Raw genomic sequence first — 46467 nt, 5'->3', positions numbered from 1 at the left:
GAAGGGGGGATGCGGGCCGAAGACGACCGCACCGGCGCCACGGCGGGAAGGGGGGATGCGGGCCGAAGACGACCGCACCGGCGCCACGGCGGGAAGGGGGGATGCGGGCCGAAGACGACCGCACCGGCGCCACGGCGGGAAGGGGGGACGCGGGCCGGAGGTGACCCGCACTGGCGCCACGGCGGAAGGGGACGTACCGGGGGGTGCCCGCCCGCAGTGTCGGGCGTCCGACTGGCGGCACAGCTTGGTCCCACAGTTCCGCCCGACCGAGGACGGACACCCCCCGGTGCGGCCCCGCCCCCACGCACCGGACCCGCGCCGAACACCGGACCCGCCCCGCACACCGCACGCCCGGCGCCCCACACCCTCCGGTCGGTCCCGGCGCCTCACACCCTCCCGACCGGTCCCGCCGCCTCACCCCCGCAGAACGAGCCCCGACGCCCCCGTCCACCCCGTCACGTCCGCTGCCCGAACAGCTCCCGCAGCACGTCCTCCATCGTCACCAGCCCCGACAGGCGCCCGTCGTCACCGAGGACCGCCGCGAGATGCGTCCGGCTGCCCCGCATGGCCGTGAGCACGTCGTCCAGCGGCGTGTTCTCCCGTACGCGCGCGATGGGCCGCATGTCCCGCACCTGGAACGGCAGATCGCGCGGGGAGGCGTCCAGGGCGTCCTTGACGTGCAGATAGCCCAGGATGCGCCGCCCGTCGTCCACCACCGGGAAACGGGAGAACCCGGACTCGGCCGACAGCCGCTCCAGTCGCTCCGGCGTGACGCCCACGCGCGCGTAGAGGACGCTCTCCAGGGGGAGGACCACGTCCCGCACCGGACGCCGGCCCAGCTCCAGGGCGTCGTGCAGCCGCTCCCGGGTCCGGTCGTCGATCAGGCCCGCCTCGTCGGAGTCCTTCACCAGCCGGGCCAGCTCGGCGTCCGAGAAGGTCGCCGTGACCTCGTTCTTGGTCTCGATCCGCATCAGCTTCAGCAGGGCGTTGGCGAAGGCGTTGATCGCGAAGATCACCGGGCGCAGGCCGCGGGAGAGCGCGACGAGCGGCGGGCCGAGCATCAGCGCGCTGCGCACCGGCTCCGCGAGCGCGATGTTCTTCGGGACCATCTCGCCGAGCAGCATGTGCAGATACGTCGCCAGGGTCAGCGCGATCACGAACGACACCGCATGACCGGCGCCCACGGGCACGCCCAGCGCGTGGAACACCGGCTCCAGCAGATGCGCGATCGCCGGCTCGGCGACCACGCCGAGGACCAGGGTGCACAGGGTGATGCCGAGCTGCGCCGCGGCCATCAGCGCGGAGACGTGCTCCAGACCCCACAGCACGCTCTTGGCGCGCCGGTCGCCCTCCTCGGCGTACGGCTCGATCTGTGAGCGCCGCACGGAGATCAGCGCGAACTCGGCGCCCACGAAGAAGGCGTTGACGACGAGGGTCGCCAGGCCGATCAGCAACTGGATCGCGGTCACTTGCCGGCCTCCCCTTCGAGTGTTTCGGACGGGTCTTCGAGCGGGGCGCGCAGCAGCACGCGCGCGGCCCTGCGTCCGGTCGCGTCGACCACGTCCAGTCGCCAGCCGGCGACCTCCACGGTGTCGCCCACGGCCGGGATGCGGCCCAGCTCGGTCGCCATGAGGCCCGCCAGCGTCTCGTACGGCCCCTCGGGCGCCCGGAGCGCCACGCGCGCGAGCTGGTCGATCCGCGCGGAGCCGTCGGCGGAGTACAGCACGCGGCCCTCGTCGTCGGTCCCGGCCGGGGCGAGGTCGGGGGTCTCGTGCGGGTCGTGCTCGTCGCGGACCTCGCCGACGACCTCCTCGACGATGTCCTCCAGGGTGGCCACCCCGGCCGTACCGCCGTACTCGTCGATCACCACGGCCATGGTGCGCTTGCCGGAGAGCCGGTCGAGCAGCCGGTCCACGGTCAGCGACTCGGGGACGAGCAGCGGCTCGCGCATCAGCTCGGACACCGGCACGCGCGCGCGGCGCTCGGCCGGGATCGCGAGGACGTCCTTGATGTGCGCGGTGCCCACGACCGAGTCGAGGCTGCCGCGGTACACGGGGAACCGGGACAGGCCGGTCGCGCGCGTGGCGTTCGCGACGTCCTCGCAGGTCGCCTGGGCGTCCAGGGCGATGACCTGGACGCGCGGGGTCATCACGTTCTCCGCGGTCAGGTCGGCGAGATTCAGGGTCCGTACGAAGAGTTCCGCGGTGTCGGCCGGCAGGGCGCCCTCCTTCGCGGAGTGCCGGGCCAGCGCCGCCAGCTCCTGCGGTCCGCGCGCGGCGGCCAGCTCCTCGGTGGGCTCGACGCCGAAGAGACGCACGATGCGGTTCGCCGTGTTGTTCAGGTGCGTGATGAAGGGCCGGAACGCGGCACTGAACCAGCGCTGCGCGTTGCCCACCCGTTTGGCCACGGCCAGCGGGGAGGAGATCGCCCAGTTCTTCGGCACCAGCTCGCCGACGACCATCAGGACGACGGTCGACAGGGCCGTACCGATCACCAGCGCGATCGACGAGGCGGCCGAACGGGAGGCGCCCAGCGACTCCAGGGGCCCGGCGATCAGCTTGGCGATCGACGGCTCGGCGAGCATGCCGACCACCAGGTTGGTGACGGTGATGCCGAGCTGTGCCCCGGACAGCTGGAAGGTCAGGTTGCGCACGGCCTTCAAGGCGCCCGAGGCGCCCCGCTCGCCGCGCTCCGCGGCCCTCTCCAGGGCACCCCGCTCGACCGTGGTCAGCGAGAACTCCGCGGCGACGAATGCGCCGCAGGCGAGCGAGAGCAGGATCGCCACGAGCAGGAGGAGCACTTCGGTCATCGGGTCACCTCCGTCCCATGATCGGACAGGGCGGGGAGGATCGCGCGATCTCGCGTACTGCCGGGAGGCTCGCCCATGGGCGGACTCTCACACCTTTCCTTCGAGGACCGAGTGGACCCCAATGGTAAAGGACGGGCAAAGGGGTCAGTCGGCGAGGGGCTTCACCCACCGCCGCCACTGCTCCTCGGGCTCGTACCCGGCAGCGCGCCAGGCATGCTGCCCGGTCTCGTTGCGCACCAGCACCATCGCGTCCGCCCGCCGCCCGCCAAGCCGTGCGAACCGCTCCTCGGCGGCCGCGAGCAGCGCGGAGCCGATGCCCTGACGGCGACGTTCCGGGTGCACGGCCAGCCGGTACAGATGGCAGCGCCAGCCGTCGAAGCCGGCGATCACCGTGCCCACCAGCTCCCCGTCCCGCTCGGCCAGGATCAGCGCCTCGGGGTCGCGCGCCACGAGCCGTTCGACGCCCTCCCGGTCGTCACTGATGCTCGTGCCCTCGGCGGCGATCTTCCAGAAGGCCAGCACGGCGTCGAGGTCCGTGGGCGCGGCGGCGCGAAGGTGCAGTTCAGTCATACGGCGATCCCATCACGCGCGCCTGCCCGGGAACGGAGAATTCCGGCATGCGGACGGCCACCCGCCCCCGGCTCCGCGACCACCGGCGCACACGCCTCCAAGTACGGCTCCCGGTACGGCTCCCGGTACGGCTCCAGGACGGTCGGACAGCTGAAGCCGTACCCCGCCCTCCCAGCCCGCCACTCCTCGGCGGCTCCTCACTCGTGCGCGATCGCCGTCAGCACGTTCATGCGCGACGCGCGCAGCGCCGGCAGCAGTGCCGCGACGACGCCCACCACCGCCGAGCCGACCACGACCGCGAGGATCGTGCCCCACGGGACGGCCAGGGCCGACATGCCCTGCAACGCCAGCACCTGCTGGACGCACACCCCCCACACCAGGCCCAGCGCCAGCCCGAGGACCGCGCCGAACACCGCGATCACCACCGACTCCAGGCGGATCATGCGGCGCAGTTGCCGCCGGGCGAGCCCGATCGCGCGCAGCAGTCCGATCTCCCGGGTGCGCTCCACCACCGACAGGGCCAGGGTGTTGACCACCCCGAGCACCGCGATGACGATCGCCAGGCCGAGCAGCGCGTACACGAGATAGAGCAGGACCGCGATCTGGTCGTGCACCAGGTCCTTGTAGTCCGCGATGTCCCGCACCTGGACCTGCGGATACGGGTCGAGGGTCCGCTCCAGCTCCGCGCGCAGGGTGTCCGCGCCGGTCCCGGAGGCGGCGTTCACGTAGAGCCCGGAGTCCTGTCCGCCCGGCGCGTACCGGCGCAGGGTGTCCAGGCCGAAGTAGATGCCGCCTCGCGTCCCGAAGCCCTCCGCGGACTCCTGGTCGGTAAGGGCGCCCACGGTGAGCTCGGCCGTCTTCCGGGTCTGGAACTCCACGGGGATCGTGGAACCGACCCGTACGTCGTGCTCGCGCGCGAAGTCCGCGTCCATGGCGAGGTGTCCGGCTGCCAGCGCCGCCGCGGTGTCGCCCTGCGCGTAGGTGATGTCGGCGACCTCGTCGAGCTGCGGGCCGTAGGCCGCCGCGGTCGTCGTGACGCGCTTGCCGTCCGGCAGCCGTACGGCGATCGGAGCGAACTGGGAGCCGACCACGAGCCCGACGCCCTTCGTGGCCCGGACCTTGTCGGAGACCTCCTTGGGGAAGGGCACGAAGTTGCTGTTCTGGATGACGAAGTCGGCACCCAGGGTGTCGTCGATCTGCTGGTCGAAGGACTTGGTCATGGAGGCGCTGGCCACGGACATGCCGCCGACCAGGGCGAGCCCCACCATGAGCGCGGCGGCGGTGGCGCCGGTGCGGCGCGGATTGCGCAGGGCGTTGCGCTGGCTCATCCGGCCGACCGAGCCGAACAGCGCGGGGAACGCCCCGCCGAGGACCCGGATCACCGGACGGACCAGCAGGGGACCCGCGATGACGGTGGCGAGGAGGGTCAGCACGACGCCGAGACCCAGCAGGGACGCCGCGGTGGAGGTGTCGGAGGACAGCACGCAGCCCAGCAGCGTCGCGGCGCCGGCCGCGCCGATCACACCGCCCACCCAGGCCCGCGTCCTCAGCGGCCGTCCCACGCCGGCGATCTCGGCGTCCGCCAGCGCGGCCATGGGGGAGACCCCGGCTGCGCGCCGGGCCGGCAGATACGCCGCGACGAAGGTGACACCCACGCCGACGACGTAGGCGGCGACCGGTGTGCCCCAGCCGATCACCATCTCGCTGGATCTGATGTTCATGCCGAGCGTGTTCATCAGCGCGATGAGTCCGGCGGCGAGTCCGATCCCGGTCGCGAGACCCAGCGTCGAGCCGACCACGCCCAGCAGCATCGCCTCGGTCAGCACCGAGCGGCGCACCTGGCGCCGGTCCGCGCCCAGGGCGCGCAACAGGCCCAGTTCACGGGTGCGTTGGGCGACGAGCATGGAGAAGGTGTTGACGATGAGGAAGACACCGACGAGGACGGCGATGCCCGCGAAACCGAGCATGACGTACTTGATGACGTCCAGGAATCCGCCCAGCGACTCCACGTCGGACTTGGCCTGCTCGTCGGCGGTGCGGATCTCGTACGCGCCGGTGCCGATCGCTGCGGCGATCCGCTGCTTCACCTGCGCGTCGCTGACGCCGTCCTCGGCGTCCACGGAGATGGCGGTGGCCGCGTCCGGGTCCCCGAGCAGCTTGGCCTGCGCGGTCGCGGTGTCGAGGAAGAGCAGGGTCGCCCCGGGGTTGGTGGTGGTGAAGGTGGCGATCCCGACGACCTCGACCTTGAAGGTGCCCTGCGGGCCGATCACGCGGAGCGTGTCCCCGATGCGCACGTCCTTGCGGTCGGCCGACTCCGAGTCGAGCAGCGCCTCGGTCGGGCCGTGCGGGGCGTGGCCGGAGGTGAGTTCGACGGGACTGCGCGGTCCGGGGCTCCAGTCGGTGCCGATCGTGGGGGCGCCGGTGGTCGAACCCACCGACTCGTTCTTGTCGTCGGCGACGGTGATGTTCGCGACCTCGGCGTCCACGCGCGCGTCGGCGACCCCGTCGACCCGGGCCACCCGTTCCGCCAGCGAGGCGGGCACCGTGGGCGTGACGCCGGAGGGGATCGACTCGTCCAGCTCCTCGCGCGGGCTGACCGTGACGTCCGGCGCTGTGGAGGCGAAGAGCCGGTCGAAGGTGCGGCTGAGCGTGTCCGAGAAGATCAGGCTGCCCGCGACGAACGCCACGGACAGCACGACGGCCAGCGCGGACAGCAGCAGCCGTCCCTTGTGGGCGAGAAAGCTGCGGAGCGTCGCCTTGAGCACGGCCTCAGTCCTTGTCGAGGGAAGGGGTGTCCGCGGGCCCGGTCCCCGGCGGCGGGGTCTCCTCGTGCTTGCCGCGGATCACGTCGAAGCGCTTCATGCGCTCCAGCACCGCCTCGGCGGTGGGCCGTTCCATCTCGTCCACGATCCGTCCGTCGCCGAGGAAGAGCACGAGGTCGGAGTGGGCGGCGGCGCCCGGGTCGTGGGTGACCATGACCACGGTCTGGCCGAGCTGGTCGACGGCCTCGCGCAGGAAGCCGAGGACCTCCAGGCCGGCCCGCGAGTCCAGGTTGCCGGTCGGCTCGTCCGCGAAGATCAGCTCGGGCCGGGAGGCCAGCGCCCGCGCGCACGCCACGCGCTGCTGCTGGCCGCCGGAGAGCTGGGCGGGCCGGTGCTTGAGCCGGTCGCGCAGCCCGAGGGTGTCGATGACCTGGTCCAGCCATGTCTCGTCGGGCTTCTTGCCCGCGATGTCCATGGGCAGGGTGATGTTCTCGGCCGCGTTCAGGGTGGGGATCAGGTTGAACGACTGGAACATGAACCCGATCCGGTCCCGGCGCAGCCGCGTCAGCTCGCGCTCCTTGAGCCCCGTGATCTCGGTGCCGCCGAGCCAGACCTGGCCCGCCGAGACGGTGTCGAGCCCGGCCAGGCAGTGCATCAGCGTGGACTTGCCGGAGCCCGAGGGGCCCATCACGGCGGTGAACCGGCCGCGCGCGATGTCCACGTCCACCGCGTCCAGGGCGAGCACCGCCGTCTCGCCCGAGCCGTAGGCCTTGGTCAGGCCCCGGGCGCGGGCCGCGATCCCGTCGGCCGACGCGTGGCCGGGGACGTGCTGCGCAGCGGGTGTGGACAAGGCCGCCTCCTCTGTGGGCACCGACGCATGGTCCCGGCCGAGGGTAGTGTGATGCGGCCCACACCCGAAATCCCCCTGTGGTGCCGGTCGGTCTCCGTCCCAGGTCGGGTCCCTGATACCGATGTAAGGGACACCCTTCTTGCTCGCTCGGCGGGATCCGCCCCTTGCCGCTGCTAGCGGTCCGGCGCTAGCGTCGAGGCATGGCGAAGACCCAGCTGAACGTACGAGTGGACGAGGGCACCGCCCGCGCCGCCCGCGAACGCGCCCTGGCCCGTGGCATGAGCGTCAACCGCTACATCGAGGAACTGGTCAAGCAGGACGCCGGCGAAATCGGCCACACCTTCGTGGAGGCCGCCGCCGACTTCATGAAGCACTACGAGAGCGTCTTCGCCGAGGAGTTCGGCGCGGAGCGCGAAGGCCGCCGCTGATCCCTTGAGCGACCTCCGGATCGACCTCGCCTGGCTTCTCATGCTCGCCGAACACCACACCCCGGGAGACCCGCAGGTCACCGACTGGGGCGCCCTGGTGGCGGCCGTCGCCCGCCACGACGCCGAGATCTTCGACGTCCCGGTCTACGACGGCCCGCACGCCCGAGCCGCCGCCCTCCTCCAACTCCTCCTCCACGTACCGGCCCTGGAGCGCTCCAACGCGCTGTTCGCCTGCGCCGTCGCCTACGCCTATCTCGTGGCGAGCGGTCTGAAGGTCGTCACCTCACCCGAGCAGGTCCGCGACCTGGCCCGGCTGATCAAGAGCGGCGAGGCCTCGGTGCACGACATCGCGCGGGAGTTGCGCCGGTGGAGCCAATGATCAGGCGTCGGCAGGGCGCCAGGCGGTGCCGAGCACGCAGAAGGAGGTGGGCAGCCGCGGCCCCTTCGCCGGCATCAACACCTGCCGGTAAGGGCCAAGTTCGAACCCGGCCTCCCGCAGGGCCGGAACCGGCTCACGCGACAGATGGCAGCCCCCGGCGAGCGGCGGCCACAGGGTCCCGTCCAGGGCGCGCTGGGTGAGCCGCATGGCCGGCCCGCCGCCCCGGCCGTGCTCGAAGAACCGCACGACACCACCGGGCCGCAGTACCCGCCGCACCTCCGCCAGGGCCCGCGGCACGTCCCGCACACTGCACAGCACCAGCGAGATCACGACCGCGTCGAAGGCCTCGCTCTTGACCGGCAGCGCCTCCGCCGCGCCCGGTACGACATCGACGGGCACCTCCGAGCGCAGGGCGGCCTCCACCGCCAGCCTGCGCAGCATGCGCTCCGGCTCGATGGCCACGACCTCCGAGACCGTACGCGGGTAGTGGCCGAAGTTCAGCCCGTTGCCCGCGCCGATCTCGATGACCCGGCCCGAGAGCCCGGCGAGCAGCCGTTCCCGCACGTCGCCCATGCCGGCACGGGTCTCGGCGGCGACGCTGACGCGGGCGTACCAGCGGGCGAAGAGCGGGTGGTGCACGGGGCTTCGCGACAGCTTGCGGGAACCGGCGGACCGTAGCGGCATGACGACCTCCCGGACGGGACGGGGTCCACCGTGATTGTCCCCCGAACCCGCCCCGCGCACCCCCGCTCGCGCGCTACGCGACGAAGTCGCGCACCCGCTCGTAGACGCCGTGGTCGTTGTTCATGTCCGTGTGCGAGACGCACCCGACCTCGACGTTGACGGCGCCGCTGAGGATCGCGGTGGTGTCCGGGGTGAGCGCGTCGTCGCAGTTCGACCAGTAGCTGGCGTACGCGACGCTGCCGGGCGTCTCGTCACCGGAGTTGAGCGAGGTCAGGAACGAACTGCCCGTGTACATCTGGGCACATGAGGTGTACAGCCAGGAGCACCAGGACGCGGTCGTCGTGCCGTGGTTGACGCCGGCGGTCGACACGAAGTCGTCCACGTACGCCGTCCCGCCGAGATTCTTCAGGTAGTAGCGGGAGTTGAGCGCGCCCATGGAGTGCACGACCAGGTCGACCTTGGAGGCACCGGTCTGGGCGAGCACGCTCTGGATCTTGGCGGACAACTGCTGCGCGGTGGTCACGTTCGACTGCGTCCAGTCGTACGACCACGCGAACAGCTCCGAGGACGCGTAGCCGTCGGCCTTGAAGTCCGCGATCCAGTCGTCCCAACTGCTCGCCGAACTGCTCAAGCCGTGGACGAAGACGATCGGATGGTGGGTCGCGGCCCGAGCGGGGGCCGCGGACAGGGACAGTGCCAGAAGGAGCGACGAGACGACGGCCGACACGGCCGCTGAGATGCGACGCTGGGGGCGCTGCATGATGCCTCCTGATACGGGTGGGGTTGTCAGGAGTGTCGAGCGGGATCTACGCGCGCCGCATCGGTGAGATCGCCGGTCTTTACGTGTCAATTAACTCGCCAGTAACGTCGAATGCGTGCTGACTCCTGTAACCCCACCGCCCCTCGACGGCACGTCGTCCCCGCGGCTCGCGCAGGCGTGGCAGGACCTGGCCGCCGGGCTCCCGGAGGGCGTCCGGGTGCGCCTGCTGCACGCGGTGCACGGCGATCCGCGCGCGGCAGCCGAGGCCGTCACGCTCCTCAGCACACGTCAGTCGGCGGGCTCGGACCCGCTGCCCACGGAACCGGCCGTACTGGCACCGGAGTTGCTCCGCGCCCACCGCGCGCGGATCAGACGGCTCCCCGACGACACCCGGCTGCTGCTGCTCCTGGCCGCCGCCGACCAGTACCCGGTCGCCACCCACGCCTTCCTGCGCGCGGTCGCCGCCGCCCGGCTGGACACCCGGCCCCTGGAGGCCGCCGACACGGCCGGGATCGCGTACGCCACGGCGTCCGGGGTCGTCTTCCGCGACACCTGGACCCGCGTCGCCGCCTACGAGTCGGGGTCCCCGGCGGACCGCCGCGACGTCCACCGGTTGCTGGCCCGGGTCCTGCGCACCGAGGGCGAGACGGCCCTGCGCTCCTGGCACCGCGGGGCGGGAGCGCTCGGCCCGAGTGCCCGCCTGGCGTCGGAACTCGGCGCCGCCGCGATGCGGTCCCGCGACGGCGGCTTCCCGCACCTGGCACGCGCCCTCGCTGAACGCGCGGCCGCCCTCTGCCCCGACCGCTCCGCCCGGACCCGACTGCTGGCCGACGCCGCGGGGTACGCCTGGCAGGCCGGGGAGGGCGACCGGGCCCGCCGACTGGCCGCCCTCTCGGACGACGACACGCTGACCGGGGTGCTCGCGCTGCGCGCCGGTAACGCGGCGGAGGCGTTCGACGCCCTGCTGACAGCCGTGGCCGGGGCGCGGGAGGCGGGCGTACCGGGGCCGGTGCCGAGGCGTTTCCCGCAGGGTGCGGGTGCGGGTGCGGGTGCGGGTGCGGGTGCGGGTGCGGGTGCGGGTGCGGGTGTCGCTGACGCGCGCCTTCCGAGCCTCGGCCCGACCGACCCCGCTCACCACCTCCTCGCCCACGCCACCGAGGCCGCCATCTACACCGGTGACCTGCGCCGCTGCCGGGAGGCGGCGCGCGTGGCCCGGCGGATGGGGATCGTGCCGCCGGGCACGCTCGGCGGGCTCGCGGCGGCGTGCGAAGGACGGTACGAGGACGCCCGGGACCTGCTCGCGGCGGCGGCCGGACGGTGCGGGCCGGGCGGCGACCCCACCGTCCTGGTTCACGCCGGGATCGCCGCACTGCTGCTCGGCGACCACACCCGTGCCACCGCCGCGACCGTCCGCGCGGCGGCCGCCGCCCGGATGCGCGGGGCGCCGGGCAGCGTGGCGCAGGCGATGGAGTTCCGTGCCTACGCCGACTTCTGGACCGGGCGCCCGCGCGCCGGGGAGGCCGCCGCGACCGACGCCCTGTGGCAGGCGTACGCCACCGGCCAGGACAACGGCGCCTGTCATCTCCAGGCCGCCCTCGCCATGTTCGCGGCGCTCACGGGCGACGCCGAGGTCTGCCGCGAACGCGCCGCCGGCGCACGCTCGTACGCCCGCTCCCACGGCCTCGGCCTGCCCGCCGCGCTCGCCCAGTGGGCACTGGCCTACCTCGACCTCAGCAGCGGCCGGTTCGCCGCCGCGGCGGCCCGGCTGCGGGCCCTCGCCGGCTTCGGGCCGGGCCACGGCCACCGGGCCATCCGCCATCTGGCCACCCCGCACTACGTGGAGGCGGCCGTCCGCACCGACGACACCCGGGTCGCCCGGGTCGCGCACGCCGACTACGACCGCTGGGCGAGTGTCGTCCGCAGCCCCGACGACCTGGCGCTCAGCGCCCGTTGCCGGGCCCTGCTGGCCCCCGGGGCCGAGGCGGTCGAGCACTACCGCACCGCGCTGGACCTGCACGCCCGCGGCACCCGCGACGTCGAACGCGCCCGCACGGAGCTGCTGTTCGGCAGCGCGCTGCGCCGACTGCGGCACCGGACGGAGGCCCGCGACCGGCTGCACAGCGCCCTGGAGGCCTTCGAGCACTTCGGCGCCCCGCACTGCGCCGCCCAGGCCCGCAGCGAACTCCGCGCCCTCGGAGCGCCGGCACCTCCCGCGCGCGGTACCCCCGACGACCCGACCCTCCGGCTCACGGCCCAGCAGCTGATGGTCGCCCGCATGGCCGCCGACGGCGCCACCAACCGCGAGATCGCCACCCGCCTCGCCCTCAGCCCGCGCACCATCGACCACCATCTGCGGGGCGTCTTCACCCGGTTGGGAATCCGCTCACGCATCGAGCTGGTGCGGTTGCTGGCGGAGTCGGGGGACGGGTGAGGCCCCCGGGACGGGTCGTTCAGTCGTTCTGCCGGTCCCGGAACTCCGCCGCATTCCACGTGCCGTACAGCCGCGGCGCCAGCCAACCCGGCACCCCCGCACGGAAGTCGGCCGGCGCGAGCGCCCCGGCGCCCTCCGGCAGCGCCCCGAGCAGCGGCGCCGCCGCCACCTCCGGGAGGTCCGTCACATTGCACCGCGACGCCAGATCGGGAGCCTCGGGCCAGCTGCCGATCACCACGCCGAGCAACTCCAGCTCCCGGCGGCGCAGTTCACGCGAGGTCAGCTCCGTCGTGTTCAGCGTGCCCAGCCCGGCCGACGCCACCAACAGCACCGGCGCACCGAGGAGGCGCGCCGCGTCCGCGAGCGTCCCGCCCGCCTCGTCGAACCGTACGAGGAGACCGCCGGCCCCCTCGACCAGCACCAGGTCGTGCCCGGCGGCCAGTTCGGCGGCCGCCTCGGCGACGTCCCGCGGACCCACCGTGGGCAGTCCGGCGCGCCGGGCCGCCGTCGCCGGTGCCAACGGCTCGGGGTAGCGGGCGACTTCGGCGGTCGTCACCGTGCCCGCCAGCCGTGCCACCTCCTGCGCGTCCCCGGGCTCGTCCGGCCGTACCCCGGTCTGTGCCGCCTTGAGCACGGCCACCGACCGGCCCGCCGCCACCGCCGCCGCGGCGACCGCGGCGGTGGCGATCGTCTTGCCGACCTCCGTGCCGGTGCCCGTGATCACCAGTACCGACATCTCAACCCTCCCGAGCCGCCGCGCACACCGCGCGGGCGATCCGTGCCACGTCCGCGTCGCCGGTGACGTACGGAGGCATCGTGTAGATCAGATCGCGGAACGGCCGCAGCCACACGCCCTCGCGCACCGCCGCCTCCGTCGCCGCCTTCATGTCGACGTCGTGATCCAGCTGGACCACCCCGATCGCGCCGAGGACCCGCACGTCCGTGACGCCCGGGACGTCCCGCGCCGGAGCCAGTCCCTCGCGCAGGCCGGCCTCGACGCGCTTGACCTCGGCGAGCCAGTCCTGACCGAGCAGCAGCTCGATCGAGGCACAGGCCACGGCCGCCGCGAGCGGGTTGCCCATGAACGTGGGGCCGTGGGCGAGCACCGGGACCTCGCCCCGCGAGATGCCGTCCGCCACCCGCGCGGTGCACAAGGTGGCGGCCATCGTCAGGTAGCCGCCGGTCAGCGCCTTGCCCACACACATCACGTCCGGTGTCACCGCCGCGTGCCCCGCCGCGAACAGCGCGCCGGTCCGGCCGAAGCCGGTCGCGATCTCGTCGAACACCAGCAGCACGTCATGGGCGTCGCACGCCTCGCGCAGCACCCGCAGATACGCGGGGGAGTGGAACCGCATGCCCCCCGCGCCCTGCACCACCGGCTCCACGATCACCGCGGCCAGCTCGTCGGCGTGCCGGGCGATCGCCGAGCGCAGCTCCTCGGCGTAGGACTCCTCGTACGCGGCCGGAGGGGCTCCCACGAACACCTGGCGCGGCAGGACCCCGCTCCACAGTTCGTGCATCCCGCCCTCGGGGTCGCACACCGACATCGGCTGCCAGGTGTCACCGTGGTAGCCGCCGCGCCAGGTGAGCAGGCGCCGCTTCCCGCCGCGGCCCAGCGAGCGCCAGTACTGGAGGCACATCTTCACCGCGACCTCGACCGACACCGAGCCGGAGTCGGCGAGGAAGACATGCTCCAGACCCTCGGGCGACATGTCGACAAGGAGCTTCGCGAGCCGTACGGCGGGCTCGTGGGTGAGCCCGCCGAACATCACGTGACTCATCCGCCCGAGCTGCTCGCGCGCGGCCTCGTTCAGCACCGGGTGGTTGTAGCCGTGGATCGCCGACCACCAGGACGACATGCCGTCGACCAGCTCACCCGAGCCGTCGGCCATCCGCAGCCGCACCCCGCTCGCCGACTCCACGACGAGCGGTTCGGCACGTCCCGGCATCGGACCGTAGGGATGCCACACATGCCGCCGGTCCAGCTCCAGCAGTTCCGGGACGGACAGGTCAGGCATTGGGCGCGAGATCCGTTCCGGCACCACGACGGCGTACGGCGACCAGGTCCGGACGGGGTTCGTTGGCCGCCGGCTCCGGAGCCGCACCGCACACCGACCCGCACCCGGCACTCCCGTGCGACCCGCACCCGGCACTCTCCGTGCCCCCGTGCGACCCGCACCCGGCACCCTCCGCGCTCCCGTGCGACCCGCAGCCGCCCGCGGCGGCGGCCACGTCGGCCCGGTGCTCGGGCAGCGTGACCTCGCCCGCGCCCTCCACCTCGAAGCCGGCGTCCGCGATCATCTCCAGGTCGGCCTTGCCGGCCTGGCCCTCGCTGGTGAGGTAGTCACCGAGGAAGATCGAGTTGGCCAGGTTCAGGGCGAGGGGCTGCATCGTGCGCAGATGCACCTCGCGGCCGCCCGCGATCCGCACCTCGACGTCCGGGCAGACGAACCGGACCATCGCCAGGATGCGCAGACAGCGCTGCGGGGTGAGGTTCCACTCCTTGGCCAGCGGGGTGCCCTCGAAGGGGATCAGGAAGTTGACCGGCACCGAGTCCGGGTCCAGCTCGCGCAGCGAGAAGACCACGTCGACCAGGTCCTCGTCCGTCTCGCCCATTCCGGCGATGAGACCCGAGCACGCCGACAGACCGGCGGCGTGCGCCTTCTGCACGGTGTCCACGCGGTCCGCGTAGGTGTGCGTCGTGGTGATCTCGCCGTACGTCGCCTCGGAGGTGTTGAGGTTGTGGTTGTAGGCGTCGGCGCCCGCCTCGCGCAGGCGCTCGGCCTGGCCGTCGGAGAGCAGTCCGAGGCAGGCGCAGACCTCGACGTCCTCGTTCTGGTCCTTGATCGCCCTGATGGTGTCGGAGACCCGGTCCACGTCCCGGTCCGTCGGCCCGCGGCCGCTGGCCACCAGGCAGACCCGCTTGGCGCCGCCCGCGAGCCCGGCCGCAGCGGCCTTGGAGGCCTCGTCCGGTTTCAGCCAGGTGTACTTCAGGATGCCGGCGGTCGAGCCCAGCCGCTGCGAGCAGTAGGAGCAGTCCTCGGGGCACAAGCCGGACTTGAGGTTGACGAGGTAATTCAGTTTCACCCGTCGGCCGAACCAGTGCCGGCGCACCTTTCCGGCCGCGGCCACCACATCGAGCAGGTCGTCGTCGGAGGTGGCGAGGACGGCGAGAGCTTCCTCGCGGGTCGGCAGCTCGCGCCGAAGCCCCTTGTCCACCAGCGTGTTCAGCAGGTCCATGAAAACTGATCCTGTCCTAAGGAGCCGTCTTGGGCCAAGGAGAGTTCACACAACAGCGGCCATTCGCTGTGTGGGTATTGCCACACAGTGGGGGGCTGCCTGTCCCACTAGTGTCTGTTCGCTGCCTACAAAACCTCCGGAGGACCCATGGCGTTCGGCTGGATCGACGAGCAGGCGCGGCTGCGCCACCGCGCCGGACTCGTACGCACCCTGCGCCCCCGCCCCGCCGACTCGCCGCTGCTGGACCTCGCGAGCAACGACTACCTGGGGCTCGCCCGCCATCCGGAGGTCACCGAGGGCGCCGCCCGGGCCGCCCGGACCTGGGGCGCGGGCTCCACCGGTTCTCGACTCGTCACCGGCACGACCGAGCTCCACACTGAACTGGAACGCGAGCTGGCCGAATACTGCGGGTTCGAGGCGGCCCTGGTCTTCTCCTCCGGGTACGCCGCCAACCTCGCCGCGGTGACCGCGCTGGCCCCGCACGGCTCACTGATCGTCTCCGACGCCGGCAACCACGCCTCGCTCATCGACGGCTGCCGACTGGCACGCGGCACCACCCAGGTCGTCGGGCACGCCGACCCGGAAGCCGTGCGCAAGGCGCTGCAGACGCACGACGGACCGGCCGTCGTCGTCTCCGACACGGTCTTCTCGGTCGACGGCGACGCCGCCCCGCTGGCCGCGCTCGCCGAGGCGTGCCGGGAGCACGGCGCGGGCCTGGTCGTCGACGACGCCCATGGCCTCGGCGTGCTCGGCACAGGCGGCCGGGGCGCCCCGCACGCGGCGGGACTCGCGGGCGCCGAGGACGTCGTGGTAACCGTCACGCTGTCCAAGTCGCTCGGCAGCCAGGGCGGCGCCGTGCTCGGCCCCGCCCGGGTGATCGACCACTTGGTCAACGCGGCCCGGACCTTCATCTTCGACACCGGCCTCGCCCCCGCCGCGGCGGGGGCGGCTCTGGCGGCCCTGCGGCTGCTGCGCCGCGAGCCGGAGCGCGCGGCGCGGGCCCGCGAGGTGGCCGCCGAGCTGCACGCACGGCTGACCGCCGCGGGTCACGAGGCGGTACGCCCGGACGCCGCGGTCGTCTCCGTGCGCGCGCCGTCCCCGGAGGAGGCCGTGCAGTGGGCGGCGGACTGCCGTGCGGTGGGACTGTCCGTCGGTTGCTTCCGTCCTCCTTCCGTCCCCGACGGCATCTCACGGCTCAGGCTGACCGCCCGCGCGGACCTCTCCGCGGCGCAGATCGAACGCGCTGTACGTGTGATCGGCGAGACGCGACCATGAGTCGGCGTGACACGGCCGTGTACTCGACGACGGGGATCAGAACGCGGCCGTGAACCCCGCCCAGCTCTCGGGGGAGAAGAGCAGCGCGGGTCCGGACGGGTCCTTGGAGTCGCGTACGGCGAGCAGTCCGGCCGCTGGACCGGTGCCTGGCCGAGCCGTCTCCACGCAGTTGTTGGCTCCGGTGCTGTAGCTGCTGCGCAGCCATCGCACGCCGTGCAGGTCGGTACTGGAAGGAACGTTCCGAGGCATTGCGGACATGGTGCCTCCTTACGCGCCGTCTGCTATCCCGGCGATGTAATCCAACGAGTCCTCGGGCGAAAGGGCGTGGATCTGAAGGGTGTTGAAGGCCTCGGTATAGGCCTGGAGGTCTTCTTTCCGCTCGAGGTAGAGGCTACTCGTCAAGTGGTCGAGAACAACGACATCCAGATCAGATTTGCTCGAAAAGGAGAAGATTACGAAAGGCCCGGTGATGCCGATGTGCGCTCCCGCGGCGAACGGCAGGACCTGAAGCCTCACTTGGGGCAGCCGGGCCGCGTCGATGAGCCGGTGCAGTTGCCGCGCCATGACCTCGGGGCCGCCGATGTCCCGGCGCAGCACCGCCTCGTCGAGCACCGCGCTCAGCTCCAGCGGCGGCTCTGCCCGAAGGACGTCCTGCCTGGCCAGTCGCACCTCGACCAGCGCGTCCAGCCGTTCGTCCGGGTCGACGTCGAGGCCGCCCACCGCGGCCCGCGTCACCGCGCGCGCGTACTCGGGTGTCTGCAGCAGCCCCGGCACCACGGAGGTCTCCAGGGTGCGCATCGCGCTCGCCTGGGACTCCAGACTGATGAAATCGCGGTAGGTCGGCGGCAGTACCCCGCGGTACTGGTGCCACCAGTGGTGCCGTCCGCCGCCCTCGTCGGACCCCGCCAACACCAGCAGCAACTCCCGGAGTTGAGCGTCCTGCACCTCGTAGGCGTCCAGCAGTAACCGCACATCGGCCGGTTTCACCCCGCTCGCGCCGGTCTCGATCCGGCTCACCTTCGACTGGTGCCAGCCCACCAGCCGGGCCGCCTCACCACTGGTGAGCCCGGCGCCGGTGCGCAAGGCACGCAGTTCGGCGCCCAGTTTCCGGCGGCGTACCGCGGGACCGTGCTGCATGGGCTACTCCCTACTCCTTCCGGGCCGCCCACATACGGTTTTCCGTCGGAGAGTTCACCGCATCGAGCGACAGATATATGCATATCTTGGTGGATCGGCACCGTGACCGGCCCGGTGATGGCAGTCTGGCGATGAAGCACCAGTCCGGGACCGTACTCGACCCATCCGCTCCGTGTCGGACCAGGTCCCGTGGGAAAGGGACGGCGTCGTCATGGCAGACCATCTGGAAGCATCCGTCACTCTGCCGAGCGATCCCGCCTCGGTCTCCGCGGCTCGCACATACGTCATCGGCACCCTGGCGGAATGGGGTCTGCCGGCCGACACCGAGGTGGCCGAGGCGATCCGGCTCATCGTCTCCGAACTCACCACCAACGCCGTACAGCACACGTTCGGGCAGTCCCCCACCTTCACGGTGGACCTCCAGCTCGACCGCGACGAACACCTGCGTATCGGGGTCACCGACAGCCACCCCCGCTTCCCCAGACGGCTGCCGGCCGCGGTCCAGCAGGACAACGGCCGCGGCATGGTCATCATCCGCTGGCTGACCGCGGAGTGCGGCGGCAAGCTGAGAGTCCGGCCCACCCGCGAGGGGGGCAAGACCGTCTCCATCGAACTCCCGTGGGTGGTCCCGGCCGAGCCGGTCTCCGCGGGCCAGCAGGAGCCGTGAAAGAGGGCGCCCCGAGTCCTCGGAGGCGCCCTTCAGGGGCCCGTCGACGACCCGCGCGGGTGACGGCGGGTCAGGTCGCCGTCACCCGCACGGGGTGGGTCACTTGACCCGGCCGTACCAGACGCTCTTGGTCCAGATCTTCTGAAGCTTCACGACCTCCCCACTCTTCGGGGAGTGCCAGATCTTGCCCTTACCGGCGTAGATGCCGACGTGGTACACGCTGGAGCCGGAGTGGAAGAACACGAGGTCTCCGGCCTTGCGGTTCCCCGCGGAGATGTGGCGGGTCTTGTTGTACTGCTGTGCCGCCGTCCGGGGCAGCTTCTTGCCGGCCTTCTTGAACGAGTACAGCGTGAGCCCGGAGCAGTCGAACCGGTGCGGTCCCGCGGCGCCGTACTTGTACGGGGAGCCTTTCTTGGAAGCCGCCACCTGAAGTGCCTTCGTCGACGATGTGGCCGCCTCGGCGTCGGAGGCGACGCCCGGGACCACGATCGAGCCGCCCACGGCGGCGATGGTGAGAGCCGAAGCCGTACCGGCCCGGACCATGAGCGACGGGACACGATTGAGCGCAGACATGCGCAACCCTTCGTCAGCCGCCTGTGAAGGATGACCTGTCGGATTCGGGCTGGCGAAGTTGCCCGGCCGCTGACGCGGCTTCACCCCAAGGGCTGCTCAGGTCCGGTCATGGCTTGACCGTCCCGGCGACCCGTCGTGCTTGGGTCCTCCACTCCTGCCGATCCACTCCTGTCGACCGGTCATCCAGGCGGCGGCAGGACTCGGCGTCCGCCCGGATCGCCCCGCCGCTGCGGCGGGGTCTTGTCGTCAGTCAGGGATCTTCACGCACTCCACGCCGAAAAACCCAATGGAATCGGGGATTTGTGGCGTTACTCACCACTCACCCGTTCGGGTGGACACTCGTCTGTTCGAGGGAGCGTCCAGGGGGTCACGGCCCCCCGGACCAGCATCGAAGGTCCTCGTTCCGGGCTCCGGCTACGCGCGTTGCGCAACCTGAACGGCCCTGTCCGAGGAGGGGCGTCTACTCCAAAAGGGGGTACGTCTTTCGGTCCGTTTCAAGACCGGTCCGGGCGCCGCGACAAGGAGCGGGACGTCCGGACCGGCCACGGTCGCGGTCGCGTCAACTGTCGGAGGGGGGCGGCACGGTGACCCGGGCCGTGCGCCGCTCCCCGTCGAGCACCCGCAGCGCCCGAGCGAGGGTCGGGGCGTGCAGCTCGGTCTCGCCGCGCTGGTGCATGGTCACCAGCGCGTCACGCAGCTCGGCGGCCTTCGTCACCAGCGCCTGAGCGGCCCGCAGTCCACGGTAGGTGTCCCCGTCGTGCGCCGGGTTGATCCGGCCGAGCAGGTCGACCGCGTCGAGGTAACGGTCGATCAACTCGCCCTCGGCGCGCGTCAGTGCGGGCAGCGGAGGGAGTTCCGGTGGCAGCATCGCCCGCTCACCGGTCGCCGGGAGCGGGGCGGGAGGCCTTGCGGCTGGGGATGATCCGGTCCACCAGGCCGTACTCCAGGGCCTCCTGGGCGTCGAGGACCTTGTCCCGCTCGATGTCGGCGGCGACCTGTTCGGGGGTGCGGCCGGTGTGCCGTACGAGCAGCTCCTCCAGACGGGCCCGGACGCGCCCCAACTCCGCCGCCTGGATGGCGAGATCGCTCGCCTGTCCCTCCACGGGCTGCGGCAGGGAGGGTTGGTGGATCACCATGCGGGCACCCGGCAGCGCGAACCGCTTGCCGGGGGTGCCGGCCGCCAGCAGCACCGCCGCCGAGGAGCCCGCCTGCCCGAGGCAGATCGTCTCCACGTCGCAACTGACGAATCGCATCGTGTCGTAGATCGCCGACATGGCGCTGAACGAGCCGCCGGGGGAGTTGATGTAGAGGGAGATGTCCCGGTCGGGGTCCTGGTGCTCGAGGTGCATGAACTGGGCCATCACATCGTTCGCCGACGTGTCGTCGACCTGCGTCCCGAGGAAGACGATCCGCTCCTCCAGGAGCTTGGAGTACGGGTCCATCGCCGTGTGGCCGGAACTCGTGCGTTCCGTGAAGTCGGGCAGGACATGGCGGGCGGACGCTCGGGTCATGGGTACCCCTCCTTCGGCTTCTGTAAAAAATGTACAGGACGTACGTGCCGTTATGATGGGGACATGGCCTACGAGATTCCGGTGACGCAAGCCAGGGCTGAGCTCGCCGACCTGATCAACCGGGTGGTGTACGGCGGCGAGCGCGTCGTCGTCACCCGTCACGGGAAGCCCCTCGTCGCCCTGGTCTCCGCCGCCGACCTGGAGCGACTGGAGAAGCTCGCGGAGCCGGCCGGGCCCGCCGAGATCGCCGGGGAACAGGTGATCAGCGCGGTGTCCGCCGTGCGCGAGGTCGCCTCCGCTCCCCGCGAACAGCAGCGGTTCGGCATCACGGCGCACCACCAGGGCCCCGGGGCCTCCTGAGGCGTCGGGCTCCCCGGGCCTTTCCGGACGCGCGAGGACCGTGCGCGGCCGGGGCGCACGGTCCTGCTCACGCGGTGGTCCGTCAGCCGACGGGCGCGAGTTCCCGCTCGATCACGGGCTCGACGTCCTTCTTGCGCTCCTTGAGCGCGTTCCCCAGCAGCACGGCGCCGAGGCCGAGCGCTCCCCACCAGGCCAGGGTCAGGGCGGGACCCGTCGCGCCCGCGCCCTCGAAGTAGGCGACCGAGCGGATCAGGGTCGTACTCGCCCCCGGGGGCAGCCACTGCCCGATCGTGCCGACCGGCTCGGGCAGCGTCTGCGGTGCCGAGGCCGCCCCGGACCACGGGTTGCCGAAGAGCATGACGGTGCCCGCGACGACGCCCACCCCGGCGGTGCCGAGCAGTGCCGCGAGCCCGGCGACCGCGCCGCTCACGGCCAGCACCGACAGCCCGAGCACCCCCGCCTCCGCCCACCAGTCACCGGTGAACGCCCCGAGCCAGCTGTCGGCGACACCGGCGGCGACAGCGCCGACCAGGGCGGAGGCGGCGACCAAAACGGCCACGGCACGTGTCCCGCGCAACCCCGTGAACGTCACCAGCGCACCCGCCGCCAGACCGGCCAGGGCCAGGGGCAGCACGCTGGCGTTGAGAGCGGCGCCGCGCGGGTCGGCGGCCGGGGTGGCGACGACGTCGACCGTCCTGACCGGTGTGCCCTGGGCGGCCGCGGGTGCCGCCACGGCCTGCTGGAGCAGCTGGGCCACGACCGGGCTCGCGGCCGAGGCGGTGAGCAGGACGGGACCGCTCGGCGTGACGACGACGGCCCCGTACACGGTCCGGTCCTCGATGGCGTCCCGGGCCGCGGCCTGGTCCGGGTAGCGGTGGATCTCGAACGCGCCCGCGTGCTCCGCCAGTCGCTTCTCCACCTGGGCCGTCGCGGCGGCGGGCCCGGCCACGCCGAGCGGTAGATCGCGGGGGGCGGTGCGGGCGGCGGGCCAGGCGAAGGCCCACAGGGCCAGGGCCGCGACGACCGGCACGAGGACGACGACCGCGATCAGGCGGCGGGCGTTCCCGGTGGGGGCGGTGGACATGGTGGGTTCCTTCCGGATGCGATCCAAAAAGAAGGATCGTTCGTTTTAACTGCCCCCACCGTCCCCGCCGAGGCCGGCTCTTGTCAAGAAGGAACGTTCGTTTTAGGCTGACGGCCATGGCCCGCGTATCCCAGGAACACCTAGACGCCCGTCGCCGGCAGATCCTCGACGGCGCCGCGGTCTGCTTCGCCCGCAACGGCTTCCACGCCACGTCCATGCAGGACGTGCTGAAGGAGGTCGACCTGTCGGCCGGGGCGGTGTACCGCTACTTCAGCGGCAAGGAGGAGCTGATCGCCGCGGTCGTCGACGAGGTGCTGGGCTCGGTGCGCGCGGCCTTCGAGGAGGCGTCGCGGCAGAGCCCGCCCCTGCCGCCGGACGCCCTCCTCACCCTGGTCCTCGGCCGGACCCTGGCCTCCCGGGAGAACCTGACCGTCGACGGCGAGGCGGCCTTCCCGCGGCTCGTCATCCAGGCCTGGGCGGAGACCCAGCGCAACAAGGAGCTGGCGGCCGTGCTCCACGAGGGGTACAGCGGGGTGCGGGCGGCCTGGACGAAGATCGTCGAGGCCTACCAGGGCGCCGGGATGATGCGATCCGATGTGGAACCGGACCATGTGGCCCGCACCCTGGTCGCCGTCGCGGTGGGCTTCCTCGCCCAGCAGGCACTCTTCGGCGCCGCCCCGGTGGAGGTCCTCCGGGACGGTCTGCGGGCACTGATGAGCATGCCGGACCCGCGCGGCGCCTCCGGCGGATCACAGCTCGGTTAACGTGCCCGAAATGCGGTCCCACTAGCCTGCCGCCACGCCACCAGGGACTTTGCCCGGCGGCTGAGGCAACCGGGCCCCGCACGGTCCGGAGCGAGGACTGTGAGGTGGGACGTGCAACTGACCCCGCACGAGCAAGAGAGGCTGCTCATCCACGTGGCGGCCGACGTGGCCGAGAAGCGCCGGGCCCGCGGGCTCAGGCTCAACCACCCGGAGGCGGTCGCCCTCATCACGTCGCACATCCTCGAAGGCGCCCGCGACGGCCGTACGGTCGCCGAACTCATGGCCTCCGGACGCACGTTGCTCACCCGGGACGACGTCATGGAGGGCATCCCCGAGATGATCCACGACGTCCAGGTCGAGGCGACCTTCCCGGACGGCACCAAGCTCGTCACCGTCCACGACCCGATCGTCTGACGGGGGCCGCCGTGATCCCCGGAGAGATCCTGTTCGCCTCGGACCCGATCGTGTACAACGCGGGCCGTGAGGTCACCCGGCTGACCGTCCTCAACGCCGCCGACCGGCCCGTCCAGGTCGGCTCCCACTATCACTTCGCCGAGGCCAACCCCGGCCTGGAGTTCGACCGTGCCGCCGCGCGCGGCAAGCGGCTGAACGTCGCCGCCGGCACCGCCGTGCGTTTCGAGCCCGGGATCCCCGTCGACGTCGAACTCGTCCCGCTGACCGGCGCCCGGATCGTGCCCGGGCTGCGCGGGGAGACCGGAGGTGCCCTCGATGCCTGAGATCTCGCGTGCCGCGTACGCCGACCTGTTCGGCCCGACCACCGGGGACCGCATCCGGCTCGCCGACACCGACCTGATCGTCGAGATCGAGGAGGACCGTTCCGGCGGGCCCGGACTCGCCGGTGACGAGGCGGTGTTCGGCGGCGGCAAGGTCATCCGCGAGTCCATGGGCCAGTCGCGTGCCACGCGCGCGGACGGCACCCCGGACACCGTCATCACCGGCGCGGTGATCATCGACCACTGGGGGATCGTCAAGGCCGACGTCGGCATCCGCGACGGCCGGATCACCGGCATCGGCAAGGCGGGCAACCCCGACACGATGGACGGCGTCCACCCGGACCTCGTCATCGGCCCCGAGACCGAGGTCATCGCGGGCAACGGGCGGATCCTGACGGCCGGCGCGGTCGACGCGCACGTCCACTTCATCTGCCCGCAGATCGCCGACGAGGCGCTGTCCTCGGGCGTCACGACCCTGGTCGGCGGCGGCACCGGACCGGCCGAGGGCTCCAAGGCCACGACGGTGACGCCGGGCCCGTGGCACCTCGCCCGGATGCTGGAGGCGATGGAGCAGTACCCGCTCAACATCGGCTTCCTCGGCAAGGGCAACACCGTGTCGCACGAGGCGATGCTGTCCCAGATCCGCGGGGGAGCGCTGGGGCTGAAGCTGCACGAGGACTGGGGTTCGACGCCGGCCGTCATCGACGCCTCCCTGACGGTGGCCGACCGGACGGGCATCCAGGTGGCCATCCACACCGACACCCTGAACGAGGCCGGTTTCGTGGGCGACACCCTCGCCGCGATCGCCGGACGCGGCATCCACGCGTACCACACTGAGGGTGCGGGCGGCGGGCACGCGCCGGACATCATGACCGTCGTCTCCGAGCCGCACGTGCTGCCCAGCTCCACCAACCCGACCCGCCCGTTCACCGTCAACACGGCCGAGGAACACCTCGACATGCTGATGGTGTGCCACCACCTCAACCCGGCGGTGCCCGAGGACCTGGCCTTCGCCGAGTCCCGGATCCGGCCGACCACGATCGGCGCGGAGGACATCCTCCACGACCTCGGCGCGATCTCGATCATCTCCTCCGACGCCCAGGCCATGGGCCGGGTCGGCGAGGTCGTCCTGCGGACCTGGCAGACGGCGCACGTCATGAAGCTCAGGCGCGGGGCGCTGCCGGGGGACGGCCGGGCCGACAACCACCGGGTGCGGCGCTATGTCGCCAAGTACACGATCAACCCGGCCGTCGCGCAGGGCCTCGCCCGGGAGATCGGCTCGGTGGAGACCGGCAAGCTCGCCGACCTCGTGCTGTGGGAGCCCGCCTTCTTCGGCGTCAAACCCCACCTCGTCCTCAAGGGCGGCCAGATCGCCTACGCGCAGATGGGCGACGCCAACGCCTCCATCCCGACCCCGCAGCCGATCCTGCCGCGTCCGATGTACGGCGCGATCGGGCGGGCGCCCGCCGCCAACTCGTTCAACTTCGTCGCCCCGCTGGCGATCGAGGACGGTCTGCCGGAGCGGCTGCAGCTGGGCAAGCGCTTCGTCGCCATCGAGTCCACGCGCGGGGTGACCAAGGCCGACATGCGGGAGAACGACGCCCGTCCCGCGGTGCGCATCGATCCCGACAGCTTCGCCGTGCACATCGACGGGGAGCTCGTCGAGGCCACGCCCGCGGCCGAACTGCCCCTCGCCCAGCGTTACTTCCTGTTCTGATGTCCAGGGGAGCACTTCTCGTCCTGGCCGACGGCCGCTTTCCCGCCGGGGGGCACGCGCACTCCGGCGGAGCCGAGGCGGCCGTCAGGGCCGGGCGGGTCACCGGGGCGGCGAGCCTGGCGGAGTTCTGCCGCGGGCGGCTGCACACGACGGGTCTGGTCTCGGCCTCGCTGGCCGCGGCGGCCGTACTCGGGGTGGACGCCGTGGAGTTGGACGCCGCGGCGGACGCGCGTACCCCGTCGCCCGCGTTGCGCGTCGCCGCACGCAGGCTCGGACGGCAGCTGATGCGGGCCGCTCGGGCGACCTGGCCCTCGGCGGAACTCGACGCCCTCGCCGGGGAGTTCCCCAAGGGGGCGCATCAGCCGGTGGTGTTGGGGATCGCGGTCCGGGCCGCCGGGCTGGAGCCCCTCGACGCCGCGTACTGCGCCGCGTACGAGAGTGTGAGCGGGCCGGCGTCGGCGACGGTGCGGTTGCTGAGCCTGGATCCGTTCGAGGCGACGGGGGTGCTGGCCCGGTTGGCGCCGGAGCTGGACCGCGTCGCGGATCGGGCGGTGGAGGCGGCGCGGAGTGTCGTCGACGCGGGGGTCGACGCGCTGCCCGCGGCTTCGGCGCCCTTGCTGGAGGTCTCCGCGGAGGCGCATGCGGCGTGGCCCGTGCGGCTGTTCGCGTCCTGAGTTCTCTCGCCCCCGCCGCCCCTACCCGTCCCATACTCCAGGGGCTCCGCCCTTCGACCCCGCTCCCTGGGGGCTCCGCCCCCAGACCCCCGTCGGCCCCGAGAGCCTCGTCCTCAAACGCCGGACGGGCTGAGACACCCGCCCCCTACGCGCAGGAGCCGTACATGCACCTCGACCACCACCACGACGGCCCCGCCGCCCTCAGCGCGGATGCCCAACGACCCGACGGATCACGTCGGGCCCTGCGGATCGGGCTCGGTGGGCCCGTCGGCTCGGGCAAGACCGCCACCGTCGCCGCGTTGTGCCGGGCGCTGCGGGACGAGCTGGCCCTCGCGGTCGTCACCAACGACATCTACACGCGCGAGGACGCCGAGTTCCTGCTGCGGGAGGCCGTCCTGCCGCCGGAGCGGATCGCCGCCGTGGAGACGGGCGCCTGCCCGCACACCGCGATCCGGGACGACATCTCGGCGAACCTGGAGGCCGTGGAGGACCTGGAGGACGCGGTCGGGCCGCTGGATCTCGTGCTGGTGGAGAGCGGCGGCGACAACCTCACCGCGACCTTCTCCAAGGGGCTCGTGGACGCGCAGATCTTCGTGATCGACGTCGCCGGCGGGGACGACATTCCGCGCAAGGGCGGCCCCGGCGTGACCACCGCCGACCTCCTCGTGGTCAACAAGACCGACCTGGCCCCCCATGTCGGCTCGGACCTCGCGCGGATGGCGGCGGACGCCAAGGCGCAGCGCGCCGAACTGCCGGTCGTCTTCCAGTCGCTGCGCGGCGAGGCCGGGGTGACGGACGTCGCCGCGTGGGTGCGCGCGCAGCTGGCCGCGTGGACGGCATGACGGCGGGCGTCACCGCGACCGCGCGGATCGGGGCCCGGGACGACGGACGCGGCGGCACCTCGCTGCCCGTGCTGGAGGGCGAGGGGCCCCTGGCGGTCCGGCGCACCCGGGGGAGCGGTGACGAGGCCCGGGTCACGCTCGTCGGCGCGATGAGCGGGCCGCTCGGCGGGGACCGCTTCACGGTCGAGGCGGAGGTGGCCGAAGGCGCCCGGCTGCGCGTCGGATCCGCCGCCGCCACCATCGCGCTGCCGGGACAGGCCAAGGGGGAGGCGCGCTACGACGTGCGGCTCACCGTCGCCGACCGGGCGGAACTGCACTGGCTGCCCGAGCAGTTGATCTCCGTGCGCGGCAGCGAGTTGTACGTCCGTACGCGGGCCGACGTGGCGGCGACCGGGCGGCTCGTGCTGCGTGAGGAGCAGGTACTGGGGCGGGCCGCCGAGCAACCCGGGCTGCTCTCCAGCCGGCTGACTCTGCGCGTGGCCGGGCGTACCCTTCTGGACCAGGAGCTGGCCTGCGGCCCCGGAGCCCCGGGCGGCTGGGACGGGCCCGCCGTGCTGGCCGGGCACCGAGCGGTGGGGCAACTGCTGATCGTGCGGCCGGAGTTCGCCGCGCACCCGGTCGCCGCACGCGTGCTCGGGGACGGTGCCGCGCTCGTGCCGCTCGCCGGACCGGCCGTCCTGGTGAGCGCCGTGGCGCCGGACGCACTGAAACTGCGGAGGCTGCTGGACGAGGCGCTGGCCTCGCTCGACTAGCGAACGCCCTGCTCCGTTTATCGGATTGGTAAAGAAACCGTGTCCGCCCCTGTCCTCAGGCAACGCACAGCCGCGAGGATCCCCGTGTCATCAACGACATAGGGGAGTTCCAGTTGAGGCACGACAGATCGACAAGGCGGGCCGCGGCGTTCGGCTCGGCCGGAGTGCTGGTCACGGCGACCCTGATAGCAGGGGCCGTGACGGCCCCCACCGCGAGCGCGAGCGCGGACGGCCGACACGGCCAGGACCGTGAGGCGCGTGGCGCCGCCATCGCCGCCGCCCGTGCCGAGAAGGCCGGGATCGACTGGCAGGACTGCCCCGCCGACTGGGGGCTGGAGAAGCCCATCCAGTGCGGCTGGGTCACCGTCCCGCTGGACTATGCCAAGCCCAACGGCAAGCAGATCAAGCTCGCCGTGGACCGCATCGGCAACACCGGCACCAAGTCCGAGCGCCAGGGCGCGCTCATCTACAACCCGGGCGGTCCCGGCGGCTCCGGCCTCCGCTTCCCGCGCCGGGTCGTCACCAAGGCCCCGGTGTGGGTCAACACCTCCAAGGCATACGACTTCGTGGGCTTCGACCCGCGCGGCGTCGGCCACTCGGCGCCCATCTCCTGCGTCGACCCGCAGGAGTTCGTCAAGGCGCCCAAGATGGACCCGGTGCCCGACTCCGAGGCCGACAAGCGCGTCCAGCGCAAGCTCGCCCGCGAGTACGCGGAGGGCTGCTACGAGCGCAGCGGCGAGATGCTGCCGCACATGACCACCCCGAACACCGCGCGCGACCTGGACGTCATCCGTGCCGCGCTCGGCGAGAAGAAGCTCAACTTCCTCGGCGTCTCCTACGGCACCTACCTGGGCGCCGTCTACGGCACGCTGTTCCCGGGCCACGTCCGCCGGATGATCGTGGACAGCGTGGTCAACCCCTCGCGGGAGAAGATCTGGTACGAGGCCAACCTCGACCAGGACGTCGCCTTCGAGATGCGCTGGAAGGACTGGCAGGACTGGGTCGCCGCCAACGACGCCGTCTTCCACCTCGGCACCACGCGCGCCGCGGTGCAGGCGAAGTGGCTCGAACTGCGCGCCACCGCCAAGAAGAGCCCCATCGGCGGGGTCGTCGGCCCGGCCGAACTGCTCGGCTTCTTCCAGGGCGCGCCGTACTACGACTCCTCGTGGATCCCGGTCGCGACCGTGTTCAGCAAGTACTTCGCCGGCGACACTCAGGCGCTCGTCGACGCGGCCGCGCCCGACCTGTCGGACACCGCGGGCAACATCGCCTCGGAGAACGGCAACGCCGTCTACACGGCCGTCGAGTGCACCGACGCCAAGTGGCCCACCAGCTGGAAGAAGTGGGACCGCGACAACACCCGGCTGCACAAGGACTACCCGTTCCTCACCTGGTCCAACGCCTGGATGAACCTGCCGTGCGCGACCTGGCCGGTCAAGCAGCAGACCCCGGTGAACGTCAAGACCGGCAAGGGCCTGCCGGGCGTGCTGATCGTGCAGTCCGAGCGTGACGCGGCCACCCCGTACGAGGGTGCCGTCGAACTGCACAAGCGCTTCAAGGGCTCCCGCCTGATCACCGAGAAGAACGCGGGCTCCCACGGTGTGACCAGCCTGGTCAACCCGTGCATCAACGAGCGGGTGGACTCGTACCTGCTCAGCGGCAAGCTGGACGCCGCCGACGTCACGTGCGGTCCGCACGCGACGCCGAAGCCGTAACACCGAGAGGGGCGGCCCCGGTCGGGCCGCCCCTCTTTCACGCCCTGAACCAGGCGTCCTCCGCCGAGTAGTCGAAGAGGTCGCCGTACGATGTCGCCATCTTCGGGTACGCCTCCCGCCAGTCCCGTCCGGCGAGGTTCCGCTCGATCCAGTCGACGGTCGCGGGCAGCGTCTCCGCGTAGCGGACCACCGGCCGGTAGCCCAACTCCCGCTCCGCCGCGCCCATGTCGCAGACGATCGGCACGGGCACCGACCACGGGGTGTCCCCGACCCCGAGAGCCGGGGGCGGCCCCTCCACGAGCACGTCCTCCCGTTCCACCCCCATCACCGCGTCGACGGCCCGGGCGATCTCCGCCACCGTCGGCGCGTCCGGGTCGACGGCGTTGAGCACCCGGGTCCCGGGCCGCGCGGCGGCCAGCCGGACCAGCTCGGCGATGTTGTGGACGCTCGCCGGATGGAACCGGCTCCGGCCGCCGTAGGAGAGGACGCGCCGGGCCCGGCCGTCCAGGTTCCGCTTGACGAACCAGAGCTCGCGCGGTGTCCGGCAGTGCGGCCCGTGGATGGCACCGGCCCGCAGCAGCGTGGTCGGCAACCGCTCCCCGGCGGCCAGTAGTTCACGCTCCAACGCGACCTTGCGGGTGCTGTACGACCGCTCCGACGGCTGAACGGTCCGCTGGTCCTCGGTGATCCCCACCGGGTACTCGGGAAAGCCGCCCGGCTCGTCCTGGGTGTCGAAGTTGCGGCCCTTGTCGTCCTCGTACACGGAGACGCTGGAGATGACGACGGCGGACCCGACGCGATCGGCGAGGCCGGTCAACTGCCGTGCGTGCGCGGACCCGTAGGCCACCATGTCGACCAGCACCTCGCACCCGTCACCCACCGCGATGGCGAGCGCGGTGTCGTCCTCGCGATCGGCGCGGACGGCCCGCACGTCCCCGGGCCAGCGCTCGTCCCGCCCGCCGCCCCGGGAGACGGCGGTCACCTCCCACCCGTCCTGGGCCAGCGCTCCCACCGCCACCCGGCCGATCTGCCCGGTCGCTCCGATCACCACAGCACGTCGAGTCATACGGCGACGGTACGACGGTCGCGTATCCCGGACCCAGGGCCTTCTGCCGACAGCAGAGGTCAGCGAAGGGGGATCCGGGGGAACCGGCGCTCCTTCTCGGCGCGTTCCGCGGCTTCCGCGGCCTTCGCGACGGCCGCGTACTCATCGACGTACTCCTGGCCCGAGAGGCTGAGGATGGCGTAGATGATCTCGTCGGTGATGGCGCGCAGGATCGCCTTTTCGTTCTCCATGCCGGCGTAGCGGGAGAAGTCGAGCGGCTCGCCGAAGCGGATCACCACGGGGTGGATGTTGGGGATGACCTTGCCGGGCGGCTGCGCCTCGAAGGTCCCGATCATCGCGCACGGGATCACGGGCACCCCGGCCTTCAGCGCCATCACCGCCACCCCGACCTTGCCCTTGTAGAGCCGGCCGTCGTGCGACCGCGTGCCCTCGGGGTAGATGCCGAGCAGTTCCCCCTTGCTCAGCACGCCGAGGCCCTCGCGGATGGCGGCCTGGCCGGCCGCCTTGCCCGTGCGGTCGACCGGGATCTGCCCGGCGCTGCGGAAGAAGAACGCGGTGAGTCGGCCCTTGATGCCGGGGCCGGTGAAGTACTCCTTCTTCGCCAGGAAGGTGATGCGGCGCTTGAGGATCGCGGGCATCAGGAAGTGGTCAGAGAAGGACAGGTGGTTGCCGGCGACGATGGCCGCGCCGGACGCCGGCACATGCTCCAGGCCCTCGATACGAGGTCGGAAGACCAGTCGCAGCAGTGGTCCCAACAACACGTATTTCAGTAGGTAATAGAACAAGGGGGGCGCTCCTCACTCCGGCAGATCGGTCCAACCGCCGCGTTCCAGCAGGTCAACCGGCGTGTCGTGGGGCTGCCAGTGTAAGTGCATGCGGGTTCGCGGGGAACGGGGTCGCGGATGGGGAGGGCCGCCGCACCAGCCTGTCCATGACGCCCACCCGCAGCAACCCGGCACGCCAGGGTGGCGTGATCACGCTGATCCCTGGCAGGCGGACGGCCCTTGAACGGCGTGTCCGTTCGTGCGATGGCGGGGGCGGCGCGGGGCGCGGGGGCGCGTGAGGCCCGGGAGGGCGCGAAACCTTGGGACGTGCGAGGCGCGGGGACGCGTGAGGCCCGGGCGGGCGAGAGGCCTGGGACGCGCGAGGCGCGGGGATGGCGCGAGGCCTGGGAGGGGGCGAGGCCTGGGAGGGGGCGAGGCCTGGGAGGGGGCGAGGGTCCGAGGACGCGCAAGTCCCGGGGACGGCGCGAGGCGCGGGGACGGCGCAAGGCGCGGGGACGGCGCAAGGCCTGGGGACGGCGTGAAGCGCGGGAGGGCGCGAGGCGCGGGTGTGTCGTGAGGCCTGGGGGCGCGTGAGGCCCGGGAGGGCACGAGGCCTGGGGACGCGTGAGGCCCGGGAGGGCACGAGGCCTGGGGACGCGTGAGGCCCGGGGCGGGGCGTGAAGCCTGGGGACGCGCAAGGCCCAGGGCGGCGCGAGGCGCGGGGGCGGCGCGAGGCGCGAGGACGCGCAAGCTCCGGGAGGACGCGAGGCGCGGGGGCGGCGCGAGGCCCGGGGATGGCGCGAGGCCAGGGACTGCGCGAGGCCCACGGGCGGCGCGAGGCCCGGGCGCCGCGCCCGCCCAGGGACGCGCAAGGCCCGGAACCGGTGCCCCGGTTCCGGGCCTCACGCGGCGGCTACGCCAGCACCGACCGCAACGTGTCCAGTGCCGAGCGGAGTTCGTCCGCCGTGATGGTCAGCGGCGGGGCCAGCCGGATCGTCGAGCCGTGGGTGTCCTTGGCCAACACCCCTTCCCGCATGAGCCGTTCACCGATCTGCCGACCGGTGCCGATCACCGGGTCGATGTCCACGCCCGCCCACAGACCGCGGGCCCGGAAGCCGAGGACGCCGTGGCCGACCAGCTCCGCGAGACCCTCCCGCAGCACCACGCCCAGCTCGGCGGCCCGGCGCTGGAAGTCGCCGGTCTCCAGCAGTTCGACCACGGCCGTGCCGACCGCGGCGGCGAGCGGGTTGCCGCCGAACGTCGAGCCGTGCTCCCCGGGCTTGAGCACACCGAGCACCTCGCGCCCCGCGACCACCGCGGACACCGGCACGATGCCGCCGCCCAGCGCCTTGCCGAGCAGCAGCATGTCGGGGACGACCCCCTCGTGCTCCACGGCCAGCGTGCGGCCGGTGCGGCCGAGGCCCGACTGGATCTCGTCCGCGATGAACAAGCAGCCGTGGCGGCGGGTCAGTTCGCGCACGCCGGTCAGATAGCCCTCGTCCGGGATGATCACGCCGGCCTCGCCCTGGATGGGCTCGATGAGCACCGCCGCGGTGGTGTCGTCGACCGCCGCCTCCAGCGCCGCGAGGTCGTTGTACGGCACGATCCGGAAACCGGGGGTGAAGGGGCCGAAACCGGCGCGGGCCGTCTCGTCGGTGGAGAACGACACGATCGTCGTCGTACGGCCGTGGAAGTTCTCCGCCGCGACCACGATCGTCGCCCGGTCGGCGGGGACGCCCTTCACGTCGTAGGCCCACTTGCGGGCCACCTTGATGCCGCTCTCGACCGCCTCGGCGCCCGTGTTCATCGGCAGCACCATGTCCAGGCCGGTCAACTTGGCGAGCCGTTCGGCGAACTCGGCGAGCTTGTCGTTGTGGAAGGCCCGGGAGGTGAGGGTCAGGCGGTCCAGCTGGCGGTGGGCCGCCTCGATCAGCGCCGGGTGGCGGTGGCCGAAGTTGAGGGCCGAGTAGCCGGCCAGCATGTCCAGGTAGCGGCGGCCCTCCACGTCCTCCACCCAGGTGCCCTCGGCGCGGGCCACGACCACGGGCAGCGGGTGGTAGTTGTGCGCCAGCACCGGCTCCTCGGCGCGGATCAGGTCGGCGGAGGAGTGCGTGCGAACGGCAGCGGTCATGAGCGGATCTCCTGGGTGCAGCACTTGATGCCGCCGCCGGCCTTGTGGAACTCGGAGAGGTCGACGGGGACGGGGACATAGCCGTGGTCGTCCAGGCGCGCGGCCAGCGCCTCGGCCCGCGGCGCGATGAAGACGTGGCGGCCGTCGGACACCGAGTTCAGGCCGAACGCCATGGCGTCGTCACGGGTCGCGAGCACCGCGTCCGGGTACAGCCGGGCGAGCACCTCTCGGCTGCCCGGCGAGAACGCCTCCGGGTAGTAGACGATGTTGTTGCCGCCCTCGGAGTCGTCGAGGACGAACAGCGCGGTGTCCAGGTGGTAGAAGTGCGGGTCCACCAGCGTCAGGCTGATCACCGGGTGCCCGAAGAACTCCTGCACCTCGCGGTGCGCCTCCCGGGTCGTGCGGAACCCGGTGCCGGCCAGGACGTACCGGCCCGTCCAGACGAGGTCGCCCTCGCCCTCGCAGACCGACGCGGGACGGTGCACGTCGTAGCCCGCCCGCTTGAACCACAGGTCGTAGTGCGTGGACTCCGGGCGCCGCTGGGGCGCGTGGAACAGGGAGCCGAAGACGCGGCCGCCGACGACGACCGCCGAGTTCGCGGCGAAGACCATGTCCGGGAGGCCGGGGACCGGCTCCACGGCGTCGATGTCGTGGCCGTGGGTGCGATAGGCGCTGATCAGGGACTGCCACTGCTCCTGGGCCAGGTCCACGTCGACGTGGGTGTCGGGATGCATCCAGGGATTGATCGCGTACTGCACGGCGAAGTGTCTGGGTTCGCAGACGAGGAAACGCCGTCGGCGCGGCACACGGGAGTCGGACACAGAGGGGTTCCTCCGCTTCCTGCGCTGTCGACTGAGGGTTGACACCACGGTAGGAAGTCAGGGTCACGCCCGACAAGGAACAAGAATTGCGTGTCCGCGCAGGAATGCTGCGTGTTTTGCCGGTGCGGCGCAGTGGTGGTGCGCATATTTACGGCTCTGCCGGTGCGGGCTGGCTCGCGCCGGCCTCCGGACTCTCCGGAATCAGATGGGACAGCACCATCACGCTGATCGTCTTCCGGATGAACGGCTCGATCCGGATCCGCTCCAGCACCTCCTCGAAGTGCTCCACGTCCCGCGCCCGCACATGCAGCAGCGCGTCCGCGCCGCCCGTCACCGTCATCGCCGCGGTGATCTCCGGATGGTTGCGGACCACCTCCGCGAGCCGCCGCGGCGGCGCCGCCCCCTCGCAGTACACCTCGACGTAGGCCTCGGTGCGCCAGCCCAGCGCGGAGGGCCGCACCGTGGCCGTGAACCCGGTGATCACACCGGTCTCCCGCAACCGGTCCACCCGGCGCTTGACCGCCGTGGCGGACAGTCCCACGGCCGTGCCGATCTCGGCGAAGCTCGTCCTGGCGTTCGCCATCAGAGCGGTGATGATCTTCCGGTCGAGCTCGTCGAACGGGGTGGGCGCGCTGTGCATGTCGGCACTGTATCCAGCGAGAACGTCCCTGCCCCGGCACGTGTGCAGACGTGCGGATTGCTCCTACACTCCGGGTTCATGCTGCGCGCCCTGGCTGTCGACGACGAACGCCCCTCGCTGGAGGAGCTGCTCTACCTCCTCAACGCCGACCCCCGGATCGGCACCGCGGAGGGCGCCGGCGACGCGACCGAGGCGCTGCGCCGCATCAACCGGGCCCTGGAGTCCGGACCGCACGGCCCGGAGGCGATCGACGTCGTCTTCCTCGACATCAACATGCCCGGGCTCGACGGCCTGGACCTCGCCCGGCTGCTCACCGGGTTCGCCCGGCCGCCGCTGGTCGTCTTCGTCACCGCCCACGAGGACTTCGCCGTCCAGGCCTTCGACCTCAAGGCCGTCGACTACGTCCTCAAGCCCGTCCGCAGGGAACGCCTCGGAGAGGCCGTCCGCCGGGCCGCGGAGATCCGGGGCGCGGAGATCCGGGCCGCCGAGATCCGGGACGCCGCCCCGCGCATCCCGGTGAGCGAGCCGGACCCCGACCAGATACCCGTCGAACTCGGCGGCGTCACCCGCTTCGTCCCCGTCGAGGACATCACCCATGTCGAGGCCCAGGGCGACTACGCCCGACTGCACACCACCAAGGGCAGCCACCTCGTCCGCATTCCCCTGTCCACCCTGGAGGAGCGCTGGCGCTCCCGCGGGTTCGTCCGCATCCACCGCCGCCACCTGGTCGCCCTGCGCCACATCGGCGAACTCCGCCTGGACGCCGGCACCGTCAGCGTCCTGGTCGGCTCCGAGGAGCTCCAGGTCAGCCGCCGCCACGCACGAGAGCTGCGGGACCTGCTGATGAGGAGGACGTGACGGTGCCCCAGAACCACAGCCCCGCCGACCGCCGGGTCGTCGTCACCGGGCCGCCCCGCCGGACCCGCAGCGCCCCCGACTACTACCGCCCCCGCACCGAGATCGACGAGCAGACCACCCTCGGCCACACCTACGTCCGCTCCCTCATGCGCACCCAACTGCGCGCCGCCCTCGCCGTGTTCGCCGTCCTCGGCCTCCTTGTCGGCCCGCTCCCGCTGCTGTTCGCCGCGCTGCCGGACGCCCGCCGCGTGCAGTGGGCCGTCCTCGGCTTCGGCCTGTACGTCCCCCTGGTCCTGCTCGCCCGCTGGTACGTGCGCCGCGCGGAACGCAACGAACGCGACTTCGTACGCCTCGTCGAGGACCGATGAAGACGCCCGAGATCGATGACGACGTACGGGGAGCCGTGAAGACGCACAAGGAGCCATGAACGACGTACGAGAAGCCGTGGAAGACGTAGGCCGATGAACTCCAGTTACGCCGTCCCCGCCGTCGCCCTGGTCGTCGTCGCGACCGTCCTCGTCGGCGCCTTCGGCCTGCGCATCTCCCGCACCACCTCCGACTTCTACGTCGCCTCCCGCACCGTCGGCCCCCGCCTCAACGCGGCCGCCATCAGCGGCGAGTACCTCTCCGCCGCCTCCTTCCTGGGCATCGCCGGCCTGGTCCTGGTCCAGGGCCCGGACATGCTCTGGTACCCGGTCGGCTACACCGCCGGCTACCTCGTCCTGCTGCTGTTCGTCGCCGCCCCCCTGCGCCGCTCCGGCGCCTACACGCTGCCCGACTTCGCCGAGGCCCGGCTCGCCTCCCAGGCGGTACGACGGCTCGCGGGGGCCTTCGTGGTCGGCGTGGGCTGGCTGTACCTGCTGCCCCAACTCCAGGGCGCCGGACTGACACTGACGGTGCTGACCGGAGCGCCCGACGAACTCGGCGGAGTCATCGTGGCCCTCGTCGTGGTCGCCACCGTCGCCGCCGGCGGCATGCGCAGCATCACCTTCGTGCAGGCCTTCCAGTACTGGCTCAAGCTCACCGCGCTGCTCGTCCCCGCCCTCTTCCTGGTCCTCGCCTGGCAGGGCGACGGCGCCCCCGGCCACGCCTTCGAGGAGCCGGCGACCTTCCGCGAGCAGCGCGTGGTCCGCGTCGACGACAGCCTCGACCTGAGGCTGGACCGACCGCTGACCGTCACGGTCGACGGCACCGTCGACGGCCGCCCCCACCAGGACACCGCACTCCACCTGCCCGCCGGCACCCACCACATCGAGGCCGGCACCCTGCTGACCTTCGCCGAGGGCGCCCCCGTCCCCGAGGCCGACCGCGGCGCCGGCGCCGGTCTGTCACCCTCGCAGGCCGAGACCCGCGGCGAACGCCCGCTGTACGCCACGTACGGACTGATCCTCGCGACCTTCCTCGGCACCATGGGCCTGCCGCACGTGGTGGTCCGCTTCTACACCAGCCCGCACGGCGTCGCCGCCCGCCGCACCACCGTCGCCGTCCTCGGCCTCATCGGCGCCTTCTACCTCCTGCCGCCCGTCTACGGCGCCCTCGGCCGCCTCTACGCCCCCGAACTCACCCTCACCTCGAACGCGGACGCCGCCGTCCTGCTGCTGCCCGACCGGATGATCGGCGGACTCGGCGGCGACCTCCTCGGCGCGCTGGTCGCCGGTGGCGCCTTCGCGGCGTTCCTGTCGACCGCCTCGGGGCTCACCATGGCGGTGGCGGGTGTGCTCGCCCAGGACGTCCTGCCCGCCCGCGGCGTACGGCACTTCCGGCTCGGCACGGTCCTCGCCATGGCGGTCCCGCTGGCCGCCAGCGTCCTGGTCGGCGGGCTTCCGGTCGCCGACGCCGTCGGGCTCGCCTTCGCGGTGTCGGCGTCCTCCTTCTGCCCGCTGCTCGTCCTCGGCATCTGGTGGCGCCGACTGACCCCGCCCGGGGCGGCCGCCGGCATGCTCGTGGGCGGCGGCTCCGCCCTGGTCGCCGTGGCCGCGACGATGGCCGGCCTCCCGGGCGGCGGCGCCCTGCGCGCCCTGCTCGCCTGGCCGGCCCTCTGGTCGGTGCCGCTGGCCTTCCTCACCATGGTCCTGGTCTCCCTGGCCACCCCGGGCCGGGTCCCGGCGGGAACGGCGGCGATCCTGGCCCGGTTCCATCTGCCGGAGGAACTACGGACGGAGGCGAAGGCATGAGGACACCCCCGACGCGCCGGGCCGGGGCGGCCCCGTGAGCGGCTTCCTCGCCGGCCTCTGCGTCGCCGTCCTCCCGCTGCTCGCCGCCGGTTTCTGGCTGGGCCGGCGCACCGCGCGCCCCGAGGGGCTGCGCGGCCTCGGCACGCCCGTGGAGCACGCCACCTTCGAGACGCTGCACACCGCCTCCCTCGCCGCGCCGCCCCTCCGGGCGGGCCTCACCGAGGAGACCGCGCGCAAGTCGGCCCGCCGGCTGCGCACGCTGCTCGGCACGGACGCCCTGTGCCTGACCGACCAGAAGCAGGTCCTGGTCTGGGACGGCATCGGCGGCCACCACCGCGCCGACATCATGGAGCGCCTCGCCGGCCCCCTGGAGACCGGCCGCGGCGAGGCCTTCCCGCTGACCTGCGACCACCTCGACTGCACGGTCCGCTGGGCCGTCGTGGCACCCCTGACCGTCGACGAGCGCGTGCACGGAACACTCGTCGCCTTCGCGCCCCACGAGTCCGCCGTGCTGGTCCGGGCCGCCGGAGAGGTCGCCCGCTGGATCTCCGTACAGCTCGAACTCGCCGACCTCGACCGCTCCCGCACCCGGCTCATCGAGGCCGAGATCAGGGCCCTGCGCGCCCAGATCTCCCCGCACTTCATCTTCAACTCGCTCGCGGTGATCGCCTCGTTCGTGCGCACCGACCCCGAGCGCGCCCGTGAACTGCTTCTGGAGTTCGCCGACTTCACCCGCTACTCGTTCCGCAGGCACGGCGACTTCACCACCCTCGCCGAGGAACTCCACGCCATCGACCACTACCTGGCGCTGGTCCGGGCCCGCTTCGGCGACCGCCTCTCGGTCACCCTCCAGATCGCCCCCGAGGTGCTGCCGGTGGCCCTGCCCTTCCTCTGCCTCCAGCCGCTCGTGGAGAACGCCGTGAAACACGGCCTGGAAGGCAAGGCGGTCTCCGACGGCAAGGCCCACATCAGCATCACCGCGCAGGACGCCGGCGCCGAGGCCCTCGTCGTCATCGAGGACGACGGCGCGGGCATGGACCCCGCCCTGCTGCGCCGCATCCTCGCCGGCGAGGTCAGCCCCTCGGGCGGCATCGGCCTGTCCAACGTCGACGACCGGCTGCGCCAGGTCTACGGCGACGACCACGGCCTGGTCATCGAGACGGCCGTGGGCGCCGGAATGAAGATCACCGCCCGGCTGCCGAAGTACCAGCCGGGCGTGCACTCCGCCGGACGCCTCACCCGTGACTAGGGCCTGTTGTGAAAGTGGCCTCTGCTGCGCGACGCCCGGCACGCACTCTCGCCGCACCGCCCGAAAGCCCGAGTACGCCCAGTACGAGGGCTTCCGGGCGGCACGCCGAGAGCACGCACCGAACGCCGCGCGGCCGCCCTCCGGGCGACGAGGCCACTTTCACAACAGGCCCTGGGCCAGGTCCCGGCCTGGGGCTCAGGTGCCGCCCGTGACGATCATCCCGAGGGTGATCAGACCCAGCACGACCCAGCCGAACCACAGCCAGCCGTTGCTGCCGAGCGCCACCGTGTAGGCCGTCACCATGACGAGACCGCCGACGGTGAGCACCCCCATCGTTCTCGTCGAGCCATCCGTGGAACCGGAACCGGGCATCGCAACACCCTCCTCAGGATTCGTCTCCCTCCATGGTGCCCCCGTTCTGCTTCCGCACGGTGCAGACGACGAAATGGGTGCCCGCCTTCCACGGCCCCTCGCTCGTCCAGGAGCCGGCCGTGTACACCGACGGATCGAAGCCGTAGTCGCGCGGCGGGACCCGGCGGCCGCAGGCCACGTCCGACTCGGTGCGCGCTTCCGGCAAGGTCACGTCGGCGCCCAGACGGGTGAACCCGAGCACCTCCTCGTCATGGGCGCCCGCACAGGACACCAGCCGGGCGGACCGGTTGGACCGGACGTCGAGGCAGTCCCGTTTCTGCATGGTGGAGACGTCCGAGAACTCACTGCCCGAGGTCCGGTGCTTCCCGAGCGGCCCGTACACCGGCCCGTTCGCGCCCAGCACCAGACAGGCCGTGCGCCTGCCCGCGGTCACGAATCCCGCCTCGGTGGGCACGAGGGCGAGGCTGCGCACGTCCGCCAGCCTCCCGCGCAGCTCCCGCGTGCGCTCCTCGCACCGGGCCGCACCCCGGTCCCGCGCCTCGGCGTACGACGCCGCCCCGACGAACCCCATCACCTGCCCGTCCGGAAGCGCGGCACAGGTGGGGTCCGACACCACCTTCGGCGTGCCCTGGAAGCGCGAGCCGCCCGGCCAGTCGACGGTCACGCAGTCACCGTCCCTGAGCGGCCCGTCGAGCCCGACATCCGTGCCGTACGGCTGTGCCGTGCCCCCGCTCTTCCCGGTACCGTCGCCGTCCCCGGGCGGCTGCTGCGCCACGGCGTACCAGACACCGCCCCCGGCGAGCGCGAACCCCAGCAGCCCGGCGAGGGCGGAGTGCAGGGCCCGGGGACGGGTGCGACGCCTGCTGCGGCCGGGGGTGACCGGCGGCGCGAGGCTCTGCGGGGCGACCGGCGGCGGGGGCACCGGGACGGGTGGTGGAGGCGCCGGCCGGTCCCAGGGCGCCGGTGATCCCAGGTCCGTCCGGGTGGGCGTGTACGCGTCCGTCCGCGAGGCGGCGATCCGCGACAGAGCCGCCTCCACCTCCCGCGCGCCGATCCGCCGTCCCGGGTCCTTGACCAGCATCGCCCCCAGTACGGGACCCAGGGCGCCGGCCCGCACCGGGGGCCGCGGCTCCTCCATGACCACCGCGGTGATCTCCGCGAGGTGCGACCCCCGGTCGAACGGGCCGTGCCCCTCGACGGCGTGGTAGAGCGTGCAGCCCAGCGAGAACAGGTCCGCGGCCGCGGTGGGCGATCCGCCCGTGGCGCGCTCCGGTGCCAGATAGCCCGCGGTGCCCACCAGCATGGACGTCAGCGTGTACCGCGTCTCGCCCGCGTCCGGCTGCACCGAGATGCCGTAGTCGGTGAGCAGCACCCGCCCGTACGGCGACCCGGCGCGGTCCGGCGCCAGCAGGATGTTCGCCGGTTTCACGTCCCGGTGCATGACACCCCGCTGGTGCCCGGCGGTCAACGCGTCCAGCACGGCCAGGCCGATCCGGGCGCACTCCGCGGGCGGGAGCGGGCCGTGCCGGGCGACCAGCTCCCGCAGGTCCGTCGCGCCCGCCACGTACTCCATGACGATCCACGGCAGCCCCTCGTGCTCCAGCACGTCGTGCACGGTGACCACGTGCGGATGACCGCGCAGCCCCGCCGCGTGCCGGGCCTCCGCACGGGCCCGGGCCACCCGGGCCTCCCGCTCGTGGCCCGCCTCCACCGGGTCACGGAAGACGATCTCCTTGAGCGCGACCTCGCAGGCGAGTCTCTGGTCGTGGGCGAGCCACACATGGCCCATGCCGCCGCTGCCGAGCCCGGACAGCAGCAGATAGCGGCCGGCGACGACCCGGCCCGCTCCCGACGTCGATGGTCCTGAAGGCATCCGGTGACTCCCGGGGTCTGCGGGCCGATACGGCTAGACGGTGGCGCTCTCGGTGGGCTCCTGGGGGGTGGGTTCGTCGGTCGCAGGGCCACTGGTGGTTGGCCCACTGGTGACTGGTGCGCTGCTCGTGACCGGTGCGCTGCCCGTGACCGGCGCGCTGCTCGTGGCCGTCGCGCTGGAGGTCGTCGGCGGGGCGCTGGTGATCTCCGGTGGTGGCGCGCTGGTCACGGCGGGGACCGAGCCGGTCACCGGAGCACTGCTCGTGGGGGGCGGTGGCGGGCTGCTCGACGGCGGGGGCGAGGAGCTGGGCGGTGGTGGCGTGGAGCTGGGCGGTGGGCCGGACGTCGGCGGTGGTGAGCCGCTGCCCGCCCCGGGACCTCCCGTGCCGGACGGTTCGGACGCCGAGGGCGCCGGGGACGCCGGGGGCGTCGTCGTGGGCGGGGGAGTGGTGTCGGACCCGTCCGAGGCACCGGTGTCCTCGGCCACGCTCAGCAGGACGTACTCCCCGAACCCCAGCGCGGTCCCGGCGGGCGGGTCGGTGGCGGTGACCCGGGCGTCGTCCGGCGGTGGCCCCTCGCTGTCGTACCCGGCAGCGAGCCCTCTGTCGGTGAGCGCTCGGCGGGCTTCGCCGAAGGTCACCCCGGCGAGGCTCGGCACCGCGCGTGGGTGGCGGGTGTCGAAGGTGGCGTCCTTCGTTCCGGAGGTGCCGACCGGCCGGCTGATCCCGCGGTCGGTGTCCGCCACGTCGACGAGGGTGATCTTCTCCAGTGGCTGGGCCGCGGGCCGTACGACCACCACGGAGGAGCGGTCGTACCCCTGCCACTCCTCGTTCCCGTCCTCGAACTCGACGGAGACGCGGTTCGTGTCACCCGCGAAGGGCCGCAGTGGATTTCCGCACGAGCACTTCACCGCGGGTTGTCCCCGCGTATCGACCAGAATCGCGATTCCGGCCTGGAGCAAGGAGTCGTAGGGAACGGCCTTTCCCTTTTTGTAGTCGTGGTTCTTCACGAGAGTGTCGTGACGCAACAGCACCGGGGTGAGTCGATCGAGGTATTCCGGAATCCCCGGCGTCGTGATTTCCAGGGCCCGCGCCCACGCCTGTGCCTTATGGCCATTCCTGGGATCGGTGAGAAATCGCTCGAGCTGATCGACGTCACAGACCGTCGCTTGCTTCGAGCCCCCGTACAGACCGGGCGTGTCACCCTGCTGGAGACTGCCCCGCACGGGCCGCGACGCGATCCGCGCGTCCTTCCCCAGCCCGCTGTCCTCGTCGAAGAAGGGCGCGAGCGAGGGCACCCCGGCCGCGACCGCCTTCACCACCAGCGAGGGCGTCCCCCTGTCGCAGCCGCTCAGCAGGAGAACGAGGACCGACAGAAAGGCGGCCGGTGTCGTGAGCTTTTGCAGCAATGCGCGAAGTGTCATGACCGCTCCCCCTGGCGGTTTCCCCAACGCGCTTCATGCTACTGAATGCCTTCGAAGAGCGAGGCCTTTAACGCCCGCGTGCGTTCAATGAGGCCAAATAGGCGTTGTACGCCTCGAGTTCCTGGTCCCCGTCCCGGTCGGCGGCCCGGTCCTTACGCCTGGCCTGTCGTTGTTCCGAGCTGTGCCACTGGAACAGCAGTGCGAGCAGAACGAGGACCGACGGAATCTCGCTGAATGCCCAGGCGATCCCGCCCGCGGCATTCTGGTCCGACAACGCGTCGATGCCCAGCGAGGCCGGCGGGTTCTGGAACGTCTCCACCATCGGCGTGGACGCCATCATCAGCGCGATGCCGAAGAACGCGTGGAACGGCATGCCCGCGAACAGCTCCAGCATCCGCATCAGATAGCCGGGCCGGTGCGGTCCGGGGTCGACCCCGATGATCGGCCAGAAGAACACCACACCCACCGCGAGGAAGTGCACCATCATCGCCACGTGCCCCGTCCTCGACCCCATCAGGAAGTCGAAGATCGGCGTGAAGTACAGCGCGTACAGGCTCGCGATGAACAGCGGGATGGTGAACGCCGGATGCGTGACGATCCGCATGTACCGGCTGTGCAGCAGCGAGAGGAGCACTTCGCGCGGTCCCTTGCGCCCCTTGCCCGCCACCGGCAGCGCCCGCAGGGCCAGCGTGATCGGGGCGCCGAGCAGGATGAGGATCGGCGACAGCATGCTGATGACCATGTGCTGCACCATGTGCACGCTGAACATGACCATGCCGTAGTCGTTCAGCCGGGTGCACATCATCAGGCCGATGGACAGCACCCCGGCGACGTAGGACACGGTCCGCCCCCACGACCAGGTGTCCCCGCGCCGCCGCAGCCGTACGACCCCCCACGCGTACAGCGCGAGCCCTACGAGGCAGGCGACGAGGAAGAACGGGTCGGCCGACCACTGAAGACCCCGCCCCAGCGTGAACGGCGGCAGATCCATAGTCATGCCGTGCCCGCTGTGATCCATTCCGGCGGCTCCTGATTCGTGGAGGTTGTGCGAGTCTGTCCGCACCCACACTAGAACTGCCCCCGGCCACATCGTGGACCGGGGGCAGGTTGGCCCACCTGGGGCCTGTTGCGAAGGGTGGCCTCTGCCGCGCTGTCAGCCGCGACGGACCCGCGGCCTGCGACGCTCAGGCACCGGCGACGCCGAGAATCAGAGCACGCACTCCGCCTCGTCGTACCGCTCCGCGGGAACCGTCTTCAGCGTCTCCACCGCCTCCGCGAGCGGCACCATCACGATGTCCGTCCCGCGCAGCGCGGTCATGTGACCGAACTCCCCGCGGTGCACGGCCTCCACCGCGTGCCACCCGAAGCGCGTCGCCAGCACCCGGTCGTACGCCGTCGGCGTACCGCCGCGCTGCACGTGCCCCAGGATGACCGGCCGCGCTTCCTTGCCCAGCCGCTGCTCCAGCTCGATGGAGAGCTGGCGGGCTATTCCGGCGAACCGCTCGTGCCCGTAGATGTCCTTGCCGCCCTCGTCGAACTCCATGGTCCCGGCGGCCGGCTTGGCCCCCTCCGCGGCGACCACGATCGCGAACCGCTTGCCCGCCTCGAACCGCGCGCCGACCCGCTTGGCCAGCTCCTCGATGTCGAAGGGCCGCTCGGGGACGACGATGGCGTGCGCGCCGGCGGCCATCCCGGAGTGCAGGGCGATCCAGCCGGTGTGCCGGCCCATGACCTCGACGACGAGGACCCGCTGGTGGGACTCGGCGGTGGTCTTGAGCCGGTCCAGCGCCTCGGTCGCGACGCCGACGGCCGTGTCGAAGCCGAAGGTGACGTCCGTGACGGCGATGTCGTTGTCGATGGTCTTGGGCACGCCCACGACGGGCAGACCGGCGTCCGACATCAGCCGGGCCGCCTTCAGGGTGCCCTCGCCGCCGATCGGGATGATCGCGTCGAGACCCAGGTCCTGGAGGTGCCCCTTGGCCCGCTCCACACCGTCACGCAGGTGCGAGGGCTGGACCCGGGAGGAGCCGAGGATGGTGCCGCCGCGGGCCAGGATGCCGCCCACCGCGTCGAGGTCGAGCTTGAGGTAGTCGCACTCCAGGAGGCCCTTCCAGCCGTCCCGGAAGCCGATGACCTCGTCGCCGTGGTCGACGACGGCGCGGTGTACGACGGACCGGATGACGGCGTTCAGGCCGGGGCAGTCGCCGCCGGACGTGAGGACACCAATGCGCATAGCCCGAAACAACCTTCTCGACGTGGGCCGGGGACCGGACCACGCTGTCCGGCTCGATCCCCGCCACCCTAGCGGCAGGAGGGGGCGGGGCCGTACCGTGCGTCCGCCTGCTGGACGACCCCGCTCAGGTGTGCGGTCACATCGTCAGACGGGCTGGTAAAAGCTGCCTGGAGCGCAGGTGAACCGGCAGCTCAGGCAGGCTGCTCGGCAGCCGCGATGCGCTCCTTGCGCAGCGCCTCGTACCACCGGTCGTCGGTCGGCGGCAGCGCGTTCACATCGAGCGCCAGCTTCAGCAGCAGGTCGGCGATGAGCGGGTTGCGCGCCAGCACCGGGCCGTGCATGTACGTACCGAAGACGGTGTCGTTGTACGCGCCCTCCGTGCCGTCGCCCGTGCCGTTGCCCTTGCCCAGGCGGACATTGGCGAAGGGGCGGGCGGTGGGGCCGAGGTGGGTGACGCCCTGGTGGTTCTCGAAACCGGTCAGCGGGGGCAGGCCGAGGCGCGGGTCGATGTCGGCGAGCACGTCACCGACGCACCGCTCGCCCTCGCCGCGCACCGAGACCACGTCGAGCAGACCGAGGCCGGGCTCGCGCTGGCCGAGGTCGTTGATGAACTCGTGGCCGAGGATCTGGTAGCCCGCGCACACCGAGAAGACGATCGCGCCGTTGCCGACGGCCCGGTGCAGGCCGCCGTCGCGGCGAAGGCGCTCGGCCGCGAGCCGCTGGGGCCGGTCCTCGCCGCCGCCGATCAGGTAGATGTCGCCGGAGGTCGGGATCGGCTGGTCGCTGCGCACGTCGAGCCGGGCCACGTCGAGGCCGCGCTGGCGGGCCCGGCGCTCCACGACCAGGACGTTGCCCTGGTCGCCGTAGGTGCTGAGCAGGTCGGGATAGATCCAGACGACCCGCAGCTGGTTGTCGCTCACAAAAGTCCCCTGAGTGTCAGTTGCCGACGCGGCGGCGCAGGTCCTGGAAGGCGGTGTAGTTCGCGATGACCTCGATGCGGCCCGGCGGGCACAGCTGCACGGCCTGGTCGAGGTTCTCGCAGACCTGGAAGTGCTGGTTCGCGACCTCCAGACGCACCGCGAGGTCCAGCTTGCGGTCGCCGATCACACAGATCGGGTGGCCGGTCAGACGCGTGTAGTCCACGTCCCACAGCCAGGAGGTGTCGGTGCCGTCGGCGCCGCGCGCGTTGACCGAGAGGATCACCGGGGTGGGCGGCGGATCGATCAGGCTGAACGTCTCGAGCCAGCCCGCGGGGTTCTTCGCGAGCAACAGGCGCAGGTCGCGCTGCTGGAACTGCACGACGTCGTAGCGGCCCGCGACGGCCTGCACCTGGTACATGCGCTCCAGGGCGACCTGCGGCGGTACGCCGAACACGGCGGCGACGGCGGCGGAGGAGGCGGCGTTGGCCTTGTTGGCGCGGCCGGGCAGCTGGAGGTGGATGGGCCAGGCGGAGCCGTGCGGGTCGAGCACGTGGTCGCCGGAGAGCGCCCAGCTCGGCGTGGGACGGCGGAAGCCGCACTCGCCGCAGAACCAGTCGTCGCCGGGGCGCTGCATCACACCGCCGCAGGACGGGCAGGACCAGGCGTCGTCCTTCCACATCTGACCGGCGGCGACCCAGACGACGTTGGCGGAGGACGAGGCGGCCCACACGACGAGCGGGTCGTCGGCGTTGGCGACGATGACGGCCTTGCTGCCCGCCAGCCCCTCGCGCCAGTTCTCGGCGAGCATCCGGGTCTCGGCGGCCCGGTCCAGCTGGTCGCGGGAGAGGTTCAGCAGGGCAATGCATTTCGGGTCGGTGTCCCGGGCGACGCCGGCGAGGTACTTCTCGTCGACCTCGATGACGCCGTAGCGCGCCTCGGAGCTGCCCGCGAGGGCCGAGGTGATGCCGGCCGGCATGTTGGCGCCGAGCGCGTTGGAGACGACGGGGCCGGCCGCCCTGAGCGCCTCGGCGATCAGCCGGGTGGTCGTGGTCTTGCCGTTGGTCGCCGAGACCAGGACGACGTCCAGGTTCTGGGCGAGCCGGGCGAGGAGGTCGGGGTCGAGCTTGAGCGCCACCCGGCCGCCGATCACCGAACCGCTGCCGCGCCCCGCGGCGCGCGACGCCGCCGCGACCGCCTTGCCCGCGGTCACGGCGATCTTGGCCCGC

The 46467-nt window shown here is 72.3% G+C and carries 46 protein-coding genes and 1 riboswitch (1 of these 47 cut by a window edge); of the genes, 18 read left to right on the top strand and 28 right to left on the bottom strand.

Annotation, left to right across the window (positions count from 1 at the left end; genetic code table 11):
• Positions 1–455: 455 nt before the first annotated feature.
• The 5 genes from ACH41F_RS31025 to ACH41F_RS31005 all read right to left on the bottom strand — a co-directional run bounded on the left by ACH41F_RS31025 (position 456) and on the right by ACH41F_RS31005 (position 6991).
• The gene (locus ACH41F_RS31025) at positions 456–1469 is read right to left on the bottom strand and encodes a hemolysin family protein (protein WP_398838436.1); all 1014 of its coding nucleotides are present in this window, start codon (positions 1467–1469) and stop codon (positions 456–458) included.
• Positions 1466–2809 (bottom strand): hemolysin family protein, encoded by a 1344-nt coding sequence (locus tag ACH41F_RS31020; RefSeq protein ID WP_398838434.1) that lies wholly within the window; start codon positions 2807–2809, stop codon positions 1466–1468. Before ACH41F_RS31020 ends, ACH41F_RS31025 begins: the two co-directional genes overlap by 4 nt.
• A gap of 144 nt (positions 2810–2953) precedes the next feature.
• Positions 2954–3379: a GNAT family N-acetyltransferase gene (locus tag ACH41F_RS31015; protein ID WP_391236823.1), complete on the bottom strand. Its 426-nt coding sequence runs from the start codon at positions 3377–3379 to the stop codon at positions 2954–2956.
• 197 nt (positions 3380–3576) lie between these two features.
• Positions 3577–6144 (bottom strand): ABC transporter permease, encoded by a 2568-nt coding sequence (locus ACH41F_RS31010; RefSeq protein WP_398838431.1) that lies wholly within the window; start codon positions 6142–6144, stop codon positions 3577–3579.
• A 4-nt stretch (positions 6145–6148) separates the two neighbouring features.
• A complete protein-coding gene (locus ACH41F_RS31005) occupies positions 6149–6991 on the bottom strand; it encodes an ABC transporter ATP-binding protein (RefSeq protein WP_398838429.1) in 843 nt (280 codons plus the stop codon).
• A gap of 200 nt (positions 6992–7191) precedes the next feature.
• Here ACH41F_RS31005 and ACH41F_RS31000 point away from each other — a divergent pair, with 200 nt between their 5' ends.
• Both ACH41F_RS31000 and ACH41F_RS30995 read left to right on the top strand, forming a co-directional pair.
• The gene (locus tag ACH41F_RS31000) at positions 7192–7419 is read left to right on the top strand and encodes an antitoxin (RefSeq protein ID WP_398838427.1); all 228 of its coding nucleotides are present in this window, start codon (positions 7192–7194) and stop codon (positions 7417–7419) included.
• Between the two features lie 4 nt (positions 7420–7423).
• On the top strand, positions 7424–7798 hold the full coding sequence (locus ACH41F_RS30995) for a fic family toxin-antitoxin system, toxin component (RefSeq protein ID WP_391236814.1): 375 nt from the start codon (positions 7424–7426) through the stop codon (positions 7796–7798).
• On the opposite strand, the gene ACH41F_RS30990 is transcribed toward ACH41F_RS30995, so the two are convergent.
• Together ACH41F_RS30990 and ACH41F_RS30985 are read right to left on the bottom strand one after the other, a co-directional pair.
• On the bottom strand, positions 7799–8482 hold the full coding sequence (locus ACH41F_RS30990; RefSeq protein WP_398838425.1) for a class I SAM-dependent methyltransferase: 684 nt from the start codon (positions 8480–8482) through the stop codon (positions 7799–7801).
• A gap of 73 nt (positions 8483–8555) precedes the next feature.
• Positions 8556–9242, bottom strand: a complete 687-nt coding sequence (locus tag ACH41F_RS30985; RefSeq protein ID WP_398838423.1) for an esterase/lipase family protein — start codon at positions 9240–9242, stop codon at positions 8556–8558.
• Positions 9243–9357: 115 nt separating this feature from the next.
• On the opposite strand from ACH41F_RS30985, the gene ACH41F_RS30980 reads away from it, so the two are divergent.
• A complete protein-coding gene (locus ACH41F_RS30980; RefSeq protein ID WP_398838421.1) occupies positions 9358–11673 on the top strand; it encodes a LuxR C-terminal-related transcriptional regulator in 2316 nt (771 codons plus the stop codon).
• A gap of 19 nt (positions 11674–11692) precedes the next feature.
• Here ACH41F_RS30980 and bioD read toward each other — a convergent pair whose 3' ends face one another.
• Genes bioD through bioB form a run of 3 tightly spaced genes read right to left on the bottom strand, consistent with a single transcriptional unit; the run spans position 11693 to position 14913 of the window.
• Positions 11693–12409, bottom strand: a complete 717-nt coding sequence (bioD, locus tag ACH41F_RS30975) for a dethiobiotin synthase (RefSeq protein ID WP_391236803.1) — start codon at positions 12407–12409, stop codon at positions 11693–11695.
• Between the two features lies 1 nt (position 12410).
• Positions 12411–13691 (bottom strand): adenosylmethionine--8-amino-7-oxononanoate transaminase, encoded by a 1281-nt coding sequence (locus tag ACH41F_RS30970; RefSeq protein WP_391236800.1) that lies wholly within the window; start codon positions 13689–13691, stop codon positions 12411–12413.
• Positions 13684–14913, bottom strand: a complete 1230-nt coding sequence (gene bioB / locus ACH41F_RS30965; RefSeq protein WP_398838419.1) for a biotin synthase BioB — start codon at positions 14911–14913, stop codon at positions 13684–13686. The genes ACH41F_RS30970 and bioB overlap by 8 nt, the downstream gene beginning before the upstream one ends.
• 147 nt (positions 14914–15060) lie before the next feature.
• Here bioB and ACH41F_RS30960 point away from each other — a divergent pair, with 147 nt between their 5' ends.
• Positions 15061–16188, top strand: a complete 1128-nt coding sequence (locus ACH41F_RS30960) for an aminotransferase class I/II-fold pyridoxal phosphate-dependent enzyme (RefSeq protein WP_391236793.1) — start codon at positions 15061–15063, stop codon at positions 16186–16188.
• Positions 16189–16224: 36 nt separating this feature from the next.
• On the opposite strand, the gene ACH41F_RS30955 is transcribed toward ACH41F_RS30960, so the two are convergent.
• A complete protein-coding gene (locus ACH41F_RS30955; protein WP_391236790.1) occupies positions 16225–16446 on the bottom strand; it encodes a DUF397 domain-containing protein in 222 nt (73 codons plus the stop codon).
• A gap of 9 nt (positions 16447–16455) precedes the next feature.
• On the bottom strand, positions 16456–17325 hold the full coding sequence (locus ACH41F_RS30950; protein ID WP_391236787.1) for a Scr1 family TA system antitoxin-like transcriptional regulator: 870 nt from the start codon (positions 17323–17325) through the stop codon (positions 16456–16458).
• A gap of 211 nt (positions 17326–17536) precedes the next feature.
• Here ACH41F_RS30950 and ACH41F_RS30945 point away from each other — a divergent pair, with 211 nt between their 5' ends.
• Positions 17537–17992, top strand: coding sequence for an ATP-binding protein (locus ACH41F_RS30945; protein WP_391236783.1), 456 nt, complete (start codon positions 17537–17539; stop codon positions 17990–17992).
• A gap of 99 nt (positions 17993–18091) precedes the next feature.
• On the opposite strand, the gene ACH41F_RS30940 is transcribed toward ACH41F_RS30945, so the two are convergent.
• From ACH41F_RS30940 to ACH41F_RS30930, 3 genes are all read right to left on the bottom strand, one after another.
• Complete coding sequence (locus ACH41F_RS30940; RefSeq protein WP_391236780.1) at positions 18092–18565, bottom strand: NlpC/P60 family protein; 474 nt, start codon at positions 18563–18565, stop codon at positions 18092–18094.
• Positions 18566–18568: 3 nt separating this feature from the next.
• Positions 18569–18781: riboswitch (cyclic di-AMP (ydaO/yuaA leader) on the bottom strand.
• Positions 18782–19124: 343 nt separating this feature from the next.
• The gene (locus ACH41F_RS30935) at positions 19125–19433 is read right to left on the bottom strand and encodes a hypothetical protein (RefSeq protein WP_391236777.1); all 309 of its coding nucleotides are present in this window, start codon (positions 19431–19433) and stop codon (positions 19125–19127) included.
• 7 nt (positions 19434–19440) lie between these two features.
• Positions 19441–20076: an ATP-dependent Clp protease proteolytic subunit gene (locus tag ACH41F_RS30930; protein ID WP_398838415.1), complete on the bottom strand. Its 636-nt coding sequence runs from the start codon at positions 20074–20076 to the stop codon at positions 19441–19443.
• A 63-nt stretch (positions 20077–20139) separates the two neighbouring features.
• Between ACH41F_RS30930 and ACH41F_RS30925 the strand changes: the two genes are divergently transcribed.
• Positions 20140–20436: a type II toxin-antitoxin system prevent-host-death family antitoxin gene (locus ACH41F_RS30925; protein ID WP_391236771.1), complete on the top strand. Its 297-nt coding sequence runs from the start codon at positions 20140–20142 to the stop codon at positions 20434–20436.
• Between the two features lie 82 nt (positions 20437–20518).
• On the opposite strand, the gene ACH41F_RS30920 is transcribed toward ACH41F_RS30925, so the two are convergent.
• Positions 20519–21520, bottom strand: a complete 1002-nt coding sequence (locus ACH41F_RS30920) for an ABC transporter permease (protein WP_398838412.1) — start codon at positions 21518–21520, stop codon at positions 20519–20521.
• 116 nt (positions 21521–21636) lie between these two features.
• On the opposite strand from ACH41F_RS30920, the gene ACH41F_RS30915 reads away from it, so the two are divergent.
• From ACH41F_RS30915 to ACH41F_RS30880, 8 genes are all read left to right on the top strand, one after another.
• Positions 21637–22284, top strand: a complete 648-nt coding sequence (locus ACH41F_RS30915; protein WP_391236766.1) for a TetR family transcriptional regulator — start codon at positions 21637–21639, stop codon at positions 22282–22284.
• Between the two features lie 111 nt (positions 22285–22395).
• Positions 22396–22698, top strand: a complete 303-nt coding sequence (locus ACH41F_RS30910) for an urease subunit gamma (RefSeq protein ID WP_123764842.1) — start codon at positions 22396–22398, stop codon at positions 22696–22698.
• Between the two features lie 11 nt (positions 22699–22709).
• Entirely contained in the window at positions 22710–23021 is a 312-nt protein-coding gene (locus ACH41F_RS30905; RefSeq protein WP_391236762.1) for an urease subunit beta, read from the top strand.
• Entirely contained in the window at positions 23014–24735 is a 1722-nt protein-coding gene (locus ACH41F_RS30900; protein WP_391236759.1) for an urease subunit alpha, read from the top strand. Before ACH41F_RS30905 ends, ACH41F_RS30900 begins: the two co-directional genes overlap by 8 nt.
• Positions 24735–25409: an urease accessory UreF family protein gene (locus ACH41F_RS30895; protein ID WP_391236756.1), complete on the top strand. Its 675-nt coding sequence runs from the start codon at positions 24735–24737 to the stop codon at positions 25407–25409. The genes ACH41F_RS30900 and ACH41F_RS30895 overlap by 1 nt, the downstream gene beginning before the upstream one ends.
• 164 nt (positions 25410–25573) lie before the next feature.
• Entirely contained in the window at positions 25574–26251 is a 678-nt protein-coding gene (gene ureG / locus ACH41F_RS30890; RefSeq protein ID WP_391236753.1) for an urease accessory protein UreG, read from the top strand.
• Complete coding sequence (locus ACH41F_RS30885) at positions 26248–27003, top strand: urease accessory protein UreD (RefSeq protein ID WP_391237198.1); 756 nt, start codon at positions 26248–26250, stop codon at positions 27001–27003. The genes ureG and ACH41F_RS30885 overlap by 4 nt, the downstream gene beginning before the upstream one ends.
• A 113-nt stretch (positions 27004–27116) precedes the next feature.
• Complete coding sequence (locus tag ACH41F_RS30880; protein ID WP_391236750.1) at positions 27117–28718, top strand: alpha/beta fold hydrolase; 1602 nt, start codon at positions 27117–27119, stop codon at positions 28716–28718.
• A 37-nt stretch (positions 28719–28755) separates the two neighbouring features.
• Here the strand turns inward: ACH41F_RS30880 and ACH41F_RS30875 are convergent, their stop codons facing one another.
• The 5 genes from ACH41F_RS30875 to ACH41F_RS30855 form a co-directional block, all read right to left on the bottom strand.
• Positions 28756–29769, bottom strand: coding sequence for an NAD-dependent epimerase/dehydratase family protein (locus ACH41F_RS30875; RefSeq protein ID WP_398838557.1), 1014 nt, complete (start codon positions 29767–29769; stop codon positions 28756–28758).
• 74 nt (positions 29770–29843) lie between these two features.
• Entirely contained in the window at positions 29844–30569 is a 726-nt protein-coding gene (locus ACH41F_RS30870) for a lysophospholipid acyltransferase family protein (protein ID WP_398838408.1), read from the bottom strand.
• 892 nt (positions 30570–31461) lie between these two features.
• Positions 31462–32679 carry an ornithine--oxo-acid transaminase gene (rocD, locus tag ACH41F_RS30865; RefSeq protein WP_398838406.1) on the bottom strand — a complete coding sequence of 406 codons (1218 nt, stop codon included), beginning with the start codon at positions 32677–32679 and terminating at the stop codon, positions 31462–31464.
• Positions 32676–33500: a dimethylargininase gene (gene ddaH, locus ACH41F_RS30860; RefSeq protein WP_391236741.1), complete on the bottom strand. Its 825-nt coding sequence runs from the start codon at positions 33498–33500 to the stop codon at positions 32676–32678. Before ddaH ends, rocD begins: the two co-directional genes overlap by 4 nt.
• A gap of 148 nt (positions 33501–33648) precedes the next feature.
• A complete protein-coding gene (locus tag ACH41F_RS30855) occupies positions 33649–34140 on the bottom strand; it encodes an AsnC family transcriptional regulator (RefSeq protein ID WP_391236738.1) in 492 nt (163 codons plus the stop codon).
• Positions 34141–34218: 78 nt separating this feature from the next.
• On the opposite strand from ACH41F_RS30855, the gene ACH41F_RS30850 reads away from it, so the two are divergent.
• The 4 genes from ACH41F_RS30850 (at position 34219) to ACH41F_RS30835 (ending at position 38421) form a co-directional block, all read left to right on the top strand.
• On the top strand, positions 34219–34998 hold the full coding sequence (locus tag ACH41F_RS30850) for a LytTR family transcriptional regulator DNA-binding domain-containing protein (RefSeq protein WP_391236735.1): 780 nt from the start codon (positions 34219–34221) through the stop codon (positions 34996–34998).
• Positions 34995–35366 carry a hypothetical protein gene (locus ACH41F_RS30845; protein ID WP_391236732.1) on the top strand — a complete coding sequence of 124 codons (372 nt, stop codon included), beginning with the start codon at positions 34995–34997 and terminating at the stop codon, positions 35364–35366. Before ACH41F_RS30850 ends, ACH41F_RS30845 begins: the two co-directional genes overlap by 4 nt.
• Before the next feature lie 93 nt (positions 35367–35459).
• Entirely contained in the window at positions 35460–37172 is a 1713-nt protein-coding gene (locus tag ACH41F_RS30840) for a cation acetate symporter (RefSeq protein ID WP_391236730.1), read from the top strand.
• 34 nt (positions 37173–37206) lie between these two features.
• Positions 37207–38421: a histidine kinase gene (locus tag ACH41F_RS30835; protein ID WP_391236727.1), complete on the top strand. Its 1215-nt coding sequence runs from the start codon at positions 37207–37209 to the stop codon at positions 38419–38421.
• A gap of 195 nt (positions 38422–38616) precedes the next feature.
• Here ACH41F_RS30835 and ACH41F_RS30830 read toward each other — a convergent pair whose 3' ends face one another.
• From ACH41F_RS30830 to ACH41F_RS30800, 7 genes are all read right to left on the bottom strand, one after another.
• Positions 38617–38793 carry a hypothetical protein gene (locus ACH41F_RS30830; protein WP_391236724.1) on the bottom strand — a complete coding sequence of 59 codons (177 nt, stop codon included), beginning with the start codon at positions 38791–38793 and terminating at the stop codon, positions 38617–38619.
• Positions 38794–38806: 13 nt separating this feature from the next.
• Entirely contained in the window at positions 38807–40666 is a 1860-nt protein-coding gene (locus ACH41F_RS30825) for a protein kinase (RefSeq protein ID WP_398838402.1), read from the bottom strand.
• A gap of 33 nt (positions 40667–40699) precedes the next feature.
• Entirely contained in the window at positions 40700–42088 is a 1389-nt protein-coding gene (locus ACH41F_RS30820; protein ID WP_398838400.1) for a DUF6777 domain-containing protein, read from the bottom strand.
• Between the two features lie 67 nt (positions 42089–42155).
• Positions 42156–43106, bottom strand: coding sequence for a cytochrome c oxidase assembly protein (locus ACH41F_RS30815; protein WP_391236715.1), 951 nt, complete (start codon positions 43104–43106; stop codon positions 42156–42158).
• A gap of 189 nt (positions 43107–43295) precedes the next feature.
• Positions 43296–44321: an ATP-dependent 6-phosphofructokinase gene (locus tag ACH41F_RS30810; protein ID WP_391236712.1), complete on the bottom strand. Its 1026-nt coding sequence runs from the start codon at positions 44319–44321 to the stop codon at positions 43296–43298.
• A 191-nt stretch (positions 44322–44512) separates the two neighbouring features.
• Entirely contained in the window at positions 44513–45241 is a 729-nt protein-coding gene (locus tag ACH41F_RS30805; protein WP_391236709.1) for a type 1 glutamine amidotransferase, read from the bottom strand.
• 16 nt (positions 45242–45257) lie between these two features.
• Positions 45258–46467, bottom strand: partial view of a MurT ligase domain-containing protein gene (locus ACH41F_RS30800; protein WP_391236706.1) — the 3' portion only. The gene runs 29 nt beyond the window's last position; only the last 1210 of its 1239 coding nucleotides appear in the window; the start codon falls outside the window, past its right edge — the gene reads right to left on this strand; it ends in the stop codon at positions 45258–45260.

The sequence above is a fragment of the Streptomyces sp. NPDC020489 genome, assembly GCF_044386545.1.
Lineage (GTDB): Bacteria > Actinomycetota > Actinomycetes > Streptomycetales > Streptomycetaceae > Streptomyces.
The sequence above is the reverse complement of the archived record's forward strand: the minus strand, read 5'-3'. Positions and strand labels throughout refer to the sequence as shown.

Bases quoted from the DNA above. Each gene is read 5' to 3' on its own strand.
- ACH41F_RS31020 (WP_398838434.1), bottom strand. From the start codon at position 2,809: ATGACCGAAGTGCTCCTCCTGCTCGTGGCGATCCTGCTCTCGCTCGCC.
- ACH41F_RS31015 (WP_391236823.1), bottom strand. From the start codon at position 3,379: ATGACTGAACTGCACCTTCGCGCCGCCGCGCCCACGGACCTCGACGCC.
- ACH41F_RS31000 (WP_398838427.1), top strand. From the start codon at position 7,192: ATGGCGAAGACCCAGCTGAACGTACGAGTGGACGAGGGCACCGCCCGC.
- ACH41F_RS30990 (WP_398838425.1), bottom strand. From the start codon at position 8,482: ATGCCGCTACGGTCCGCCGGTTCCCGCAAGCTGTCGCGAAGCCCCGTG.
- ACH41F_RS30985 (WP_398838423.1), bottom strand. From the start codon at position 9,242: ATGCAGCGCCCCCAGCGTCGCATCTCAGCGGCCGTGTCGGCCGTCGTC.
- bioD (WP_391236803.1), bottom strand. From the start codon at position 12,409: ATGTCGGTACTGGTGATCACGGGCACCGGCACGGAGGTCGGCAAGACG.
- ACH41F_RS30970 (WP_391236800.1), bottom strand. From the start codon at position 13,691: ATGCCTGACCTGTCCGTCCCGGAACTGCTGGAGCTGGACCGGCGGCAT.
- bioB (WP_398838419.1), bottom strand. From the start codon at position 14,913: ATGGACCTGCTGAACACGCTGGTGGACAAGGGGCTTCGGCGCGAGCTG.
- ACH41F_RS30960 (WP_391236793.1), top strand. From the start codon at position 15,061: ATGGCGTTCGGCTGGATCGACGAGCAGGCGCGGCTGCGCCACCGCGCC.
- ACH41F_RS30955 (WP_391236790.1), bottom strand. From the start codon at position 16,446: ATGTCCGCAATGCCTCGGAACGTTCCTTCCAGTACCGACCTGCACGGC.
- ACH41F_RS30950 (WP_391236787.1), bottom strand. From the start codon at position 17,325: ATGCAGCACGGTCCCGCGGTACGCCGCCGGAAACTGGGCGCCGAACTG.
- ACH41F_RS30945 (WP_391236783.1), top strand. From the start codon at position 17,537: ATGGCAGACCATCTGGAAGCATCCGTCACTCTGCCGAGCGATCCCGCC.
- ACH41F_RS30940 (WP_391236780.1), bottom strand. From the start codon at position 18,565: ATGTCTGCGCTCAATCGTGTCCCGTCGCTCATGGTCCGGGCCGGTACG.
- ACH41F_RS30935 (WP_391236777.1), bottom strand. From the start codon at position 19,433: ATGCTGCCACCGGAACTCCCTCCGCTGCCCGCACTGACGCGCGCCGAG.
- ACH41F_RS30930 (WP_398838415.1), bottom strand. From the start codon at position 20,076: ATGACCCGAGCGTCCGCCCGCCATGTCCTGCCCGACTTCACGGAACGC.
- ACH41F_RS30925 (WP_391236771.1), top strand. From the start codon at position 20,140: ATGGCCTACGAGATTCCGGTGACGCAAGCCAGGGCTGAGCTCGCCGAC.
- ACH41F_RS30920 (WP_398838412.1), bottom strand. From the start codon at position 21,520: ATGTCCACCGCCCCCACCGGGAACGCCCGCCGCCTGATCGCGGTCGTC.
- ACH41F_RS30915 (WP_391236766.1), top strand. From the start codon at position 21,637: ATGGCCCGCGTATCCCAGGAACACCTAGACGCCCGTCGCCGGCAGATC.
- ACH41F_RS30900 (WP_391236759.1), top strand. From the start codon at position 23,014: ATGCCTGAGATCTCGCGTGCCGCGTACGCCGACCTGTTCGGCCCGACC.
- ACH41F_RS30895 (WP_391236756.1), top strand. From the start codon at position 24,735: ATGTCCAGGGGAGCACTTCTCGTCCTGGCCGACGGCCGCTTTCCCGCC.
- ureG (WP_391236753.1), top strand. From the start codon at position 25,574: ATGCACCTCGACCACCACCACGACGGCCCCGCCGCCCTCAGCGCGGAT.
- ACH41F_RS30885 (WP_391237198.1), top strand. From the start codon at position 26,248: ATGACGGCGGGCGTCACCGCGACCGCGCGGATCGGGGCCCGGGACGAC.
- rocD (WP_398838406.1), bottom strand. From the start codon at position 32,679: ATGACCGCTGCCGTTCGCACGCACTCCTCCGCCGACCTGATCCGCGCC.
- ACH41F_RS30855 (WP_391236738.1), bottom strand. From the start codon at position 34,140: ATGCACAGCGCGCCCACCCCGTTCGACGAGCTCGACCGGAAGATCATC.
- ACH41F_RS30850 (WP_391236735.1), top strand. From the start codon at position 34,219: ATGCTGCGCGCCCTGGCTGTCGACGACGAACGCCCCTCGCTGGAGGAG.
- ACH41F_RS30840 (WP_391236730.1), top strand. From the start codon at position 35,460: ATGAACTCCAGTTACGCCGTCCCCGCCGTCGCCCTGGTCGTCGTCGCG.
- ACH41F_RS30830 (WP_391236724.1), bottom strand. From the start codon at position 38,793: ATGCCCGGTTCCGGTTCCACGGATGGCTCGACGAGAACGATGGGGGTG.
- ACH41F_RS30825 (WP_398838402.1), bottom strand. From the start codon at position 40,666: ATGCCTTCAGGACCATCGACGTCGGGAGCGGGCCGGGTCGTCGCCGGC.
- ACH41F_RS30820 (WP_398838400.1), bottom strand. From the start codon at position 42,088: ATGACACTTCGCGCATTGCTGCAAAAGCTCACGACACCGGCCGCCTTT.
- ACH41F_RS30815 (WP_391236715.1), bottom strand. From the start codon at position 43,106: ATGGATCACAGCGGGCACGGCATGACTATGGATCTGCCGCCGTTCACG.
- ACH41F_RS30810 (WP_391236712.1), bottom strand. From the start codon at position 44,321: ATGCGCATTGGTGTCCTCACGTCCGGCGGCGACTGCCCCGGCCTGAAC.